The following is a 56,021-nucleotide window of genomic DNA, read 5'->3' as shown; positions in this document are numbered from 1 at the left end:
TCGATCCGGCATCGATGCGCTCGGCCATGGACGAACGCATCTACGTGCTGGGTGACGCCGCAATCGCCGGCGACATGCCGAAATCCGCCTTCTCCGCGAACAGCCAGGCGAAGGTCGCGGCCATGACGATCCGCGGCGACCTGACCGGCTCGAAAGTGTTCCCCCCGCGCTACTCGAACACGTGCTGGAGCCTGATCGAAGACGGCGACGGCGTGAAGGTCGGAGGGCAGTATGCGCCGGGGGAGGGCAGAATTTCCTCGACGTCTACCTTCATCAGCCAGACCGGCGAGGACCCCGCTCTGCGCAGGGCGACCTACGAGGAATCCCTTGGCTGGTATGCCGGAATCACGTCGGACATCTTCGGCTGACGCGGCCGGGCGGGGCAATCGAACGTCGACGCCGGCGCCCAGTCCCGGGCCGCGGCGCAGGAAGGAGAAAAAAGTCATGAATCGGAAGATCGGAGCAGTCCTGGCGGCCCCTTGCCTCCTCTTTCTCGCTTGCGGAACGGCGATCGCGCAGAGCGGGGGCATCACGACCCATGAGGTAGAGGCGCCGTTCGACCAGGTCCGGCAGGACATCTACGACGCGATCGTCAACCGCGGCTACGTCATCGACTACAACGCCCGGATCGGCGAGATGCTGGAGCGCACCGGACAGGACGTCGGCAGCGACAGGAGCATCTTCTCAGGCGCCGAGACGTTCCAGTTCTGCTCGGCGGTCCTCTCGCGGAAGACGATGGAAGCCGACCCGCTCAACATCGCGTACTGCCCCTACACCGTCTTCGTGTTCGAGGCGGCCGAGCGCGAGGGCGTCGTGACGGTGGGCTTCCGCCATCTGGGAGACGGCGGGGAGGGCGACGGCGCCGAGGCCCTCGACGAGGTGAACCAAATCCTCGACGAGATCGTGCGGGAGGCCGCCGGCCAGCCGTAGCGGCCATGGGCGCAGAGCCCGGCCTCCTCGCGGCCGGGCGGCCCCCTCATCCGGCGACCTGCAAGGTCGGCCGGATGAGGGGGCCATGACCGACTCAGCTCCGGGCCGCCGCGATGGCTTCCGTCAGGTCGGCCTCGCCCATGACACCGGGATAGAGCGTCGTCTGGACGACGAAGGAAGGCGTGCCCCGGAAGCCGAAGGCGTCGGCCTGGCCGCCGTTGCGGGCGAGCAGCCGGTCGATCCTCCCGGCATGTGCGCGGTAGGCTTCCTCGAGCCTCGCCACCGTGAAGCCCGCCCCCTGAAGGGTCGCATCCACCTGGGCATCGGCGAGCTTGCCCTCGGTCGCCATGAGGCTCTCGAGTGCCTGTTCGTACCGTCCGGAGGCGCCTGCGGCGAGGACGAGCCGTGCGGCGCGAACCGAAACGTCTCCGAAGATCGGCCAGTCCTTCTTCACGAGGCGGACGTTGCCGTCCTTCCGCACCGCCTCCATCACGCCCGGATGCCCCTTCTTGCAGTAGGGGCACTGGTAGTCGAAGTACTCGACCACCGTAACGTCTCCGTCGGGGTTACCGAGCACCGGAGCCTCGGGGTCATAGAGCACCGCCTCGACGGTGAGCCCCGTCTGGGCGAATGCGAGCGCCGAGGGCAGGACGAGCAGGCCCGACCCCACGGCAGAGAGCCTCAGAAGTTGGCGGCGGTCGATCATCTCACACTTCTCCTTTTCCGGATTGCGACTGGTCCAGCACAACGACCCGCGATCCCGTCGGCACGCGCTTGTGCAGGTCTATGATGTCCTGGTTGAAGAGGCGGATGCAGCCGGAGGAGACGCGCTTGCCTATCGACCACGGCTCGGTCGTGCCGTGCAGACGGTAGAGCGTGTCCCTGCCGTTCTTGTAGAGATAGAGCGCGCGGGCGCCGAGGGGGTTCTCGATGCCGCCCTCCATGCCGCCGGCGAGCGGGCCATATCGTTCGGGCTCTCGGGCGATCATGTTCTGGGTCGGCGTCCAGCCCGGCCACTGCGCCTTTCGGTCGATCGTCGCACTACCCTGGAACTCGAGGCCGGCCTTCGCCACACCGATCCCGTAGCGCATGGCCTTCCCGTTCTCCATGACCAGGTAGAGGAAGCGGGCATAGGGATCGACCACGATCGTTCCGACGGGCTCGTCGGTGTCATAGTCGACCAACTGTCGCAGAAAGCGCGGGTCGATCTCGCTGACGTCGACGGCCGGAATATGCCAGTCGCCATCCTGGATGGCCGCGTACATCTGCACGTAGCCCGGATCGACCGCCGGCCTCACGGGCGCGACGGGTGCGGTCGACTGCGTGGTGGTGCAGCCGGCGAGGGCGAGGGCGAAACAGGAGACGATCCCCAGCCCGCGGAGACGTGGCCTCGGGAAGCGGTTATTCGACGTCGGCAATTGGAACTCCTTCTCGTGGAACCGCGATTCGAGCGATCTTCTCGACGAGGACCTCACGCGAGATCTCGCCCAGATGGACGTCACGCAGCGTTCCGTCGGGATTGATGAAGAGGGTGGCCGGCAGGCCGGGGGTCTCGTAGTGGAACGAGATTTGGCCGAGCGTGTCGATGAGCACAGTGTCCATTTCGAGGCGCTCGGCCGAGAGAAAGCCCGCCACCTTGTCGCGGCTCTCCCCCTGGTTGGCGAAGACGAAGCGGGCGTGCGGGGCCGAAGCGGCGACCTCTGCCATCATCGGCATCTCTCGTCTGCACGGGGGACACCAGGAGGCCCAGAGGTTGACGACGAGCGGGGGCCCCGACGCATCGAAGCGGTAGGATTCGCCTCGCAGCGTGGCGAACGACTGATCGGGCAGCCCGCGTGCGTCGACCGCGGCGGTCAGCTGCCACGCCATGCTCCAGACGAGCAGGCCCGCGGCGAACGGCGCGACGCTCGACCAGCGGAGCGGCGCCGAGGGCAGGAAGACGAAGAGCGTCAGCCCCGCGAGAAGGAGGCCGGGCCCGGCGAAGAAGCCTCCTTGCCAGAACGCCAGTGCCCGGAGCGGCTCCTGTACGAAACTCGGCCAGTGAACGAGGACGTGCCCCAAGCGCGCGCCCACGAGGCCGATCAGGAGCGCCCGCCACGACCACGTCGCCAGCTCCGGCCCCAGGCGCCACGACATCGCCGAAGCGACGCCGAGGAAGGTCCCGATCCCGAGCATCGCGGCCAGTCTCTCGGCGTCGAAGACAAGCGGGCCCAGCGTCACCGCTCCCATCAGGCGCCTCCCGCACGCCGGGCGGAGCCGGAGAGGCTCTCGGCACTGACCGTGCCCACGAGGCGCGTGCCCGATACCTCCCTCAGGTCGGGCCCGAGGAACACCATCGTCGGCGGCCCGACGACACCGAGCGCCTCCATCAGGGCCTGCTTCCGGGGAGTGATCTCGCTCAGATCGACCTTCAGCAGGCGCAGCGGCCGGAGATCCGTCCTGACCGCCTCGACCGGGAGGACCCTGCGCTCGATCGTGCGGCAGGTGACGCACCAGTCGGCGGTGAAGTAGAGAAGCGTCGACCGGCCCGCCGCCGAGCCGTCCGCGAGCGTCGCCTGCAGCTCTGCCTCGCCGCCGATCTCGCCGAACGCGACGTCGGGTCCGCGAGCATCGCCGGCGCGGGCGACATGGGCGAGCGGCTGCAGCGGGTCCGTCCCGCCGGAAGCCGCTCCGAGCGCGAGGATCAGCGCGTAGAGCCCGGCCGAAGCCGCAAGCGACCGGCCGATGACGAAGCCCATGCCGCCGGCGGCCGCCGATGCGGCGAGAGCGAAGCTCGCGAGACCGAGGAGGAGGGCGGACCACAATGCGAGGTCGAGGCCCGGTGGCAGCAGCGGCGCGGCGAGCCAGATCGCGCTGCCAAGGAAAGCGAACCCGAACAGGCGGCTGACGGTCTCCATCCACCGCCCCGCCTTCGGCAGGATGCCGGATCCGAACGTGCTCAGGATGACGAGCGGGATGCCCTTGCCGATGCCGAGGGCGAAGAGCGCCGCGGCGCCGAGCCGCCAGTCCTGCGTCTGCGCGACGTAGAGGAGCGCGCCGGCGAGCGGCGCCGTCACGCAGGGGCCGACGATGAGCGCGGAGGAGAAGCCGAGGACGGCCATGCCCCGGTATGAGCCGCCGCGGGCGGCGGTCGCTCCGGCGATGCTCGTGGTCCACGCCGCCGGCAACCGCAACTCGAACAGGCCGAACATCGACAGGGCGAGGACGACGAAGATCGCGGCGACGGCGCCGGGCATGAAGGAGGACTGGAGGACGAGCTGCAGGTTCTCTCCGGTGAGGCCCGCCACGGCCCCGATCAGGCCGAAGGCCAGCGCGAGGAAGAGAACGTAGACGGCGGACAGCGAGAAGCCGCGGGACACCGTCAGGCGCTCGCCCTGGCGGCCGAGCGCTGCCGCCACGATCGGATACATCGGGAAGACGCATGGCGTCCCCGCCAGCAGGATCCCGAAGACGAGGAAGCTGCCGATCACCCACAGCTGTCCCCCCTCGGCGAGAAGCGCGGCGACGAAGCCGGCGTCGCCGGAAGCGGGGGCCGGCGACGGTGTCAGGGACGCAGAGGAGCCGGCTTCGCCCTCGCGCCAGCCGGATGGCGCACCACCGGCCCCCGAGGCAGCGGTGATCGTCAGCGTCTCCGGGTCGACGCGGCGCGTCTCCGGGCGGTAGCAGAGCCCATCCTCTTCGCATCCCTGGTAGCTCACCTCGAGAGGAGGGGCCGGGGTCTCTGACAGGGTGATCACGGCCTCGCCGTAATGGACCTCCACGGACCCGAAGGTCGGATCCTCCTTCCGCTCGCCCGCGGTGGCCGTGAACGGAACGGGCTCGCCCGTCCTCGCGCCGGTCACCCGGAAGTGCTCGCGATAGAGGTAGTATCCCTCGGCGATGTCCCAGCGCAGCTGGAGCCGGCCATCGGCGTCGCGTGACGCGGACAGCGCGAAAGCCTCATCAGCTGGAAGGGGAGCGGCCTGCAGTGGCAGGAGGCTCGCCAGGAAAATCAGTACTGCAGGGACCAGTCGCACTCTCGCCCTCATGCTGGTGTTCGGCTGCCATCGGCTGACACAGGCCGTTTCGACCGGCCGGCTTAAGGCAGCCTTAAGGCGCGTCGCCAAGCTGGGCGGCCGTGATCACGAAGTGGGGAGGTCGCCGGGACATGCGTGTGCTCATCGTCGAGGACGACCCGATCCTGCTCGACGGCCTGAAGGTCGGCCTCGGCCTCGCGGGCCTGACGGCCGATGCGGTTTCCAGCTGCGAGGATGCGCGTGCCGCGCTCAGGGCCGAGCGCTACGCGGCGGTCGTGCTCGACCTCATGCTGCCGGACGGGTCGGGGCTCGATGTGCTGGCGGATCTGAGGGCCCGGAAGGATGCGACGCCGGTTCTCCTGTTGACGGCGCGCGACCAGGTGGCCGACCGGATCGTGGGGCTGGACGCCGGTGCCGACGACTATCTCGGCAAGCCCTTCGACCTCGACGAGCTCTCCGCCCGCATCCGCGCGGTCGTCCGGCGCGGCAATGGAAGGGCGACCGGTCTCCTCAAGTGGCGAGGTCTCTCCCTCGACCCCGCCAGCCTCTCCCTGACGCGGGATGGGAAGCCGGTCCCGCTCACCCGACGGGAATTCGCGGTGCTGCGCATGCTGATGGAACATCCCGGCAGCGTCGCCACGCGGGCGTCGCTCGAGCAGGCGCTCTACGGCTGGCAGGAGGAGATCGAGAGCAACGCCATCGAGGTCCACATCCACCATCTCCGGGCGAAACTCGGACCGGGCCTCATCGAGACGGTCCGTGGCGTCGGCTACCGGCTGGCGGGAGAGCGGCCATGAGATCGATGCGAGGTCGGCTGGTCGCGATACTCCTCGTCAGCACGGGGGCTGTCTGGCTCTGCGCGATCGCCTGGATCTACTGGAGCACCCAGGCACAGATCGAGCAGGTGCTCGATGCACGCCTGAGAGAGGCCGCGGGAATGGTGAACTCGCTCCTCACCGACAACCGCATCGAGGTGGCGGTCGCTGCTTCCGAAGCGACGGAGCTGCCCGCAGGCTTCGGCAGCGGTGTGTCGTATGCCCGCCAGCTTTCCTGCCAGATCTGGTCCCTTTCCGGAGACCTGGTGAGCCGGTCGGAGGGCGCTCCTGCCGGCGAACTCTCGCCCGCGAGCGACGGCTTCTCCGAAACGGTCGTCGACGGCGAACGGTGGCGCGTCTATGCGATCGCGAACGAGGCGCTGGGGGTCCGCGTCCTCGTGGGCGACAGCGTCGCCGTCCGCGACCGGCTCGTCGCCGACATGATCAAGGGCCTGCTGCTTCCCGCGGCCCTGCTCGTGCCGGTGATGGCTCTGCTGATCTGGCTGAGCGTCCGCCAGGGCCTTCTCCCGCTCCGGGATCTCGCGCGGTCGCTCCGACAGCGGAGGGCGGAGGATCTTCGCCCGCTCGACCACGCGGGCTCCCCCACGGAACTGATTCCGCCCCTCGAGGCCCTGAACGGGCTGTTCCGGCGGGTCGAGGCGGCCCGCCAGAGGGAGCGGGACTTCACGACCTTCGCCGCGCATGAACTGAAGACGCCTCTCGCCGGCCTCAAGACGCAGGCCCAGATCGCCCTCGCAAGCGACGACCGGACGGTGCAGTCCGCCGCTCTCGCCCAGATCGTCCACGGCGTCGACAGGACCGGGCGCCTCGTGCGGCAGCTTCTGGACCTGGCCTCGGTGGAGGCGGCCGAGCCGCCCCGGCAGGTGGAGGCGTGCGACCTCGCCGCGCTGACCCGGCAGACGGTCGAGGAACTCGCCGCCAAGGCCGCGCAGCAGGGCGTCGCCATCGCGATCGCGGCCGACGACGAGGCCGGGCGAGCGGCCGGGCGAGCCGAGGTCGAACCGTTCTTCTTCACATTGGCCCTGCGCAACGTTCTGGAGAACGCGGTCCTGCACTCGCCCCTGGGCGGCACGGTCCTGTGCTCCCTCCGGCAGACGGAGGGCTGCGCCGCGGTCGTGATCGAGGACGAGGGGCCCGGCATGGATCCGGCCGAGATCGGGCGGGCCACCGAGCGCTTCTTTCGCGGCCGCCGGAAGGCCGCTTCGGGAAGCGGGCTGGGGCTTTCGATCGCTCAGCTCGCCCTCGGCCGGACCGGCTGGAGCCTGACCATCGAGAACCGCGGGCCGGGCCTGAGGGTGACGTTGAGCGCCGAGCCATCGCACGGCTGAAGGATCGGGAGCGGCGAGTGCCGACTGTCCTCCCCTGCAGCCCCGCGGCCGGGGCCTTGGGGGAATACGCTCGTGTTTTCAGATGCTTGGACTGTCGTGAAACCGTCATTCTCAAGTCATACAAACATAGTGGGAGCAGCCTAGTGTCCGCCGCGTCCGCACCTGGCGGTGCGGTTTCGCACAGGTCACCGGGACCTCGGTTTCCGGTCTGAACAAGAAATGTCCCATCGGACAGGGAGAGTCATCGTGAAGACGTTCACCTGCGTCGGCGTTTCGGCCATTGCCATGGCCGCGGCTGCCGCGCTCAATCCTGCCGCCGCGCAGGAACGCAACCAGATCCGCATCGTCGGCTCCTCCACCGTCTTCCCGTACACCCAGGCGGTGGCCGAGCAGTTCGCCAACATGACCGGAAATCCGGCTCCGGTGGTCGAGTCGACCGGCACGGGCGGCGGCATGCAGATCTTCTGCGACGGTGTCGGCCCGCAGACCCCGGACATCACCGGCGCGTCGCGCGCCATGAAGGAGTCCGAGTTCCAGAAGTGCATGGAAAACGGTGTCGACAGCATCACCGAGGTGCAGATCGGCTCTGACGGCCTCTCCATCGCGCACGCCCAGAGCGGCCCCGACCTCGATATGACCAAGGCCCAGATCTTCCAGGCGCTAGCCGCCGAGGTCGAGGTGGACGGCGAGGTCGTCGCCAACCCCTACACGCGCTGGAGCGAGATCGACGACTCCCTGCCCGACACCCAGATCACGGTCTTCGGCCCCCCTCCGACCTCCGGCACCCGCGATGCGTTCGTTGAACTCGTGATGGTCGAGGGCTGCGAGACGTTTGAGGCCATCGAGGCCCTGGAAGGCGACCGCAAGAAGGAAGTCTGCCAGCGCATGCGCCAGGACGGCCCCTTCATCGAGGCCGGCGAGAACGACAACCTGATCGTGCAGCGCCTGCAGTCTGACGCGAACGCGCTCGGAATCTTCGGCTACTCGTTCCTCTACGAGAACCAGGACACGCTGAAGGCCGTCTCCATCGAGGGTGTCGCCCCGAGCGAGGAGACGATCAGCGACGGTTCCTACACGGTTTCCCGACCGCTCTTCTTCTACGTGAAGAACGCTCACCGCGGCGTCATTCCCGGCCTCGAGGAGTTCGTCGCGGAGTACGTGTCCGAGGACGCGATGGGTCCCGGCGGCTATCTCGAGGAGCGTGGCCTCATTCCGCTGTCCGACGACGCGCGCGAAGAGACCCGCGCGAATGTCGAGGGCGGCGCGCACATGGATCGCTTCGGCGGCTAAGCCTCCCGTGGAGTTCCCCTGCGCCGCCGCTCCTGGCGGCGCAGGTCTTCCCGCGCACTGGATGAGAGGTGGCCGTGGCAGGTTACGCATTTCTCGCGATCGCCGTGCTGTCGATCGTCGCCTACTTCATCGGCCAGTCGGCGGGACGCCGATTTCAAGCGCAGGTCGGGCGCGAGGTGCACTCGCTACCCGTCTATCATGGCGCCTTCGTCGCCGTCTGGGTGGGCATCCCCGCATTGATCCTCGTCCTGCTGTGGCTGCTCCTGCAAGGGATGGTCATCAACCAGCTGCTCCTTGCGAGCCTGCCCGACGACATGACGAACGGCGTGAGCTCCGCCCGGCTGTCGCTTCTGTTGAGCGAGATCCACAACGTCGCCGCCGGCCGCATCTTCACCGAACCCAGCCCCGCAATCGTCGAGGCTGCCGAGCGCTACGCGGTGTGGGAGCGGATTGCCCGTTGGGCGATGCTGGTCGTGGGCCTGAGTGCCGCCATCGTCGCGCTGTTCGTGGCGCGCTCGCGCCTGGCGCCACGCTTTCGAGCGCGGAATGGCTTCGAGCTGTTCGTCTCCGGCCTTATGATCGCGTGTTCGGTCGCAGCGATCCTGGTAACCATCGGCATCGTCGCCTCGCTCGTGTTCGAGGCGATGCGCTTTTTCGCCATCGTCCCGCCGACGGAGTTCTTCTTCGGGCTCAACTGGGAGCCCCAGATGCCGATCCGGGCGGACCAGGTCGCGGGTGCGGGCGCCTTCGGTGCCATCCCGATCTTCGTCGGAACGCTTCTGATCGCCTTCATCGCCATGCTGGTGGCCACACCTATCGGCCTTTTCGCCGCGATCTACCTCGTCGAGTACGCCGACAGCCGGGTGCGAAACGTCGTGAAGCCGCTGCTCGAGATCCTGGCGGGCATCCCGACCGTCGTATACGGCTTCTTCGCTGTGCTGACGGTCGCCCCGGCCGTGCGCGAAGCCGGTTCCGCGATGGGCATCGCCGTCTCCCCGAATAGCGCGCTGGCGGCCGGCGGCGTGATGGGCATCATGATCCTGCCCTTCATCTCGTCGCTGTCCGACGATGCGCTCAAGGCCGTGCCCCGCGCCATGCGCGACGGTGCCCTCGCATTGGGTGCGACGAGGGCGGAGACCATGATGCAGGTGCTTCTGCCGGCGGCGCTGCCCGGAATAGTCGGCGGCATTCTGTTGGCGGCCAGCCGCGCCATCGGCGAGACCATGATCGTCGTCATGGCTGCAGGCCTCATGGCGACCCTCACGCTGAACCCCCTCGACTCCGTCACCACGGTGACGGTCCAGATCGTCACGCTGCTGATCGGCGACACGGAGTTCGACAGTCCGAAGACGCTCGCGGCCTTCGCACTCGGCCTCGTTCTCTTCGTCGTGACGCTCTCGCTCAACATCGTGGCGCTGAAGATCGTGCAGAGATATCGGGAGAGCTACGAATGAGCTCGATCGCGGACCGTACGCATGACTGGAGTGGGGAAGCGGCAGCGGCCAGGCGTCGTCGACGCTACGCCGCCGACCGACGTCTGCGCATCTACGGGATGAGCGCGATCGGGATTGCGATCCTCCTCCTCGGCATCCTGGTCACGACCCTCGTGTTCACGGGATATCGCGGCTTCATCCAGACCACCATCAGCCTGCCCGTGACGTTCGATGCCGAACTCGTTGACGCGCGCTCGCCAACGGAAGGGAACTACCGGGAGATCCTGTCGCGGTCGATCGAGCAGCTGTTCCCTGGACTGGAGGGGCCAGCGCTTCGGAGGGCGGGGCAGATCCTCACCAACAATGCGCAGTTCCTGCTCAGGAGCGCAGTCTACGACGATCCCACTCTCGTGGGACGCACTGTAGATGTCGCGATACCCGCGTCAGATCCTTACGACCAGCTCAACAAGGGCATCATCGATCGCGACTTGCCGGAGAACCGCCGCCGCCTGAACGACGAGCAGATCTCGCTCTTCGAGCAGTTGGAGGAGGACGGCCGCGTCGAGACGAGGTTCAACTGGGGGCTCTTCTTCAATGCCGACAGCCGCTTCCCGGAGCTCGCCGGCCTCGCCGGCGCGATCGTCGGCTCATTCTTCGCCCTTCTCGTCTGCTTCCTGATCTCGGTGCCGATGGGAGTCGGGGCGGCGGTCTATCTCGAGGAGTTCGCGCCGAAGAACCGCTGGACGGAGCTCGTCGAGGTGAACATCAACAACCTCGCCGCGGTGCCGTCGATCGTCTTCGGCCTGCTTGGGCTTGCCGTGTTCCTCGGGTGGTTCGGTATGCCGCGCTCCGCGCCACTCGTCGGCGGATTGGTGCTCTCGCTGATGACGCTTCCGACGATCATCATCGTCACGCGGGCATCACTGAAGGCGGTGCCGCCGTCGATCCGGGAGGCCGCGCTCGGTGTCGGCGCCTCGCGTCACGAGGTCATCATGCATCACGTCCTGCCGCTGGCTCTGCCGGGCATCCTGACCGGGACGATCATCGGTCTGGCGCAGGCCCTCGGCGAGACGGCTCCGCTCCTCCTGATCGGCATGAACGCCTTCATCACCAGCCCCCCCGGCGGGCTGCTCAGCTCTTCGACGGCCCTGCCGACCCAGATATTCATCTGGGCCGACAGCCCCGAGCGCGGCTTCGTCGCACTGACGTCGGCGGGAATTCTCGTGCTTCTGGGCTTCCTGATCGTCATGAACGGCATTGCCATCTTCCTGCGGCAGCGCCTTGAGAAAAGCTGGTGAACTCCATGGAAAACGACATGAAGACCAGAGAGATGGCGACGGGCCAGGATGAAGGAAACGGAACGCCGGCAAGCTCGGGCCGGTCGTTCGCCGAAAATCAGCGCCTCGACCGCGAGCCGAACCCATTGAAGGCCACGGCGCGCGACGTGTGCGTCTTCTACGGGGAAAAGCAGGCTCTGTTCGACGTGAACCTCGACGTCGAGGATCGCTCCGTCACCGCGCTCATCGGCCCCTCGGGTTGCGGCAAGTCGACCTTCCTGCGCTGCCTCAACCGCATGAACGACACGATTGCCGGCACCCGCGTCACTGGCCGGATCGAGCTCGATGGGCGCGACATCTACGAGCCCGGTCTCGACGTCGTCGAGCTACGCGCCCGCGTCGGCATGGTGTTCCAGAAGCCCAATCCGTTCCCGAAGTCGATCTTCGACAACGTCGCCTACGGCGCGCGCATCCATGGCCTTGCCGGGGACAAATCGGATCTGGAGGAGATCGTGAGCACGAGCCTCCAGAAGGCGAGCCTCTGGAACGAGGTGAAGGATCGGCTGCACGAGCCGGGGACGGGGCTCTCCGGCGGCCAGCAGCAGCGCCTCTGCATCGCCCGAGCGATCGCCGTCAGCCCCGAACTGATCCTGATGGACGAGCCGGCCTCCGCGCTCGATCCGATCGCGACCGCGAAGATCGAGGAGCTGATCGACGAGCTGAAGGAGAACTACTGCATCGTCATCGTGACCCACTCGATGCAGCAGGCGGCGCGCGTCTCGCAGCGCACGGCCTTCTTCCACCTCGGCAACCTCGTGGAGGTCGGGCCGACGGAGCAGATCTTCACGAACCCGCAGGACCAGCGGACCCTCGACTACATCACCGGCCGCTTCGGCTGACGTCGCCGCCCGGCGGCGAGGGAGGAACGACATGACGAGCGAACACACAGTCTCCGCCTTCGATCACGAGCTGAACGAGCTCGCCGTGCGGATCGCCCAGATGGGCGGGCTGGCGGAGAAGATCCTGACGGACGCGGTGCACGCCTTCGACCGCCGGGACGAGGACCTCGCCCACGCCGTGATCGACGGCGACGTGCGCATCGACGAGCTCGAGGCCGAGGTGGAGGAGCAGGCGGTCCTGCTGATCGCCCGGCGCCAGCCGATGGCGTCCGACCTGCGGGAGGTCATGGCGGCGATCCGGATCGCAGCCGACCTCGAGCGGATCGGCGACCTCGCGAAGAACGTCGCGAAGCGCTCGCTCGCGATCCACACCGAGGCGTGGCCGCACAAGGGCGTTCCCGGCCTCGACCACATGGCGCGCATGGCGCTCGAGCAGCTGAAGGACGTGCTCGACGCCTACACGCGTCGGGATATCGACCGCGCTGTCGACGTGTGGCACCGCGACACCGAGCTCGACGCGATCTACACCTCCATCTTCCGCGAGATGCTGACCTACATGATGGAGGATCCGCGCAACATCACCTTCTCGACGCACCTGCTCTTTGCCGCCAAGAACATCGAGCGCATCGGCGACCACTCCACGAATATCGCCGAGACGATCCACTATCTCATCTCCGGGCGTCCCCTGCGCGGGCCGCGGCCGAAGAGCGACCAGTCGAGCCTGACGTCCGTCGAACTCGGCGACAAGCCGTCGAACATCGGACGGGACTGACGCGTCATGACCCTGGCGACCGCTCCCAAGATCATGATCGTGGAGGACGAGGAGCCGCTGAGCCTTCTCATCCGCTACAACCTAGAGGCGGAAGGCTACGAGGTCGACGCGGTGGAGCGTGGCGACGAGGCGGAGACGAGGCTCTTCGAGGGCGCACCGGACCTCGTTCTCCTCGACTGGATGCTGCCCGGCATCTCCGGCATCGAGCTCTGCCGCCGCATCCGCTCGAAGCCGGAGCTCAACGGGATGCCGATCATCATGCTGACCGCCCGGGGCGAGGAGAGCGAGCGCATTCGCGGCCTCTCGACGGGCGCCGACGACTACGTCGTGAAGCCGTTCTCGATCCCGGAGCTGATGGCGCGCATCAAGGCGCTCCTGCGCCGCTCGAAGCCGCAGCTCGTCGCGACGGTGCTGAATGCCGGAGACATCGAGCTCAACCGCGACACGCATCGGGTGCGCCGCAACGGCCGCGAGGTGCATCTGGGGCCGACGGAGTTCCGGCTGCTCGAGTTCCTGATGCAGAGCCCGGGCCGCGTGTTCACGCGAGAGCAGCTTCTCGACGGCGTGTGGGGACGTGACGTCTACGTGGACGAGAGGACCGTCGACGTCCATATCGGCCGGCTGCGCAAGTCGATCAACCGTGGCCGGCGATCCGATCCGATCCGAACCGTCCGCGGCGCGGGCTACGCCTTCAACGAGCAGTTCGGAACGTCCTGAGGGCCGCGAAGGGTGTGTCTCCGTCGCGCAGGCGACTGACAGGAGGAGTGGTGGGCCCGGCAGGACTCGAACCTGCAACCAGACCGTTATGAGCGGCCGGCTCTAACCATTGAGCTACGGGCCCTCCGCAGGGACGGCAGGGCGCCTCCGCCTTGCTGCCGGGAGGATCGTTCGACCTGCCGCGCCACGCCCGCTCGCGACCCTTCCGTCACGAGAAGCGGAAGAGAACCGCCAGCATCGCGGGGTTCGGCAGACAGGGCGGTCTATATCGGCACCATGGGCAGCCTGTCCAGTCGATGCTCGCTTCCCGAGAGCCGCGGGGACGGAGTCCGAGGGCATGAGCAGGCGCCGGCCGCCGAACCTCGTTCCGACACATGCTTCAACGCCGAACTCCGCCGGGAGGCGGCAGAGGATCTTGTCGGAGCGGTCAGTCGGCCACCGTGTCGGCAAGGTAGAAGTGGACGACCCGGTGGCCGGCGAAATCGCCGACGCTCGCATCGAGGCCATAGATGTCCCGGATGTTCGCCTGCGTGACGATCTCCGCGAGGCGGGCCCTGACCTTCTACTGGCGGGATCGCGAGGTGGCCGCGGCTCCCCAGGGGCAGGGTCGCCGGGATGCCGGGTCGTGCCTCCCGTCAGCCGAGGGGCTGGAGCTCCGCCAGCGCCTCGAGCGGATGGCGGAGGCGACGGCCGCCGAAGCGGTGTGCCTGGGACCGGCACGAATACCCCGTCGCCAGTGGCTCGCCTTCGCCCCCATCGACCGCCGCCGCCCACGACATCTCATAGAGCCTTCGGGACATCTCGCGGTGTTCGGCCTCATGGCCGAAGAGACCTGCCATGCCGCAGCATCCGGTGCGCACCGGCGAGAGATCCTGCCCGAAGGCTGCGAAGATCCCCTGCCACCGCCGCGCGCCGGCCGGGTCGGCCGTCTTCTCCGAGCAGTGGGCGAGGAGGTGGTAGCGCCGCCTCGCGGATGACGGAGACGCGACGGCGCCGGACGCGACGGCGTCGGCGAGGAAGCGGTCGACCGAGACGATCTCGTAACCGGGCTTCGTCCCCCCGTGGGCGCGGACGTACTCGCTCCCGTGCAGGAGCGTCACGACGGGCTCCACGCCGACGAGCGGCATGCCTCGGGACGCCAGGGCCTCGCACTCCTTCACGCGGCGGTCGCGGACGTGCCGGAAGTCGTCCAGATACCCACGAACCTGCAACCCCTTGCCGTTCGGGCGCAGCGGCGCGACGTGGACCTCGTGGCCGAGCGCCACGAGCACGTCGAGGGCGGCGAGGAGAACGGCGGTGTCGAACGTGCCGAGGAAGCTGTCGGGCACCAGCACGACCTGCGGCTTCTCCGTCCGCGCATGCGGCGCTTCACCCGGGCGCAGCATGCGCAAGCCGCGATGGCGCAGCCCCGCCTCGAGCGTCGTCTCCGCGAAGCTCGGCAGGTCGACCATCCCGAAGGTGCGCCGCGCGACGGCGGCGCTCGCCCGGTTGCCGAGCGCGAGGTTCGCCAGGCGCGGCAGGCGACGCAGGGCGAGCGTCACCGGCTCCATCCGCCGCACGAGGCGGTCGCGCGTCGGGCGCGGGTGGTTCCGGTAGTGCCGCTCCAGGAAGGCCGACTTCATCATCGGGATGTCGACCTTGATGGGGCACTGGCTCGTGCAGGCCTTGCAGGAGAGGCAGGTCTCCAGCGAGGCATGAAGCGCCTCTTCGACGCGGGCCAGCGCGGCCGGATCCTCGCCGGTCGACGACAGGCGCGCCCACTCGCGCATCAGGGCGGCGCGCCCCTTCGGCGACTGCACCCGGTCGCGCGTCGCCTTGTAGGAGGGGCACATCGCGTCGAGGGCGTCCCAGTTGTGGCAGGCCGCGTTGCCGTTGCAGGCGACCGCCTTCGCGAACTCGGCGAGATAGGCGTCGGAGATCTCCTCGTCGGCCGCCCCGCGGAACGGCACCTCGTCGATGCGGCTGATCGGAGCGTCGTTTCCCTCCGGCACGGCGAGCTTGCCGGGGTTCATGACGTTCAGCGGGTCGAACGCCTTCTTGATGCGCCGGAGGACGGCGTAGAGCTCGTCGCCGAAGAAGAAGGGGGAGTACTCCGCCCGGAAGCCGCGCCCGTGCTCGCCCCAGAGCAGGCCGCCATTCTCCTTCGCGAGCGCCGCCACGGCGTCGGAGACGCGGCGCACGAGCGCGCGGTCGTGCGCCGTCGTCATGTCGATCGTCGGGCGCACGTGGAGGCAGCCGACATCGGCATGGCCGAACATGCCGTAGTCCAGGCCGTGCCCGTCGAGGATCGCGCGGAAGCCCTCGACGAAGGCCGGGAGCCGCTCGGGCGGCACGGCGCAGTCCTCGACGAAGGGGCTTGCGCGCCGCTGTCCCTCGAGCGCGCCGAGAAGACCGACCGCCTGCTTCCGCATGTCCCAGATGCCGGCGATCGCCGCCGGCGCGGTGGCGACCTTGCTTGCGATCTCCTTCTTCGGCCCACGGTCGAGAATGGCGGTCAGCCCGGCGACCTTCTCCTCGACCTCGGCCTCGTCGTCTCCGGTGAACTCGACGAAGAGCAGGGCCTTCGCGTCGATGTCGCCGAGCGTGTCCTTGAGCTGCGACCAGATCGGCGCGTCGGCGGCGATGCGCAGGATCTTGTCGTCCACGATCTCGACCGCCAGCGGATCCGCCTCGACCATGCGCGGCACGTCCGCGAGCGCAACGCGGAAATCGTCATAGGCGACGATGACGACGGCGCGCAGCCTCGGCTTGCGGCGCACCTTCAGCGTCAGCGACGTCGTCCAGGCGAGCGTGCCCTCGGAGCCGGCGAGGAGCTTCGCGAGCCGGAGGCCGCCGTCGGGTGTGACCGCGTCGCGCAGATTGTAGCCGGTGAGGCCGCGGTTCATGCGCGGGAAGACCCGCTCGATCAGCTCGCGGCGCGGAGCGATCTCGTCGATGACGGCGCGGTGGATCTCGCCGATCCGGTCGCCGCGGGCGCACACCTCCCGCGCCTCCCCGGGCGACAGGTCGGTGACGCGGAACGTCTCGCCGCCGGCGAGCACGATGTCCATGCCGACGATGTAGTCGGAGGTCTTGCCGTAGTGCCGCGAGCCCTGGCCCGAGGCATCCGTCGCCACCATGCCGCCGACCGTCGCGCGCGAGGCGGTCGAGACGGCGGGCGGGAAGAAACAGCCATGCGGCGCGAGGAAGGCGTTCAGCTGGTCGAGAACCACCCCCGGCTCGACGGTCACGGTCCCTGCGTCGGCATCGAAGCTGCCTATCCGGTTCATGTGCCGGGAGGTGTCGAGGATGACGCTCTCGGTGAGCGACTGGCCGTTCGTGCCGGTGCCGCCGCCGCGGGCGGAGACGGCCACGCGATGGCGCGCGGCGAGCTCCGCCACGAGGCGGATGTCCTCGGCGGTGCGGGGAAAGAGCACCGCCCCGGGCCGGAGCTGGTAGAGGCTGTTGTCCGTCGAGTGGACGATGCGCGTGCCGATATCGGCCGCGACCTCGCCGGTCCATGCCGTCGAGCCGAGGTCGTCGAGAAGGGCTTCGATGCGCCCGGGCCCGTCGGCCACCGGTTCCCTGCTCTCCGGTTCCTGTCTCATGGCCCGCCTACCGAACGAGCGACGGCAGGGCGAGCGTCACCCACGGCACGTAGGCGACGAGGGCCAGCACGACCATCATCACGAGCAGCATCGGCACGAGGGCTTTCGACACCTGTTCGATCGAGAGGTTCGAGATCGCGGCACCGACGAAGAGCGAGTAGCCGAAGGGCGGTGTCGCCATGCCCATGGCGAGGTTGATGACGACGAGCGCCCCGAGATGCGTGGGGTCGAGGCCGATCTGGGCGCCGATCGAGGTGAGGATGCCGCCGAGGATGATCATCGCGGCGATGTTGTCCATGACGGCGCCGATGAAGAGGAGAAACAGGTTCAGGAGAAGCAGGATGACGAACGGGTTCTGCGACACCGACAGGATCGCCTCTGCGATCGTGCCCGGCAACTGCTCGATCGCGACGAGCCAGCCGAAGGCCGACGCGACGGCGATGATGAAGCAGACGATCGTCGAGGTCCGCATCGACTGCAGGACGATCTTGCCGAGGTCGCGCAGCTTGAGCTCCCGGTGGATGAGGAAGCCCACGACGAAGGCGTATGCGACGCCGAAGGCGGCCGCCTCGGTGGGGGTGAAGACGCCGCCATAGATGCCGCCGAGGATGACGACCGGTGCGGCGAGCGACCACTTCCCGTCGTTCAAGGCGGCCCGAAGCTCCGGCCAGGTCGCTCGCCGCGTCTCCGTCATGATGCCTTCGCGGCGTGCGGTGAAGTAGCAGACGGTCATCAGGCCCACGGCGACGAGGATGCCGGGAATGATGCCGGCGAGGAAGAGCTGGCTGATCGATTCCTCCGCGACGACGCCCCAGATGATCATCGGGATCGACGGCGGGATCATCTGCCCGATCGGCCCGGAGGCCGTCGCGAGGGCCGCGGAAAAGTCGCGCCGCCAGCCGCGCTGCTCCATCTCGGGGACCATGATGCCGCCGATCGCGGCCGTGGTGGCGGGGGCGGAGCCGGAGATCGCGGCGAAGAAGGTCGCCGACATCACGGTCACCATGCCGAGCCCCCCGGTGACGTGCTGAACGAGTGCCTGGCACACCTTCACCAGGCGCCGCGACAGGCCGCCATGCATCATCAGGTCGCCGGCGAGCACGAAGCCCGGGATCGCGAGGAGCGAGAAGACCTGCGTGCCCGCGATGATCCGCTGCGCGAGCACGACGAAGGGGAAGTCGGCGACGTAGAGACCGGCGATCGAGGCGAGCCCGAGCGCGAAGACGATCGGCACGCCGGTGAGGAGGCCGCCGAGAAAGACGAGGAGGATCACCCAGGCAGCTTCGCTCATGACGGGACGTCCTCCTTGAGGTCGAGCGGGACGAGCAGGCGGGTCAGCGCGTGCAGCGCGCCCAGGACGCCGCAGACCGGGGCGGCCAGATGCAACCATTCGATGGGGACGCGCATCGCGGCCGAGACCTGGCCCATCGTCGCGTCGACATAGGTCGCGCCCGTCCAGGCGAAGACGACGCAGAAGACGAGGACGAGGGCCGCGACGACACGGGCCCAGGCGAGGCGCAGCGGCAGCGGCAGGAGCGCGACGATGAAGCCCAGCCGGACGTGCGCGGCGTCGCGTATGGCGGTGGTGGCCGCGAGGAGTATCGTCCAGGTGAAGAGCATGATCGCGAGCTCCTCTGTCCACGAATACGCCGAGCCGAGGACGTATCGGGAGAACACCTGGAGGATGAGGCTCAGGATCATGACCCCGGCCGTGGCGATGACCACCCAGCCGGTGACCCTGGCGACGGCGCTCGAGAGCCGGTCTAGCAGCATGAGCATGGCGTTTGCGCCCCGAGGCAGAGGAGAGATGCCCTCCGGGCGTCTGGCCCGGAGGGAAGCGAGGTCGGAGACCGTTGGGGTGGTACCGGCCCGGACGACAGGTCCGGGCGGGCTGTCACTCGACCTGCGCGAGCGCCTTGTCGAAGAGGTCCTCTCCGATCGACGCTTTGAAGGAGTCGTAGACGGGGCGGACCTTCTCGCGGAAGGCGGCCGCGTCGCCGATGTCGTTGACCTGCATGCCGGAAGCCTCCAGCTGGGCGATCAGCTCAGCGGAGTTCGCCGCGTTCATCTCGCGCTGGGTGGCGATGGCGCGGTCGGCGGCCTCCTGCACGGCCTGCTGCTCGTCCTCGCTCAGCCGGTCCCAGAACCGCTTGGAGACGAGGAGGCCGAGCGCCGAGTAGGTGTGTTTCGTCAGCGAGAGGTACTTCACGACGTCCGCGTACTTGTTCGACGCGATGACGGCGAGGGGGATCTCCAGTCCGTCGATCGTGCCCTGCTGCGCCGCCGTGAAGGTCTCGCCCCAGGCCATCGGCACGGCGTTGCCGCCGAGCGACTGGAACATCTCGATGAAGACCGGGTTCTGCATGACCCGGAACTTGATGCCCGAGACGTCGCCCGGCTCGGCCACGGGCTTTGAGTTGTTGATCATGTGCCGGAAGCCGCCTTCGGCGAAGCCGAGCCCGACGATGCCTTTCGCCTCCAGGCGCTGCATGAGCTCCTGGCCGACCTCTCCGTCCAGAACCTCATGCGCCTGCGCCTCGTCGGCGTAGAGGAACGGCATGTCGTTGACCTGGAAGCCCGGCTCGATGTTGGCGATGGGAGCGTTGGTGATGACGGCAGCGTCCATCGTGCCGAAGTTCAGCGCCTCGAGCATCTGCTTCTCGTCGCCGAGCTCGTTGTTCGGGAAGTACTTCACGTCGAACTTGCCGGGCAGCGCCTCCTCGAGCTCGGCGGCGAACTGGCGGGCGGCGATCGCGTAGGGGTCCTTCTCGCCGTCCGACGTCGTCCAGCCGATGCGCAGGGTCTGGGCCGCCTCGGCGGTGCCGAAGCTGAGGGTGATGGCCATGGCGGCCGCCGCGGCGACCAGGCTTCGTCTCGTCATGTCGAACATGCTGGGTAACCTCCCGTCCTTGTTGTTGCTCAGTCGTCGAAGCCGTAGAGCCGGGCCGGGTTGTCGGCCAGGATACGGTTCCTGATCGCCTCGTCCGGGGCCCAATCGGACAGCATGTCGAGAAGATCGCCGTCATTGGGCATGGGGACGTTGACGTAGGGGTGCGGCCAGTCGGTGGCCCAGAGCACCCGCTCCGGGTTCGCCGCGATGATGGCCTTGGCGTAGGGCGCGACGTCGGAGTAGGGCGGCACGAACTCCGTCGTGATCCGGTAGGCGCCTGATAGCTTCGCCCAGGACCGCCCGTCCTTCAGGAGCGACAGCATTTCCTGGAACCCCGGATGGTCCGTGCCGATCGAGGTCGGCATGTGGCCCATGTGGTCGAACACGGTGTCGACCGGCAGCTCGCCCATCGTGTCGCGCAAGTCGGCGAACTCCGACACGTCGATCAGCATCTGGAGGTGCCAGCCGAACGGCGCGATGCGCTCGGCCAGGCGACGGACGTCCGACACCTCGATGCCGCTCTTGAAGAGGAGATTGATGCGAACGCCGCGCACGCCCGCCTCGTGCATCTCCTCAAGCTCCCTCTCCGACACGTTCTCGTCGACGACGACGACGCCCCGGAAGTTGCGCCCGCCCGCCCTGACGGCGTCGATCGTGGCGCGGTTGTCGGTGCCGTAGACGCTCGGCTGCACGATGACGGCGCGCTCGATCCCGAGCGTCGCGAGCATCGAGCGGTACTGCTCGAGCGGCGCGTCCGGCGGCGTATAGGTGCGGTGCGGCGTGTAGGGGTACTTCTCGGCCGGCCCGAAGACGTGGGCGTGGCAATCGGAGGATCTCTCGGGAGCACGGAACTTCGGCGCGCGCGGGTTCGGATCCGCGGCCGCGCAGGCCGGTATCGTGTTGTCCCCTATCAAGGTCATCCTGCTTTCTTCCCATCCTTGCAGTCCGCGCAAGCCGAGCCGGTCGGCCGAGCGCAGGAGGTGATTCCAGACCGCCCGCCGCGCCTTGTCCGGATCGCCGATGCGGACGGCTTCGAGGATCTGCGCGTATTCGGAGATGAGTTGCGGTGCGGCGCCTCGGTCGGCCGGCACGTGACGCTGCTCGGCCTCGAGGCTGTCGGCGATTCGCAGGCCGACGAACTGGATGAAGTCGCGGAAGAGCGGGTTGTTGGAGCCCTCGGCGAGCAGGCGGTGGAAATCCTGCTGCTCGGAGATCGCCCGGTCTCCGGCGCCGAGGCGCCGGGCCAGGCGCCCGAAAGCCCCCTCCAGTTCGGCCAGCTGGGTCCTGGTGCGACGGCGTGCGGCCATGGCGGCGCCGGCGACCTCCATCTCCATGCGCAGCTCCAGGATCTGCCGGAGATCCTCGATCGAGCGGAAGCGGTCGACCTCGATGCGGAAGGCACTGCTGGCGGGGTTCGCGGTGACGAAGGCACCGACGCCCTGGCGCGATTCCACAAGGCCCTCCTGCCGGAGCTTCGCGATCGCCTCCCGGATCGCACTGCGCCCGACGGAGAACTCGCCGCAGAGCGCGGCCTCCGTCGGCAGGCGATCTCCCGGCTTCAGCGCGCCGGAAGCGATGCGCTCCGTGATCTGCTTCGCGATCTCGTCGGACAGGCGCTTCGGACGCTCCAGTGACCTGAACGTCGCAGCGCCGGCATCCGAAGGCCCGGCACCCACCAGCGAATCCTCCCCGATCAGCTCACCCGTTTTCTTGCCGGAGCTGTTAGCAGGCATTCAGATGTCTGACAACTAGGTGCGACCGTTCAGTGGCCGGCCAGTTCGATCCAGACTGGAGCGTGATCGCTCGCGTCCTCCCGGCCGCGCACCTCCCGGTCGACGCCGGCCGCTCTGAGCCGGGGCGCGATCGAGCGGCTGACGAGCAGGTGGTCGAGACGCAGGCCGGCATTCCGCTGCCAGCGCTGCCGCATGTAGTGCCAGAACGTGTAGACCCGCGTCTCGGGCTGAAGCGTCCGCAGGGCATCTGTCCATCCCTGCTCGAGGAGACGGCGATAGGCTTCGCGGGGCGCCGGTTGAACGAGCGCGTCATTGTCCCAGGAGGGGGTTTCGTAGATGTCGAGCGGCGTCGGGGCGACGTTGTAGTCGCCGGCGAGCACGACCGGGACGCCGGTGGCCTCGAGCTCGGCGGCGTGGGCGATCAGGCGCTCGAACCAGGCGAGCTTGTAATCGAATTTCGGTCCCGGCTGCGGGTTGCCGTTCGGCAGGTAGATGGAGGCGATCAGAACGCCGTTGACGGCGGCCTCGATGTACCGGCTCTGGCGGTCGGAGGGGTCGCCCGGAAGCGCGCGGCGGGTGGGGACCGGCTCCGCGCCGCGGGCGAGGATCGCGACGCCGTTCCACGTCTTCTGGCCACGCCAGACCGCCCCGTATCCCGCCTCGCGAATCGCTTCGGCGGGGAAGGCGGCATCCGTGCATTTCAGCTCCTGCAGGCAGACGACGTCCGGCTCGCTCTCCTCGAGCCAGTGGAGGAGGTTCGCGAGGCGACGGTTGACGTTGTTGATGTTGAAGGTCGCGATCCTCATGGCAGGCGGAACCGGCGGCGGAGCGGTTGGTTCCGGATGCCCGCGACGCCACAAAACGCGAAAGGGCGAGCGGATCTCGCTCGCCCCTCCGCGGGCCCGCATCCTCGGATGCGGAACACGCTTCGTCTTACCGGCCGCTTCAGACCTGGATGCGCACGACCACGGGCGCGGGTTGCGCCTCGTCGATGACGAGCAGGCCGGCCTTCGCATGGTGGCGCCTGATCAGCGGGCGCAGCAGGACGATCGCCAGGACCGCCGCGCCGAGATCCATGGCGGCCATCGCGTAGAGCACGGTCGCCCAGGTGCCGGTCGCCTCCATCAGCAGGTTGCCGAGCGGCACGAGGAGCGCGGCGACGCCCTTCGCGCAGTAGAGCAGGCCGTAGATCTTGCCGACGTGCTTCGTGCCGAACGTGTCGCCGGTCGTCGCGCTGAACAGCGAGTAGACCTCGCCCCAGGCCAGGAAGACGACGCCGCTCAGGAGCACGAAGGCCCACGGGTTGTGGCCGAAATGGGCAAGCGCCAGGATGCCGAGGCCTTCGAGCGTGAAGGCGATGAACATCGTGCGCTCACGTCCGATATTGTCGGAGATCCAGCCGAAGAAGGGCCTGGAGAAGCCGTTCATCAGCCGGTCGAGCATCAGGGCGAAGGGCAGGGCGGCCATGGTGAAGAAGTAGAAGTTGAGGTCGTGCTCCTTCACGCCGAGATCCTGCGCCATGACGCCGAGCTGCGCCGTCGCCATCAGGCCGCCGGTCACCGTCATGGTGAAGAGCAGGAGCATCACCCAGAAGACGGGGGTCCGGAGCGCCTCGCCGACGGTGTAGTCGCGGCGGCTCTGCACGACGTTCGCCGAGAACTTCGGGACGACGCCTGCGGGCGGCGCCATCAGGAACAGGGCGGCCAGCATGATCACCGCGCCCTCGATGAGGCCGAAGGTGAAGAAGGCGGACTGGTAGCCCGACGTCTCGATCATCGCGGCGATCGGCATGATCGTTAGGATCGTGCCGGAGCCGTAGCCGCCGGCCGTCAGGCCGACCGCGAGGCCGCGCCGGTCCGGGAACCACTTCAGCGCGTTGTTGATGCAGGTCGCGTAGACGCAGCCCACGCCGATGCCGCCGAGGACGGCGCCGAAGTAGAACCCCGTCAGCGTGGTCGCGTAGGAGTTGACGATCCAGGCGAGGCCGGTGAAGGCGCCGCCGATGAAGACCATCGCACGCGGGCCGTAGCGGTCGATGAAGTAGCCCTCGATCGGCGTCAGCCAGGTCTGCGTGATGACGAAGATCGTGAAGGCGGTCTGGATCGCCGCGCGCGTCCAGCCGTAGGTCTCCTGGATCTCGGGCACGAAGAGCGTCCAGGAGTACTGGATGTTCGCGGCGGCGACCATGCAGGCCACGCCCACCACCAGCTGGACCCACCTGTTCGCCGGCGGGTCGTGAGGGCGGCCGGCGGCCGCCATGTCATTCGTAGGCATGTCGTGAATTTCCCGTTTCCCAATACGGCGGCGCCTCGGCTAGCTGGAGGCAGCACGCACGTCTCCCGGCCGCGCTTCTCCGTGCAGCCATGCACCTTCGGTTTTCAGAATGTCTGGAATGCTGGGCCCTGCTCGCGTGACCCTGCCGCGAACAGGTGATCAGGCCTCGGGCAGGTTGCAGCGCAACGACGCGTACAAGCCCCGCAGGAGGATAATTCGCGAGTTCCCGCCTGCCGGACGGCCCCTCGCGGCTGACTTCGCCGGTTTTCCCAAGCGAGCTTCTGCAGCAGCAGCTACTACTATCGCGGACGCGAAGAAGGCGGAAGACGGAATTTGCAGAGCGAGCCAGTATTCGTCATTGCGAGGCACAATCCGCTGATGCGTTGCAACAGTGGTCGGCAGATCAGTCCGACTCGCCTAGCCCCGCCGTCTTCGCAGGTGCGAGATCAGGCTCCGTCCGGGGCAGCGCCCAGCCCTCGCGCAGCAACCGCTCGCCCAGCGTCTCGCCGCCGAGACTGCACTCCACGAGAGCTGCGTCCTCCTTGCCTCCGACCTGACGGCAGGCGAGCCGCTTCTCCGCGACGAGGTTCCAGAGGCCGACCCGCGCCCGGGCGCCGCACGCGATGCGCCGACCGTCCGATTCGGTGCAGACGTCGCGCAGGCCGCGAGGGGTGACGCCCGCGACCAGGTAGGTGACGTCGCCGATGACGAAGGTGCCGCTGTCTGGGATGCGCACGCCGCGGGGCACGTCGAGGACGAGGGGGAAGGGATCCGTCCGGACCTCGGCCTCCAGCCGCTCCATCTCCTGCGCCTCGCGGTCGACCCGCACGGGCTCCGTCGTCCACGGGAACGGAGTGTGCCGCGACCGTTCCGGAGAGGCCTCCCGCCCCGCTTCTCCGGCAGCAACGCCCGAGACGACACCCCCTGCCGGTTCCTCGGCGTCCACAGGCATCACGGCGGCCGCACCCAGCATTAGGCCGAGCCCCACAACCCCGACAAGCACAGCGACGCCCGCCCCGCGCCGCGCAGGGCTATCCGCCGAGGTCGTTTGCCGGGCTGACCTGGCCATGTTCAACCTTCACCCGCCACTTGCGCCGTCCACGTCGCCTGAGGCCATCCCATTGTGGTGACAGGTCGCCGCGATGTCACCGGCATGACCGCCTCCTGAGAATGAACGCATGACCCGCCGAAAGGATCGAATCCGCGTCCGGCGCGAGGGCCCGAGGAGGATCCGCTGGCGGGCCTATCGCACCTCGCGGATCGTCCAGCCGCCGTTCCACGCACCTCGGGCCTCCACCGCCGCCCGAGAGGCCGTGCCTGCGTAGAGGGAAATTCCCATGGGATCCGGCTTCGCGAACCCGGCCTCGACCTGCGCACGGGCGAGATCGCCCGAGGCACCGAAGCACTGGTATCGCGTCTCGTCCCGCCAGTAGAACACGGGCTGGCAAATGGCGGGACCATTCCCGAGAGAGTTTGCGAGCTCCGCCCGGGCCTGCAGCCCGCAGGAGAACAAGAGCCCCTCCCGATCCTGGCAGATGGCGCCCCAGACGAGGCCGTCAACGAAGGCGAGCCTGACGGCTTGCGGGCCGTCGCCCGCGTCCACGCTGACGGCATCCCGAGCCACGTAGGGCGGCTGGAGCCGAAGGGCCGGAACGAAACGGCTGCGTATCGGTGACGGCTCGAACAGAAGCTCCAGAGAAGAGGCATCGTTCGGCGAGGTCGAACTCGCCGGAGCGGTCCCGTCGCCGCGCGGCAGGAGAGCTGCCGCCAGGACGGCTGCGAGGATCAGGAGAAGCGCGGCCACGCCCGCCAGGAGGAGGCGGTGCTTGCGGAGGCGGGAGGCCGGTGCGTCGGTGGCGTCGTCCGCGCCGCTGAGAATGCGCGCGAGGCGCAACTCCTCCTCTGAGACGTCTTGGGAATCGCCGGAGCCGTGGCCGGAGGGGCCTCGCTGAGTGTGCCTCGACGTGGTGGGGGGACGCTGCATCTACCGGTGCGTCAGTGGAGATCGATCGCGCGATCCCGGGAGCCTAGCACGAGGCGCTCTCTCCCCGCACGCGCGGGGCTGTGGAACGGAGGGCGTGCCGAGAGAAAGAAGGAGCCCCGCCGTTTCCGGCGGAGCTCGTGTCGTGAACCGAAGGGGAAGGGCCGGGAAGGCCGCTCCATGCGAGCCGGCCTCAGGCCTGCTCGTCGGCCTCCTCGCCGCCTTCCTCTTCCTCGAACTCTTCGCCCTCGCCGGCCTCGAGAACGTAGTCGTTCTCGACCTGCGTCAGGTCCTCGCCACGCGCCTGGCGTTCCGCCTCGTCCGCGGTCCGCGCGACGTTGATCGTCACCGTGGCCGTCACCTCCGGGTGAAGCTGGATCGTGAGCGGGAAGAGGCCGAGCTCCTTGATCGGGGAGTTCAGGTTGACCTGGCTACGGCCGACTGAGAAGCCCGCCTCGGTGAGAGCCATGGCGATGTCGCGGGTGGCGACGGAGCCGTAGAGCTGCCCGCGCTCGCCCGCCGAGCGGATCATGACGACCGTCTGGCCCTCGAGCTTCTCCGCCACGGCCTCGGCCTCCTGGCGGGCCTGAAGGTTGCGGGCCTCGAGCTGGCTGCGCTGCGACTCGAAGCGCTTGCGGTTCGCCTCGTTGGAGCGAAGCGCCTTGCCGCGCGGCAACAGGAAGTTGCGCGCGAAGCCGTCCTTGACGCGCACCTCGTCGCCCATCTGGCCGAGGCGAGGAATGCGCTCCAGAAGAATCACCTGCATCTTGATGTCCTCACTTCAGCACGTAGGGCAGAAGGCCGAGGAAGCGGGCGCGCTTGATGGCGCGCGCGAGCTCGCGCTGCTTCTTCGCCGACACGGCCGTGATGCGGCTCGGCACGATCTTGCCGCGCTCGGAGACGTAACGCTGCAGGAGCTTCACGTCCTTGTAGTCGATCTTCGGAGCATCCGCGCCGGAGAACGGGCAGGTCTTGCGGCGACGGTAGAAGGGCCGACGGACCGGCAGCTGGGAAATGTTGGGAAGAGACATTATTCGGAATCCCTGTCTTCACGGCGCGGACGGCTCTCACGGTCGCCGCGGAAGCCGCCACCGTCACGGTCTCCACGACCACCTCGATCACCACGGTCGCCGCGATCACCACGATCGCCGCGTCCGCCGCCCGGGCCACCGCGCCGGTCGTCGCGGTCGCGCTTCTGCAGCATCGCCGACTGGCCTTCCTCGTGCTCGTCGACGCGGATGGTCATGAAGCGGAGGATGTCGTCCGAGAGGCCCATCTGGCGCTCCATCTCGGCGACCGCCTCGTGCGGGGCCGTGATGTTGATGAGCGAATAGTGCGCCTTGCGGTTCTTCTTGATGCGGTAGGCGAGCGGGCGAACGCCCCAGTACTCGACCTTTCCGATGGAGCCGCCATTCTCTTCGATGACGGACTTGAACTGGTCGGTCAGGGCTTCGACCTGCTGGCCGGAGATGTCCTGACGTGCCAGAAACACGTGCTCGTACAAGGGCATGAATGCCTTTCCTTTCTGCTCATGCGGTCTGCCGCGGCGCAAAGCCTCGTCGGACGCCCCGGAAAGGCATGCGAGAAGGTTCGAGAGCGGAAACACGGGAAGCCGGACCCTTGAGGGTCCATGCCGCCGAGTGGGCGGCCTTCCGTTCAGCTTCCGGCCACGGCGGACCGAACTCCGGCTGATATACGGAAATCGGTGATCAAGGCAAGAGGCCGAAGGCCCCCGCTTGACAAGGGCGGGCGTGGCATGCGTCACACGGCTCCGCCAATTCCAGGTCGCGTCGTCAGTCACTCGGGAGTGCACTCATGTCCAGAGCCTTCGTCTTCCCCGGACAGGGCAGCCAGTCCGTCGGCATGGGCAAGGCCATCGCGGAAGCCTACGCGGGCGCGCGCGCCGTGTTCGAAGAGGTCGACGACGCGTTGGGCGAGGCGCTTTCGGAGGTGATCTGGAACGGGCCGGACGACCGCCTGACCCTGACGCAGAACGCGCAGCCCGCGCTCATGGCGGTCAGCCTGGCGACGCTCCGCGCGCTCGAGGAAGAGGGCGTCCGGCTCGAGGAGGCGGCCGCGTTCGTCGCGGGACACTCGCTCGGAGAATACTCGGCCCTGGCCGCCGCAGGCTCGCTGAGCGTCGCCGACACGGCGCGTCTTCTCCGAACCCGCGGCCTGGCGATGCAGCAAGCCGTTCCCGTCGGGGAGGGGGCGATGGCCGCCCTCCTGGGGGTCGACATGCCGACCACACTCGCGATCGCCGAAGACGCGGCGCAGGGTGACGTCCTGAACGCCGCGAACGACAACGCTCCCGGGCAGGTGGTCGTGAGCGGCACGAAGGCTGCGGTCGAGCGCGCCATGGAGCTCGCGAAGGAGCGGGGCGCCATGAAGGCCGTGTCCCTGCCCGTCAGCGCGCCGTTCCACTCGAGCCTCATGCAGCCGGCGGCGGACGTCATGGCGGAGGCGCTGTCGAAGGTGGATATCCGCGCACCCGTCGTGCCGCTGGTTGCGAATGTCTCAGCCACCGCCGTAACCGACCCCGAGGAGATTCGCCGGCTGCTCGTCGAACAGGTCACGGGCACCGTGCGTTGGCGCGAGAGCGTGATCTACATGGCGGGCCAGGGCGTGACCGAGCTCGTCGAGATCGGCTCCGGCAAGGTCCTGTCCGGTCTCGCGAAGCGCATCGACCGCTCCGTGAAGGGCGTTTCTCTCAACGCGCCGGACGACCTCAAGTCGTTCGCGGCCTCCTTGAAGTGACGGAGACAAGGGCATGTTTGATCTGAGCGGCAGGAAAGCTCTCGTCACGGGCGCATCCGGGGGAATCGGGGGCGCCATCGCCCGTGCCATGCATGGCGCCGGCGCAACCGTCGGTCTTTCGGGCACGAGGGCGGAGGCTCTGGAGACGCTGGCAGGGGAACTGGGGGAGCGGGCCCACGTTCTGACCTGCAATCTCGGCGATCCCGCGGCCGTCGACGCTCTGGTGCCTAGAGCCGAGGAAGCGTTGGGCGGCCTCGACATTCTCGTCAACAACGCGGGCATCACGCGCGACAACATCTTCATCCGGATGAAGGACGAGGAGTGGCAGACGGTCCTCGACGTGAACCTGAGCGCTGCGTTCCGCCTCTCGCGCGCGGCCGTCAAGAACATGATGCGACGGCGCTATGGCCGCATCATCGGCATCACCTCGATCGTCGGCGTGACCGGCAATCCGGGCCAGGCGAACTATGCCGCGGCCAAGGCGGGCATGATCGGCATGTCGAAGTCGATCGCGCAGGAGGTCGCGACGCGCGGCATCACCGTGAACTGCATCGCGCCGGGTTTCATCGAGACGGCGATGACGGACGAGCTGAACGAGAAGCAGCGCGAGTCGATACTCGGGCACGTTCCGGCGGGGCGTCTGGGCACGTCCGAGGAGATTGCGGCCGCCGCCCTCTACCTCGCCAGCGAGGAGGCCGGCTACGTGACCGGCCAGACCCTGCATGTGAACGGCGGAATGGCAATGATTTGAGATACTTGGGGAACCCGGTGCAGAGGTAGCCGAAGGGCTCGCAGCTTCTGGCCAAGGCCTGAAAAGTGTGTTACTAGCCGCCGAACTCCAGGCAAGACTGGTACTTTCTTTGGTGCGGCGGACACGGCAAGCTTGGTCGGGGACGATTCTCCCGCCGCGGTTCCAAGAGCTTCACGGCAACACGACTGGATGACAAGGCTTCGTTCGAGGAAGACAGAATGAGTGATATCGCCGAACGCGTGAAAAAGATCGTTGTGGAGCACCTCGGCGTGGAGCCGGAAAAGGTGACCGAGAACGCGAGCTTCATCGACGATCTGGGCGCGGACAGCCTGGACACGGTCGAGCTCGTGATGGCCTTCGAGGAGGAGTTCGGCGTCGAGATTCCCGATGACGCCGCGGAGACCATCCTCACCGTCGGCGATGCGGTCCGCTTCCTCGAGAAGAACACCGAGTAAGCTCCGGATTCCATCCCCACTGGTCACAAGAAGAGTTGCGCTGACTTCGGTATGCGAAGAGTAGTCATAACGGGAATGGGTCTGGTGACGCCGCTCGGATGCGGCGTGGAAGCGACCTGGCGCAACCTTCTCGACGGGAAGAACGGTGCGCGGAAGATCGAGGACTTCGACGTCTCCGATATTCCGTGCAAGATCGCGGCGCGGGTTCCCCGCGGGGACGGCAGCGACGGCACCTACAATCCCGACCAGTGGATGGAGCCGAAGGAGCAGCGCAAGGTCGACGAGTTCATCGTCTATGCGATGGCCGCGGCCGAGCAGGCTCTCGACGATGCCGACTGGCATCCGACGAGCTATGAAGACCAGGCGGCTTCCGGCGTCCTGGTCGGGAGCGGCATCGGCGGGCTCTACGGCATCGAGCAGGCGGCCATCATCCTGAAGGAGAAGGGCGCGCGTCGCGTCAGCCCCTTCTTCATTCCCGGGCGGCTGATCAACCTCGCCTCCGGCTACATCTCGATTCGGCACGGGCTGAAGGGCCCGAACCACGCTGTCGTCACCGCGTGCTCCACGGGCGCGCACGCGATCGGCGACGCATCGCGCCTGATCGCGCTCGGCGACGCCGACGTGATGGTTGCCGGCGGTGCGGAGGCCAGTGTCTGCCGGATCGCCATGGCGGGCTTCTCCGCCTGCCGGGCGCTCTCCACCGGGTTCAACGACGAGCCGGAGCGGGCGTCGCGTCCCTACGATCGCGACCGGGACGGCTTCGTCATGGGCGAAGGTGCGGGAATCGTCGTGCTCGAGGAGTACGAGCACGCGAAGGCCCGCGGGGCGAAGATCTACGCCGAAATCATCGGCTACGGCCTCTCCGGCGACGCCTACCATATCACTGCCCCCTCCGAGGATGGCGACGGCGCCTATCGCTGCATGAAGGCGGCGATGACCCGAGCCGGCATCGATCCTTCCGACATCGACTACGTGAACGCCCACGGCACCTCGACGCCACTCGGCGACGAGATCGAGCTGGGCGCCCTGACGCGGCTGTTCGGGAATGCTGTCGGCAAGCTCAGCATGTCCTCGACGAAGTCGGCGATCGGGCATCTTCTCGGCGCGGCGGGAGCCGTCGAGGCCGTGTTCTGCGCCCTGGCGATCCGCGACAACGTGGCGCCGCCGACGCTGAACCTCGACAATCCCTCCGTCACGACAGAGATCGATCTCGTGCCTCACAAGGCCCGCGAGCGTGAGATCAACGTCGCGCTCAGCAATTCCTTCGGGTTCGGCGGAACGAACGCGTCCCTCGTGATGCGGCGGGTCGACTGAGGCGCGCCCTCTCGTGGCCCGGCCGTCCGGCCCGGGTCGCCATATCGCCGCAATCGCGCGTGACGGTCCGCGCATCGATGTGCTTCCGAGAGGTATCCGGTGACGGATAGGCAACCCGAATCCTCGTCTCGTCCCGCTCCGCGCAGTCCGCGCGAGGCCATTCAGCCCGAGCCGGCGCCCCCTCCACCCGGTGCGTCGCGCCGGGCACGTCATCCGGTCGTCGTCGCGCTGAGCGGCGTGTTCACCTTTCTCCTGCTGCTCATCATCGCCGGCGGCGCAGTCCTCTATATCGGCGTGCTTCAGTTCGAGGGGGACGGTCCGCTCGAGCAGGCGCGCACGGTGATGGTGCCGCGCGGCCAGGGCACGCGGGACATCGCGCAGCTCCTCGAGCGCGAGGGCGTGATCGACCAGTCATGGGTGTTTCTCGGCGGCGTCGCGCTCTCGCAGGCGCGGGGGGACCTGAAGGCGGGGGAGTATCTGTTCCCCGAGCGCGCGAGCATGCGCGAGGTGATGGATATCCTGGTCGAGGGGAAGGCGATCCTGCACACGGTGACGATCCCCGAAGGCTATACGAGCGCACAGATCGTCCGGAGGCTCCAGGAAGACGAAACGCTCGTGGGGCAGATCGAGGAGATTCCCGCCGAGGGCACGCTGCTGCCCGAGACGTACAAGTTCAACCGCGGCACGACCCGCAAGCAGATGCTGGACCGCATGGCGCGCGCGCATGACCGCGTCGTGGCCGAGATGTGGGACCGGCGCGACGAGGACCTGCCGATCGAGACGCCGGAGCAGATGATCATTCTGGCCTCGATCGTCGAGAAGGAGACGGGCAGGGCGGACGAACGACCGCGCGTCGCCGCCGTCTTCCACAACCGGCTGCGCCAGCGCATGCGACTGCAGTCGGATCCGACGATCCTCTACGGCCTGTTCGGCGGCAACGCCTTCGACGAGCCGCGGACCATCACCCGCAGCCAGCTCGATGCGCCCAACCCTTACAGCACCTACCAGATCAACGGCCTCCCCCCCACGCCCATCGGCAATCCCGGCCGTGCGGCTCTCGAGGCCGTGATCAACCCGGCCGAGACGAACGAACTGTACTTCGTCGCCGACGGGACGGGCGGCCACGCCTTCGCCAAGACGCTCGACGAGCACAACCAGAACGTCGCGAAGTGGCGGGCGATCGAGCGCGAGCGGGCGGAGGGAGCTTCGAACGGCGGGTGAAGCCAGGCTTGCCGCACCTGTGACGGCACGATAGTGTCCGCCCGCGTCGCCCTGTGCGGCGCTCAATCCCTCTTTCTCAGGACACGGAAAACGCATGGGCCTTGCGAGCATGACCGGCTTTTCCGGAGCCGAGGGCGCCGCCGGAACCCATCGTTGGCGCTGGGAGCTGCGGTCGGTCAACAGCCGCGGCCTCGACGTGCGTCTGCGCCTCGGGCAGGGCTGGGACCGGCTGGAGCCGGCGGTGCGACAGCGCCTTCAGCAGCGTGTGGCGCGCGGCTCTGTCAGCGCGAGCCTCACATTCGAGAAGCAGGCCGGAGGCGGTGGCCTGACGGTGAACGAGGCGGCGCTCGAAACCGTGCTTCAAGCGGCCGTGAGCCTTTCGGCCCGCGCCAACCTGCCGGCGCCGACGCCCGAGGGGCTGCTCTCGCTGCGCGGCGTCCTCGAGAGCGAGGACCAGCGGGTGGACGAGGTCGACGAGGAACTCGAGGCGGCGGTGCTGCGATCCTTCGACGAGGCGCTCGAGGGACTGATCGCGGCGCGGCTGAGCGAGGGGGCACGGCTGCGGGAGATCGTGGAGGGCCAGCTCTCGCGGATCGCCGAGCTCGCCGGCGCGGCCGAGAAGGCGCCGGCGCGGCAGGCCGACGCCATCCGCGCACGTCTGGCAGGGCAGGTCGAGGCGCTGCTCGAAGCGACACCGTCTCTCGATCCCCAGCGCCTTCATCAGGAGGCGGTTCTGCTGGCCACGAAGGCCGACATGCGCGAGGAGCTCGATCGGCTGGCCGCCCACGTGGCGGCGGGGCGTGAACTGCTCGCCGAGGGCGGTGCGGTCGGGCGCCGGCTCGACTTCCTGGCGCAGGAGTTCGGGCGGGAGGCCAACACGCTCTGCTCGAAATCGAACGACGTCGGCCTGACCGCGATCGGCCTGGAGCTGAAGGCGGTGGTGGATCAGCTTCGCGAGCAGGTGCACAACATTGCCTGAGCCCACGCCTGGAGATTCGCCGCGCCGGGGGCTGATCCTCGTCCTGTCCTCGCCGTCGGGCGCCGGCAAGACGAGCATCGCCCGGGCCCTGCTCGCCCAGGAGGCGGAGAGCGGCCATCGCATCGACCTGTCGATCTCCGTCACCACGCGCTCGCGCAGGCCGAGCGAGGTCGACGGCATCCACTACCATTTCCGTTCGGTCCGGCAGTTCGAGACGATGCGCGACCGCGGCGAGCTCCTGGAGTGGGCGGAGGTGCACGGGAACTGGTACGGCACGCCTCTCGAACCGGTGGAGGCCGCGCTGCGGGCCGGGGAAGACGTGCTCTTCGACATCGACTGGCAGGGGACCCGGCAGGTCGCGCAGGCGATGCCGGAGGATGTCGTCACCGTCTTCATCCTGCCGCCCTCGCTGGCGGAGCTGAGGTCTCGTCTCGAGCGCCGGGCGGAGGACAGCCCGGAGGTGATCGCGCGGCGGCTGGAGAACGCGCGCGAGGAGATCGGTCACTGGCGGGAATACGGCTATCTCGTCATCAACCGCGACCTCGAGGTGAGCGTCGAGGCGGTGCGCTCGATCCTGCACGCCGAACGCCATCGCCAGGAGCGGCAGAAGCCGGCGCAGATCCTCGCGGACGAGCTTATTTCGGGCCTCTGAGCGCCTGATAGGCGCGGGTCAGCCGCAGGAATCCCGAGACGTCCACCTCCTCGGCCCTTGCGGTCGGCGGAATGCCCGCCGTCTCGAGGATCCGTTCCGCGTCCGGCGTGGCCGATTTCAGGCTCGATCTCAGCATCTTGCGACGCTGCCCGAAGGCCGCCGCCGTGACGGCGGCGAGGGCAGTGGGCTCCACCCCCGCCGGCATCTCCCCCGGCCGTATCTGCACGACCGACGAGGTGATCTTCGGCGGCGGCGTGAACGCCCGGCGGTCGACGTCGAACAGGATGCCCGGTCGCGAGCGCCACTGAGCGAGCACCGAAAGTCGGCCGTAGTCCTTGCTGCCGGGCGAGGCGACGAGACGCAGCGCCACCTCCTTCTGGAACATCAGCGTCAGCGAATCCCACCAGGACGGCCAGCGCTCGCTCGACAGCCAGTTCACGAGCAGGAGCGTGCCGACATTGTAGGGCAGGTTCGCGACGATCCTGGCCGGTCCGGGGCCCAGCCTCTCCTCGACCTGCAGCCTCGTCGCATCGCCCTCGATCACCTCCAGGCGGCCGGGGAACGCCTGCGCCAGCTCGGCGAGCGCGGCGACGCATCTCGGGTCCTTTTCGACCGCGATCACCCGGCTAGCGCCCTCGATGAGGAGCGCGCGCGTGAGGCCGCCGGGGCCCGGACCGACCTCGACCACGGTCGCCCCTTCGAGAGGCCCCGCCGCCCGGGCGATCCGGCGCGTCAGGTTCTGGTCGAGCAGGAAGTTCTGGCCGAGCGACTTCCTGGCCTGCAGGTCATGCTGGCGGATGACGTCGCGCAGGGGCGGCAGTGTCGGAAGGTCGCCGGCCATGGCGTCAGCGGGTCAGCCGGTCCGCGAGCCGCAGCGCCTCGATCAGGCTCGTGGGGCTGGCGGTGCCCTTGCCCGCGAGGGAGAGCGCGGTGCCGTGATCGGGCGACGTGCGCACGAAGGGCAGGCCCAGCGTGACGTTCACGCCTCGATCGAAGGCTAGGGTCTTGACCGGTATGAGCCCCTGGTCGTGGTACATGGTGAGCACCGCATCGTACTCCGCCCGCGCCGCCGGGTGGAACAGCGTGTCGCCCGGATGGGGTCCGGTCGCCCTGATCCCCATGCCACGCAACTCCTCGATCGCAGGCAGTATGATCTCGATCTCCTCGCGCCCGATGGCGCCGCCTTCCCCCGCATGGGGGTTGAGACCGGCGACGGCCAGGCGGGGATCGGCGATGCCGAAACGGGCCTCGAGGTCACGCGCCACGATCACGGCGGTCTCGACGATCAGCGCCTTCGTGAGGAGCTCGGGCACCGCCCGCAGCGGCACGTGGATCGTCACCGGAACCGCCCGCAGCTCGTCGCAGGCGAGCATCATGACCGGCCGCACGGGCGCGGCCACGCCCTCGAACCGGCTCGACAGATCGCCCAGGAACTCCGTGTGTCCGGGGAAACCGAAGCCCGCCGCGTAGAGATTGTCCTTCTGGATCGGTGGCGTGACGACACCCGGCGCCTCTCCCAGGCGCACGAGCTCGACAGCGTCGGTGATCGAGGCGATCACCCCGCCCGCGTCCGCGGGGGAGGGCTTTCCAGCGATGCCCGAGACGATGCTCTCGCGCGCGGGAAGGACCGGCAAGGCCTCCTGAAAAACGGCGCCCGCGGTTGAGGGCCGGGATATCTCCCGGAGCGGAACCGCGAGCCCTGCCTCGGCGAGACGCCGCTCCAAGAACGCTACGTCGCCCACGCAGAAGAAGGAGGGCAGGCGCGCCTCGGCGCGGGCCTGCCATGCCATCCCGATGAGCTCGGGACCTATTCCGGCGGGCTCGCCCTGCGTGACGGCGAGGGCCTGCGGTCCGCCGTTCATCCTCAGGAAATCACCGGTACTCGATGACGGCGAACTGCTTGAGGTCGATCATCAGCCGCCGGGACAGGCGCTGCCCTTCCTCGTTCAACAGCTCGGAGCGGATCTCCTGCTGAGCGGCTTCGGTGCTCTGCTCCTCCTCGCGCGTGCACACGCCGAGCACGCGCACGCCGTTGTCGATCTCTTCCGGACGCGTCGCCCCGCCGACCGACACTTCGGCCAGCTTCTGGCGCATCTCGGGGGGAAGCTCGGCCGAGCCCCGGCGCACCTTGTCCTGGACGACCGTGTCCCGGTAGTTCTTCGCGAGCTCCATGGCGCTGTCGCAGCCCTGGAATTGCTGGGCGAAGCGGCTCGCCTCCGTCATGCGCTGGCGGACATAGGCAGCCGAGCTGCCCTGCGGCACCACGAAGACCACGGGCTGGAGCGTGTAGCGGTAGACCGTGGTGGTGTTCTCCGCCTCGCCACGCCGCGTCAGCTCGGCACGAATGTCGGCGTCGCGGATGTTCACCTGCCGCCGCATCTGGCCCTGGACCACGTCGCGCCAGGCGAGGTTCACGCGCAGGCGATCCTTCATCGTGTCCGGATTGATGCCGTTCTGCTGCAGCGCCTGGTTCAGCTGGGAGGGGGTCAACTGGACCCGCGACGCGATGCCGGCATACGCCTGTTCCACCTCGCTCTCGTTCGCCGAGATGCCCACGCGGCGGGCGGCCTGCTGCTTCAGGCGCTCCTCGACAAGCTCGTCCAGGGCCTGCTGCTTTCCAGCGGGCCCGCCGGTGAGCCTGTTCAGCCGCATCCTCTGCTGAACCTCGTATTCCGTCACGGGGTCATCGTTGACGAGAGCCGCGATGGAGGTCGCCCACGCGCTCCCGCTTCCCCCGTTCATCGCGGCGGGCAACATCGGCGCGAGCGTTACGGCGAGGAGGGCACTGGCCGCGAGAATGGTCCGTGTGAAGATCTTCATGTCGTGGCCGCAGTCCTTAAACGCTGAAGGTCAATGCATTGGGCGCCGAAGGCGACGATATGATGGCAGAGTAAACGACAGGAGGCACTTGGGCTCGACCGTCTCAGCTCCCGTCGAGCGAGGCACTCAGTCGCGTCTCCGTCAGGGTGCGCAGACTGAGCGAGAAGGTGATGCGCTCGTCCGGCTCGATATTCCCGTCGCGCACGAAAGTCTGCTCGTACTGGATGGCGAAGGCGATGCACTCGTCCTCGTAGCCGATGCCGATGGACTGGGCGATCCATTGCGAGTCGTTGGGGCCTTCGAGCTCGTATCTCGCCCCGCCGAACACCTTCCACTCGTCGTTGAGCTGCAGCGAGCCGAGACCCTGCACCTCGCGGCGGTCGTAGAGGACGTTCCTGGTGGGATCGGCAGAGATCGAGGTGTAGATGCCTATACCGGAAACCGGACCCACCGTTCCGCGCACCTGGAAATCCTGGCGCATCACCTGGAAGTCATCCTCGTCCAGCCGGACCCGGCTGCCGATCTCGAGCGAATCGATGGGCGAGACGTAGGCCGCCGCGACATAGTCGGAGCGATCGGTTTCGAGCCCGCTGCCGAGCGGGAAGGGGTTCTCGCCCGCGAGATGGTAGGACTGGCCGAACAAGGCGCTGGCGGAAAAGCCTGCGTTCGCCTGCATCTTGTAGCGCACACCGGCATTCAGACGGGTGCCGCCCTCGAGCCGGTCATAGCCAGAGAACTTGTCGCGGGAGAACAGGTTCGTGTCGTCGAAGACGAGGCTGATGGCGTCTTCGTTGGGAATGAGGCTGTTGTCCTCGGCATCGGGCCTCGCCACGAGCTGAGCGACGGGCTCGAAGACCTGGTAGCCCCAGCCGGCCGTGACGAGGATGGGCCAGCGTCCCTCGAGGCCGAGCGTGGCCATGCCGCGCACGAGCTGGTCCTCGCCGGTGTTGATGAACTGGCCGACGACCGGAAAGCCGGCGGTGCCGAGATAGGGATCCTCGACGTCGATCGCGTAGGCGTCGCCGCGAAGCGAGGCGAACGGCGTGATGATCTGGCCCGCCGGCGTGACCAGGCTGCGCTCCCACGATGCCTGCGCGACGAGCCGGGTCATGTCTCCCGGCACACCGAGCAGGGTGCAGTCCTCGAGGTTCTCCGCCGTGAGAGCGTTCGGATCGGTGGAGAAGTTGCCGGTTTCCAGTCCGTATAGCGGGCATCCCGACCCGTCCGCAGCGACGAAGTCGGCGTCCGCGCGCGACAGGCTGAGGAAGTTCGCGTCGAACGACACCCGCCCGCCCAGGACAGGGCGATCGAGGATGTAGTTGTAGTCGACGACGGGGTGAACGACGGGCAGCTCGTTGTTCGGATGATCGAAGTAGTTGGAGTGGCCGTAGGTATCGGAGGCCGCGTAGAACTCGGCCGGGGTAACGCTCGTGCTTTCGTCGTATTCCCGCAAGACCTGGTAGTTGATAATGCGGGCGTCGAAATAGTTGCGCGCGCTCATCCCGGTCAGGAATAGAGTGTCGCGCAACTGCGTGTCGCTGTCGAAATAGTAGTCGTCGAGGAACTTCGAGTCGCTGATCAGGTGGCCCTGGAAGCCCCACTGCCAGAACTCGTTGATGTTGAACGCACCCTGCGCCTGGAGCGCGCCTCGCCAGTCACGATTGCTCTGCACGCTTTCGAAGTCGTCGGGGTTCATCTGGTTGATGCCGGCCGCACGGATCGAATAGCTGCCGTTCACGAGCCGGTGCCGCCATTCCACGTCGGCCAGGAGGCCCTGGTTGGAGAAGGCGGCGCCGGTGACGGTGAGGTCGTAGTTCGGCGCGAGGTTGAAGAAGTACGGAATGCCGACGCTGAAGCCGACATCGCTGGCGTAGCGGATATCAGGCCGCAGGAACCCCGACTTCCGCGTCACCGTGGGGTCGGGGTGGGAGAAGAACGGCAGGTAGGCCACCGGCACCCCGAGAAACTCGAAGCTCGCGTCCTCGTAGCGGACGACCTTCTCGTCCTGGTCATGGATGATCCGGGCGGCTTTCAGCTGCCACACCGGTGCCTTGTCAGGCTGTTCGCGGCAGGGCTCGCACGCCGTGTAGACGCCCCGGTTGAAGATCGTGATGTTGTCGTCGATACGCTCCGCGTTCGCGGCGGCGAAGCGCGCCCGCTCCGGCGTGACGAGCGTGAGCTCCTGCAGGAAGCCCTGGCGAAAGTCGTCGGTGAGCTCGATGTGGTCGGCGTAGAGGACGTTGCCGTCCGGCTCCGTCACCTTGACGCCGCCGCGCGCGACCACCCGCTGGGTGCGCTGGTCGTAGATGACCTCCGGAGCCTCGATGGCGTATTCGCGGTAGTAGATCTCGACGGCGCCGACGGCCGAGACCCGGTCGTTGTCGAGGTCGTAGACGAGCTCCTCGGCCTCGAGCAGCATCCGGGCCTCGGGATCGCTCTGCGTCACGAGGTCGAACGGCGTGGCCGGCGCGGGCGCGGGGTCTTCTTCCCACTGCGCGAGAGCCGGCGCGCAGGCGAGGCAAGCCAGCACGCTGCCCGCCATCAGCAGGCGGATGCGCCAAGCGGCCGTCCTACTCGTACGCTCTACCAGCCCCATGAACTCAGCCGTCTTCCTGATAGAGAAGCAGTGTCGTCCCCCACAACAGCGCGATGGCTGCCGGTCCCCAGGCTGCCGCAGCAGGCGAGATCGCTCCGGCTATCGCCAGATCGGACGCAAGTTTCGTTAGCACATAAAGCACGAAGCCGGCGACCACTCCACCCAGAATCATCTGCCCGACATTGCCGTAGCGGAAGAGGCGCAGGGACACCGTGGCGGCGATCAGGACCATCGCGCACAGGAGTAAAGGCCTTGCTAAAAGCGACTGGTACTGCAGGCGGTACGGGATGCTCGACACTCCGGTGCGCTCGGCGATTCGCGCGTGGGCCGGCAGGTTCCAGAACGACACGGTGTCGGCCGACGCGATCTGCTCCCGCACCTGCTCCGGAGTGAGGTAGGTGCTGATGAGGTAGGAGGGGTGCTGCTGCGGAGCCCGTCCCGGCTCGATGACGAGAGCATCGGTCAGCCGCCAGTGCCCCTGCTCGATCCTCGCGGTGTCGGCCTCGACGCGCTCCACGAAGTGGCCGCTGCGATCATAGACGAAGGCCGTGACGTAGCGCAGGTTCTCGCCCCGCACGTCGCTCACCCTGGCGTGCAGGATCGACTGCCCGTCGACACCTTCCTGCCGAAGCCAGACCTGCTGATCCGAGGTCGCCCCGAGGCTCGCCAGGTCGCGATCCGTGAACGACTGGGCGAAGAGGGTGGCGTGGCGGGCCCTGAGATCTGCGGCGAGGGGGTTGAAGACGGTGGTGCCGAGGACGCCGATCACGAAGGCGAGCAGCACAGACGGGCCGATGAACTGCCACACCGAAACCCCCACCGACCGGACGACGACGAGCTCGAGGCTGCGGGACAGCCCGAGGAACGTCGCCAGAGCCGCGAAGAGTGTGGCGAACGGGAGGACCTGCTCGGAGAGCGTCGGGATGCGGAAGAGCGTCAACGTCACCACGGTCACGATGCCGACGTCGTGAGAGGCGGCCCGACGCAGGTTCTCGATCGTCTCGACGAAGAAGATCAGCGCGATGCAGATCCCGACGGAGGCGAGGAAGCTCCAGAAGAACTTCCGCCCGAGATAGGCGGCGAGCGTGATCCGCATCATGAACCCGAAACCGTGCCGACCCGTCGTTCCATCCAGCGTCGCAGGGGAGGCGGCAACACCGCCTGCAGCGTCTCGGCCGGCGTGGGCAAGCCGTGGATGATCCGGTCGAGCGAGCCCTGCTGCCAGAAGGCCGCCCAACCTGCGAGCAGTATCGTCGCGAGCGGGATGGCGTACATGAGGACAACCCCGGCCGGAGTGCTGCTGGCGAGGTTCGTGGCCGCGAAGCCGGCAGTCCGGACAGCCGTCGCCGCGACGATGGCGATCACGACCGAGTTTCCGCGCCCCTGCCGGTTCGTGCGGGGGTACCCGAGGGCGGCGAGCGAGATGAAGACGAAGACCATCGGATAGAGGATGCTCGTGAAGCGCTCGTGCAGCTCCGAGCGGAAGCGGCCGGGCTGGCTCCTGTAGTAGCGGTTCTCCGGGTCGGGATTGATGAGCTCGGAGATCCGCATCTCGCGCGGATGATAGTCGATCGTCCCGGTGCCCGAGCGCTGGCTGAGGCTCGACAGATCGTAGACGTAGTTGTCGAAGCGCACGATCGAGATCTCTCGTCCGCCGCCCTCCTGCTGCTGGATCGAGCCGTTGCTCATGGCCAGATAGGCCTGCTCGCGAACCCGGACGATCCGGCCCTCCTCGGCCAGATAGGTCATGAGCTTCGTCGGAGTGCGCCCGTCGAAGACGAGAAGCCCCGCGAGCGTTCCATCGGGTCGGCGTTCGCGGATGTGGAAGGTGAGGTTGTCTTCCACTGTCGTGAAGCGGCCGGGCGCGACGATGTCGGTGAGGACGTCGGCGCGTATCTGCGTGATGAGGTTGCGCACCTCCCGTGCGCTTTCCGGCACGAGATAGAGGCTGATGAAGCCGGTGAGCACCGACACGAGAAGCGCGAGCACGACGAAGGGACGCCCGACGAGCCTCGGAGAGGCACCAGCGGCATGGGTGACGATGAGCTCGGAGTCGGCGTTGAACTTGTTCAGCGTGAACAGGCAAGCGATCAGAAGAGCGACCGGGGCGATCACCATGATCAGGGCGGGCAGGGCGAGCATGGTGATCTTCATGAAAAGCCAGAGGGTCTGGCCCTGGCTCGTCAGGAGGTCCACCTCGCGCAGCGCCTGCGTGACCCAGACGACGCCCGTCAGGACGACCAGAGAGGTCACGAAGCCCGTGAGGATCATCCTGAAGATGTAGCGTTCGATCAGTCTCATCGGCGTTTCGTTCCGCGGGCGAGGCGTACGTGGCACTGTGTGGCCCTATTCTGCGTTGATGGCAACAAGCCGCCGGCAGCCCCCACGGCTGCGCGGGTCGCGCGTGGCGGGCCGATGGTGTATGTCGGGTCGGTTTCGCTCGGGCCGCCCTCGGAGCGCGTCGGGCCGCGCATGAGCCACTCATACGAAAGCGAACGGTATCCGTGATGGCCGATCTTCCTGTCTTCTCCTTCGACAAGCCGAGCCTGCCTTCCGCCGGCACGCTGGTGATTTTCGCAGCCGAGGGCCCCGAGTTGTCGCCGGGCGGACGCGAACTCGACGAGAAGCTCGGGGGAGCCATCGGGCGCGCGGCGGGAATCATGAAGTTCACCGGCAAGAGGAAGACGGCGATGTCTCTCCTTGCCCCTCCTTATGCCTCGCTCGATCGCGTCATCGTGATCGGGCTCGGCGACGCCGGTTCGCTGGAGGAAGGGGATTGGACGAATCTCGGAGGGTTCGCCTGGGGCAGGCTCGAGGGGCGGACCGAGACCCTGTCCGTTCTGGCGGAGACCTCCTCCGGCCCGGTGCGTCCGGAGGGCGTGGCGGAGTTCGCGGCCGGCATCCGCCTCGCCGCCTACAAGTTCAGGAAGTACAAGAAGCCGAAGGAGGACGAGACGCCGACCGAGGCGGGCTCCGTCGTGATCCTCGTCGAGGAGCCGAAGACGGCCGCCAGTCTGTTCGAGCCCCTGAAGGGCGTCGCCGATGGCGTTCTTCTGGCGCGCGATCTCGTGAACGAGCCGGCGAACGTGCTCGGCACGGCCGAGTTCGCCGCCGCCGCGGAGGCCCTGCGGCCGCTGGGCGTCGAGGTCGAGGTGCTGGGCGAGAAGGAGCTTCAGTCGCTGGAGATGCGCTCGCTTCTCGCGGTGGGCCTCGGGAGCTCGCAGGAGAGCCGGGTGGCGATCATGCGCTGGAGCGGCGGGGCCGACAAGGACGCCCGACCCGTGGCCTTCGTCGGCAAGGGCGTCGTCTTCGACACCGGCGGCATCTCGATCAAGCCGGCCGGAAGCATGGAGGACATGAAGGGCGACATGGGCGGCGCCGCCTGCGTCGTCGGGCTGATGCACGCGCTCGCCGCCCGCAAGGCGAAGGTGAACGCCATCGGCGTGATCGGTCTCGTGGAGAACATGCCGGACGGACTGGCGCAGCGGCCCGGCGACATCGTCGTCTCGAAGTCTGGCCGCACCATCGAGGTCATCAACACCGACGCCGAGGGCCGGATGGTTCTCGCGGATCTCCTCACCCTCGTGCAGGAGCGCTACAAGCCGGAGTTCATCGTCGACCTCGCGACGCTCACCGGCGCGATCATCGTCGCGCTCGGACACGAGTATGCCGGCCTCTTCTCGAACGACGACGAGCTGTCGAACCGGCTCACTGCCGCCGGCAAGGCGACGGGCGACAAGGTTTGGCGCATGCCGCTCGCCAAGGCCTACGACAAGCTGATCGATTCGAAGTTCGCGGACGTGAAGAACACGGGCGGCCGTGCCGCCGGCTCGATCACCGCCGCCCATTTCCTCGCGCGATTCGTCGAGGAGGGGCAGGCCTGGGCGCATCTCGACATTGCCGGCACCGCGTTCGGGGCGCCGTCGAACGACGTCAACAAGAGCTGGGGCTCGGGCTTCGGCGTCCGCCTGCTCGACCGGCTGGTCCGCGACCATTATGAGAAGTAGGTGAGCGTTCGGGCGATGGCCGCCGTCTCCTGAACCGGAAGCGCCCATGGAGGTGTTCTTCTACCATCTCGAGAAGCAGCCGCTGGAGGCTGCTCTCCCGCTTCTCGTGGAGAAGAGCCTCGAGCGCGGCTGGCGTGTCGTCGTCCAGTGCGGCAGCGAGGAGCGTCTCGAGCAGCTCGACGGCCATCTCTGGGCATACGACGACTCCTCTTTCCTGCCGCACGGCAGCGACCGGGAGGCGGACGCGGCCCTGCAGCCCGCGCTCATCACGACGAGCGAGGGAAACGTGAACGGCGCGGCCATCCGCTTCCTCGTCGACGGTGCGCGGCTCGATCGGCTCGAGGGTTACGAGCGGCTCGTCTTCATGTTCGACGGTCGCGACGAGGCCGCCGTCGAGCAGGCGCGGGCCGAGTGGAGGCGGGCGAAGGACGGTGGGCTGGAGGTGACCTACTGGCGCCAGGCGCCGAACGGCAGGTGGGAACGCAAAGCCTGATCGTCGGGGCTACCCTGCGGCCATTGCCTCCTCGAGCTCGGCGCTCGCGGCCAGCCATTCCTCCTCCCGCTCGCCGAGGAGCTTCGAAGCCCTGCCGTGTTCCTGCGCGAGGCGGGCGGCCCGATCGGGATCGCGCGCGTATAGATCGGGATCGGCCATCGCCTCGTCGAGCGTCTTCAGCTTCCTTTCGATCTCCGCGATCTCCTTCTCGAGCTTCGTCACCCGTTTCCGGAGCGGCGCCGTCTCCTCCCGGCGCGCGGCGGCCGCGCGACGCTGCTCCGCCTTGTTGGAGGCGCCCGTGGTGCCGGGCTGTTCCTCCGACGTTCTCTCCGTCCTCTGGGAGGCGAGGATCAGCCGGCGGTAGTCGTCGATGTCGCCGTCGAAGGGGTTGACCCGCCCCTCCGCGACGAGCCAGAGCCTGTCGGTCACGGCCTCGAGGATGTGGCGTTCGTGGCTTATGACGATGACGGCGCCCTCGTACTCGTTGAGCGCCTCGATCAGCGCCTCACGCGAGTCGACGTCGAGATGGTTCGTCGGCTCGTCGAGGATCAGGAGGTGCGGCCGCCCGAAGGCCGCGAGGCCGATCAGCAGGCGCGCCTTCTCGCCGCCGGAGAGCTTGGAAGCCGGGACGTCCGCCTTCTCGGCCCCGAACCCGAGCTGGTTGGTCCGCGCGCGCACCTTCGCCTCGTCCTCGCCGGGCATCAGCCGGCGCACCTGTTCGACGGGGGTGAGCGAGGGGTCGAGCTCGTCGAGCTGGTGCTGGGCGAAGAAGCCGACGCGCATCCGCTCCGGCCGGCGGATCTGGCCCTCCATCGCCTCGAGCCTGCCGGAGAGGAGCTTGGCGAGCGTCGACTTGCCGTTGCCGTTCGCGCCGAGGAGGCCGATGCGGTCGTCCGCGTCGATCCGCAGGCTCACGCGCGACAGGATCGGCCTGCCGCCATAGCCGACCGCCACGCCATCCATCGCGACGAGCGGCGAGGCGAGGGGCTTCTCGGGGGCCGGCAGGTGGAACGGCTTGACCGTGCCTTCCACCACGGCCGGGATCGGCTCCATCTTCTGGAGCATCTTGACGCGGGCCTGCGCCTGACGGGCCTTCGTCGCCTTTGCGCGGAAGCGGTCGACGAACGACTGCAGGTGGGCGCGCTGCGCCTCCTGCTTCTTGCGGTGCTTCTCCTGCAGGAGGAGCTTCTCGCGGCGCTGCCGCTCGAACTGGTCGTAATTGCCGGCGTAGGTGGTGAGCCTGCCCTGGTCCAGATGGACGATCAGGTCGACCGAGCGGTTCAGCAGGTCGCGGTCGTGACTGATGACGAGGAAGGTGCGGGGGTAGCGGGCTAGATAGCTCTCCAGCCACATCACCCCTTCGAGATCCAGATAGTTGGTCGGCTCGTCGAGGAGCAGAAGGTCGGGCTCGGAGAACAGGATGGCGGCGAGCGCGACGCGCATGCGCCAGCCGCCGGAGAACTCCGACAGCGACCGCGCCTGGGCGGCGCTGTCGAATCCGAGGCCCGACAGGATGCGCGCGGCGCGAGCCTCCGCCCCGTAGGCGTCGATGTCGGCCAGACGCGCGTGAATCTCGCCGATGCGGGCGCCGTCCTTCGTCTCCTCGGCCTCGGCCATGAGGCGCGTGCGCTCGGTGTCGGCCGACAGAACGAAGCTCAGGAGCGACTGAGGTCCTTCCGGGGCCTCCTGCGCGACCGAGCCGAGCCGCATGCCGGCCGGCAGCGAGATGTCGCCGCTCTCGGGCGGGATCTCACCGCGGATGAGGCGGAAGAGGGTCGTCTTGCCGGTGCCGTTCGGGCCGACGAGGCCGGCGCGGGAGCCCTCCGGCAGAATGAGCGACGCGCCGTCGAAGAGCGTCCGTCCGGCAAGGCGATAGACGAGGTCGGAGATCTGCAGCATGGCGCGTCGGTCTTCAGGTGTCTCTGGCGTGGGGGCGTCGTCGTCGCGGTCGGCGCGCAGCCTGCATAGCAGGTCGGCCCGCCGGTTGGACACCTGCCTTCCGCACCACATCTATTGGTGAGCACGCCGAGCCTGCCGGACGTCCCGGCATTTCATGGAAGAGGACCCTGCCGATGTCGAGTCGTCGCCTGTTGCCCACATTGCTATCCGCCGCCGCGGTGGCGGGCCTCGTCGGCCTCGCAGCGCCAGCGGCCGCCCAGCCGGCCTTCTTCGGCGGCAGCTATGCCGAGTCGACCACGACCACGAGCGGTTCCGTCGTCGGGAGCGGGAGCGGGCGGGTGAGGGTCTGGGTCGAATCCGATCCGGCCCTCGGCTGCGTCGACGACGTATCCGTCCAGACCGGCCCCGGCTATCGCTCGAATCCGGGCCTCAATGCTCTCCATGCCGCGCCCGTTCTCGTCACGGTGGCGCCGGCGGAGTGCGGATCCTTCCATCGCCCCGGCCAGGTCATCTTCTTCGTACAGCACCCCGGCACGAGCGACATTCTCGACGTGACGATTCAGGACCGGTCGGGCCGCGCCATGCATCGCGAGCGCATCCCGATCATGCCGAAGGAGGCGGTCGAGTTCGACGACTGAGCGGGCTCAGGCGAGGCCGTCGCCCGTCTCCCTCTGGTAGTAGATCAGATCGAGCGACGGCGCCTCGCCCGCAAGCTGGGTCAGAAGGCAGTGCACCTGGCCCAGATGGTGAGCCTGATGGTTGAAGAAGTGCATCATAGCCGGCGCGAGCGGCTGAGTTATGTCGCGCGGGTTCGTCACCGGTCGGTAGGTGAAGGTTCCCGTCAGCGTTGCCGGGTCGAGCCCCTCCGTCCATGCGACGATCCGCTCGTCCACGACCTCCCGCGCGGCGCGCAATGTCGGCAGGTCGCGGTACGGGCGCTCTTCGAGGCGGGCGTGGGTCGGGCCGTCTCCGGTGAAGCGGTGCATCCATATCCGGTCGGTCACGACCAGGTGATTGAGCGTGCCGTGCACCGACCCGAAGAACGCCCCGCGCTCCTCGCGGTAGGCCGCGTCCGGCAGGGCTTGGGCGGCATCATAGAGCTTCGCATTCGCCCACCTGTTGTAGCGGGCCATCATCTGGAACATCTGGTGCATCGGTCGTCCCGTGCTATCGTGGCTGGCCATATAGGTCAGTGATACTGACATAAAATCCGGGAGAGGGAAGGGCGACCATGCGCATTCTGCACGACCTCGCGGGAGCGGGAGACTGCCGCTTCAGCCCGCATTGCTGGCGGGCCAAGATGGCGCTGATGCACAAGGGGCTTGAGTTCGAGACGAGCCCCGTACCGTTCACCGGCATCCTCAAGATCCTCGACGGCAGCCACAAGACGGTGCCCGTGCTCGAGGACGACAATATGGTCGTATCCGACAGCTTCCAGATCGCGCTGCACCTCGAGGAGGCCTACCCCGACCGGCCGACGCTGTTCGGCGGGCCCGGCGGCGTCGCGGCCGCGCGTTTCGTGGAGCAGTGGGCGAACACGATGGTGAACGCGGCCATCGTGAAGCTGATCGCCGCCGACATTCACGGCCGCCTGACGCCGGAAGACCAGGCCTATTTCCGGGAGAGCCGCGAGAGGCGCTTCGGCGCGAGCCTCGAGGCACTGGCGCAGGGGCGCGAGGCGAAGGTCGAGAACATCCGCACGGCGCTGACGCCGGCCCGGCGCACCCTCGAGATGCAGCCCTTCCTCGGCGGCGAGGGCCCTCTCTTCACCGACTACATACTGTTCGGGACGCTGCAGTGGGTGCGGGTGACGAGCGATCTGGAGATCGTGGAGACGGGTGACACGATCGCCCGGTGGTTCGAGGCCTGCCTCGATCTCTATGACGGCCTTGGCCGCAGCATGGAGCCAGCCGGACAGGCGGCTTGAGGGCCGAGGCCTGCCGAGATATAAGCCCGGGCGTCGAAGGCCGATTGCCCGGCACTATCCCGCGCGGCCTGGCCCACCCCCACACGAGCACGAAGAGACGAGCGCCATGGCGATCGAACGTACCCTTTCCATCATCAAGCCGGACGCGACGGCCCGCAACATCACCGGCAAGATCATCGACAAGCTCGAGAGCGCCGGCCTGAAGGTCGTCGCGCAGAAGCGCGTGAAGTGGTCGACCGAGCAGGCCCAGAAGTTCTACGAGGTCCACAAGGAGCGTCCGTTCTACAACGACCTCGTGACCTTCATGACCTCCGGCCCGATCGTCGTGCAGGTCCTCGAGGGAGAGAACGCCGTCGCGAAGAACCGCGAAGTGATGGGCGCCACGAACCCGAAGGACGCCGCCGCCGGCACGATCCGCGCCGAGTTCGCCGAGGACATCGAGCGCAACTCCGTGCACGGCTCCGACAGCGCCGAGAACGCCGCCGCCGAGATCAAGCTCAACTTCTCGGACGACGAGATCGTCGGCTGAGCCGACCGCGAGATCGATGGCTTCGGAGGCCGGCCCGCGTGGCCGGCCTTTTCCTTTGGTGCCGCACTCAAGTACGCTCGCCCGATCCGGAGGAGCCTCGACATGAACCGCCCGCTGAAGAGCCGCCTCGCCGCGTCGGCCTGTCCGCATGACTGCCCCTCGACATGCGCGCTCGAGGTCGAGCTTCTGGATGGCGGCACGATCGGTCGCGTGCGCGGCGCGAAGGACAACAGCTACACCGCGGGCGTCATCTGCGAGAAGGTCGCGCGCTACGCCGAGCGGATCCACAACCCGAACCGGCTCCTCCATCCGCTGAAGCGGGTGGGCCCGAAGGGCAGCGGCCGGTTCGAGCGGATCTCGTGGGACGAGGCTCTCGACAGCGTGGCCAAGGCGTTCCTGAAGGCCGAGAAGGAGCACGGCGCCCAGGCCGTCTGGCCCTATTTCTATGCCGGGACTATGGGCCTCGTGCAGCGGGACGGCATCCACCGCCTGCGCCACGCGAAGGGCTACTCGCGCCAGTTCGACACGATCTGCACGAACCCCGCCTGGACCGGCTACATCGCGGGGACGGGGAAGCTCGCCGGGCCTGATCCGCGCGAGATGGCCCTCGCTGACGTGGTGGTGATCTGGGGCACGAACGCCGTCTCGACCCAGGTCAACGTGATGACGCACGCGACGAAGGCGCGGAAGACGAGGGGCGCCAAGATCGTCGCGGTCGACATCTACATGACGCAGACGATGAAGCAGGCCGACCTCGCGCTCCTCGTGCGCCCGGGCACGGACGGCGCGCTCGCCTGCGCGGTGATGCACGTCCTGTTCCGCGACGGCTTCGCCGACCGCGACTACCTCGCCGCCTATACCGACTGCCCGGCCGAGCTCGAGGCGCATCTGCGAACCAGGACGCCGGAATGGGCGGCCGCGATCACCGGCCTGAGCGTGGAGGAAATCGAAACGTTCGCTCGGCTCGTCGGAGAGAATCGCAAGACGTTCTTCCGCCTCGGCTACGGCTTCACGCGCTCGCGCAACGGGGCCGTGAACATGCATGCCGCCGCCTCGATCGCCTGCGTGACCGGTGCATGGCAGTACGAGGGCGGCGGGGCCTTCCACAACAACGGCGCGATCTACCGTCTCGACAAGTCGATGATCGAGGGCACCGATCTCCTCGACCCGTCGACGCGGCGGCTCGACCAGTCGCAGATCGGCCGGATCCTGACGGGCGACGCGGCGGCGCTGCAGGGCGGGCCGCCCGTGAAGGCGATGCTGGTCCAGAACACGAATCCGGTCTGCGTGGCGCCCGAGCAGGGTCTCGTGAAGCGGGGCTTCGCGCGGGAGGACCTGTTCGTCTGCGTGCACGAGCAGATCATGACCGAGACGGCCGCGATGGCCGACATCGTGCTGCCCGCCACCATGTTCATGGAGCACGACGACATCTACAAGGGCGGCGGCCACCAGCACCTGATGCTCGGGCCGAAGCTCGTCGACGCGCCGGGCGAGGCCCGGGAGAACCACGTCGTCTTCGCGGAGCTCGCCAAGCGGCTCGGGGCGGAGCATCCGGGATTCGACATGACGGCGAGAGAGCATATCGACTGGATGCTGCGGGCCTCCGGCTACGGCACGGTCGAGGAGCTCGAGGCGAAGCGCTGGATCGACCTGCAGCCCGAGTTCCGCACCGCCCACTATCTCGAGGGCTTCGGCTATTCCGACGGCAGGTTCCGCTTCCGGCCGGACTGGACGAGAGTGGCGGCGCCCAATGCCGGGCCGATGGGGCCGTGGGAGGCGATGCCGTCGCTGCCCGACCACTGGGAGATCACGGATGTCGCCGACGAGAGCCACCCGCTGCGTCTCGCGACCTCGCCGGCGCGGGGATTCCTGAACACGACCTTCAACGACACGCCGACCTCGCGCGGCCGCGAGGGCCGGCCGACCGTGCTCCTGTCGCCGAAGGACGCGGAGCGTTTCGGCATCGCCGACGGCGACCGCGTCCGGATCGGTAACGGGCGAGGCACCGTGGTGCTGCGCGCGAAGGTGTTCGACGGCGTGCGCGAGGGTGTGGCCGTCTCGGAGGGCCTGTGGCCGAACCATGCCTTCGAGGAGGGCAACGGGATCAACACGCTGACGGGCGCCGACCAGGTGGCCCCCTATGGCGGCGCCGCCTTCCACGACAATCGCGTGTGGATCAGGGCGGAGCCGGTCACCGCGGATGAGGAGGCGAGGGCGCCGGCCTTCGCCTGAACTCTACGGATTAGGGACGATCATCCGGTCGTCGCGTGCCACGTCGGCCAGATGCGCTATCTCTCCGTCGATCCGCACCTCGCCGCGGGCGAGGCGGGCGAGCGCGGCGGGATAGATCTCGTGCTCGCGCCGGATGATGCGGATCGAGAGCGTGTCCACGCTGTCGTCCGGCAGCACGGGTACCGCCGCCTGCATCAGGATCGGTCCCGTGTCCATCTCGGGCCGGACGAGGTGGACGGTGCAGCCGGCGATCTTCACGCCCGCCGCGAGCGCCTGGGCCTGGGCGTCGAGACCCGGGAAGGCGGGCAGGAGCGAGGGGTGGACGTTCAGGAGCCTGTCACGCCAGCGCTCGACGAACCCTGTCGAAAGGAGGCGCATGAAGCCCGCGAGGCAGACGATCTCAACGCCGCGCTCGTGCAGGAGGCGGTCCGCCTCCACCTCGAACTCCGGCATGCGCGCGGCAATCGCGACCGCCTCGATCCCCATCTCGCGTGCGACCTGAAGCCCGGGCGCATCGGCCTTGTGGGAAATGACGATTGCGATCTCCGCCGGATAGCCCGGCTGTGCCGCGGCCCTGACCAGGGCCGCCATGTTGGACCCCCGACCCGAGATCAGAATGCCGACGCGCTTGCGCATCAGAGGGTCAACTGGCCCGTGTAGCGGACTTCGGCCTTGCCCTCGTGCGTGACGATCCCGCCCACGCGGACCGGTGTCTCGCCGAGCTCCGAGAGCCTTGCCATCGTCGCCTCCGCCTCCGCCGCGGACACGACGAGCACCATGCCGATGCCGCAGTTGAAGGTCTTGAGCATCTCCGGCTCCTCCACCCCGCCGGCGTCGGCGAGCCAGCCGAACACCTTCGGTGCCTGCCACGTGCCGAGCTCGACTTCGGCCGCGACCCCGTCCGGCAGCACGCGCGGCAGGTTCTCGGTGATCCCGCCTCCGGTGATGTGGGCCGCCGCACGGATGCCGCCCGTGGAGCGGAAGAGGTCGAGCAGCGGCTTCACGTAGATTCGTGTCGGTTCGAGCAGCGCTTCCGCGAGGGTCCGCTCAGGCGCGAAGGGGGCGGGGCCCTTCCAGCCGAGGCCGGCCGATGCGACGACGTGGCGCACGAGGGAGAAGCCGTTCGAGTGGACGCCGGATGAGGGCAGGCCGATCAGCACGTCGCCCGCCACCACGTCCGCCCGCGGCAGGAGCCGATCGCGCTCGACGAGACCGACGGCGAAACCGGCGAGATCGTAATCGCCCTTGAGGTAGAGACCCGGCATCTCCGCCGTCTCGCCGCCGACGAGGGCGCAGCCGGCGCGTCTGCACCCCTCGACGATGCCCTTCACGACGTCCACGGCCACGTCCGTCTCGAGCCGCGAGGTCGCGTAGTAGTCGAGGAAGAGAACCGGCTCGGCGCCTTGCACCACCAGGTCGTTGACGCACATGGCGACGAGATCGATGCCGATCGTGTCGTGAATGCCGGATTCGATGGCGATCTTCACCTTCGTGCCGACGCCGTCATTGGCGGCGACCAGCAGCGGATCCGCGTAGCCGCAGGCCTTGAGGTCGAAGACACCGCCGAAGCCGCCGATCTCGCTGTCGGCGCCCGGACGGGCCGTCATCCGCACGAGCGGCTTGATCGCGTCGACGAAGGCGTTGCCCCGGTCGACGTCGACGCCGGCGGCGGCGTAGCTCATTCCATGGCTCGGTTGGGTCACTATCGGGCTTCCTTTCACGTCCCAAGTGAATGAACCAGAAGGTCCCCAGAGACAAGTCTTGCGGCGGCAGGCCGTTGCAGCGTTCGATGGTCCGGAACCGCTCTTGAAAGCGGACGTTCTGGCTGCGCGGGCCAGGCAGCAGAGGAGGTGGCGACATGGAACCCGGGGCAATGGGCATGCCAGGGGTGGGTTGGGTCGGGATGATCATTATCGGCATCATCGCCGGCTGGATCGCCGAGAAGCTCACCCGGTCGGATCACGGACTGCTGACGAACCTGCTCGTCGGCATCGTCGGCGCGCTCCTAGGTGGCTGGCTCGCCGACCGGATGGACATCGAGTTCGGCGGGTTCTGGGGCGTCCTCGTCGTCGCCGCGGTCGGGGCGACCATACTGCTCGCCATTCTCAAGGCCGTGCGGCGGTAGTGCCGACCGCCTCCGGCATGGCAGATCCGACGCGCGTGATTTGGGTTTGAAACGTCGACACGCTAAATAGGGCGCAGACAGCGACACGAGACAAAGGTCTGCGCCCGCAAATGGTGACCATCGTCGACACCGTCTCAGACCGCGCCGAGCGGCCCCGCCATCCCGAGAAGGCGAAGCGACCGGAGAGCCCGATCCAGCGCAAGCCCGACTGGATCCGCGTGAAGGCACCGGGCTCCCCCGCATGGCGGGAGACGAACCAGATCGTGAAGGAGCACGGCCTCGTCACGGTCTGCGAGGAAGCCGGCTGCCCGAATATCGGCGAGTGCTGGTCGAAGAAGCACGCGACCTTCATGATCATGGGCGACACGTGCACCCGGGCCTGCGCCTTCTGCAACGTGCGCACGGGACTGCCGGACGCCCTGGACGCCGAGGAGCCGCGGAAGGTGGCCGACGCGGTCGCCAAGCTCGGCCTCGAGCACGTCGTCATCACCTCGGTCGACCGCGACGACCTGGCGGACGGCGGCGCCAGGCATTTCGCCGACACGATCGAGGCGATCCGGCGCGCGGCGCCCGCAACGACGATCGAGATCCTGACGCCCGACTTCCTGAGGAAGCCCGGCGCGCTGGAGGTGGTGGTCGAGGCGCGACCGGACGTCTTCAACCACAACCTCGAGACGGTGCCCTCGAAGTACCTGACCGTCAGGCCCGGTGCCCGCTACTTCCACTCGATCCGTCTTCTCCAGCGCGTGAAGGAGCTCGACCCGTCGATGTTCACGAAGTCGGGCATCATGGTGGGCCTCGGCGAGGAGCGGAACGAGGTGCTGCAGCTCATGGACGACCTGCGCTCCGCCGATGTCGACTTCCTGACGATCGGTCAGTACCTCCAGCCGACGCGGCGTCACCACGCGGTGATGAAGTTCGTGACGCCCGAGGAGTTCAAGGGCTACGAGGCGATCGCCTACACGAAGGGGTTCCTCCTGGTCTCCTCCACGCCGCTCACGCGCTCGTCCTACCACGCGGGAGAGGACTTCGCGCGGCTGAGGAGCGCGAGGCTCCAGAAGCTCGGGCTGGTGTCGGCCTGATGCGGGAGTTCAAGACGAGGCGGCGCGTCCGTCACAGCGCCGCGGACATGTTCGCGCTCGTCGCGGATGTCGAGCGCTACCCGGAGTTCGTGCCGCTCTGCGAGTCGCTGAAGGTGCGCGACCGCAAGCAGGAGGGGGACACCGAAACCGTCATCGCGTCGATGACGGTCGCATACAAGGTGTTCCGCGAGACGTTTACGAGCCGCGTGACGCTCGACCGGCCGAACCTGCGCATCCTCGTGGAGTATATCGACGGGCCATTCAAGCGCATGGCGAATCGCTGGACGTTCCACGCGATCGACGAGAGCACCTGCGAGGTCGAGTTCTATCTCGGCTACGAGCTGAGGAGCCGCACGTTGCAGATGGTGGTCGGGGGAGTGTTCGACGCCGCCTTCTCGCGGTTCGCGCAGGCCTTCGAAAGGCGCGCGGATGCCGTCTATGGCCGCGGGGGACGGTCCGCCGTGGCGGGGGCCGGGCAGGCGGGCTTCCGCCGGGAAGGCAACTGAGGACTCGAACCAGGAATTGCGGGCGGCCGGCCGACGACGGCGAGAGGGGACGCGATGATCATCCAGGCCTGTCTCAACGGCGCGCGTCAGCGCGAATTCCATCCGCGCCTGCCGGTGACGGCCGAAGAGATCGCGGCCGCCGCGGCGGCGTGCGTCCGGGCGGGGGCAGGCGAGATCCATGTCCATTGCCGCCGACCCGACGGGCGGGAGAGCCTGGCGGCGGTGGACGCCGTGGTGCCGCTCCTGCGACGCGCCTGTCCCGGAACGCTGATCGGCGTCTCGACCGGCGCCTGGATCGAGGGTGACGAAGCCCGGACGCTCGCGGCCATCGGGGCATGGCAGGCGCTGCCCGACCATGCCTCCGTCAATCTCTCAGAGCCCGGAGCTCCGGCGGTGATGGAGTGTCTGCGGTCGCGCGGCGTGGCCGTCGAGGCGGGCCTGGCCTCCGCGGCCGACGCTGAACGCTTCGCCGCGCTTGCGGGCCGCGAGCGCGTGCTGCGGGTTCTCGTCGAGATCGAGGCGGAGCAGGAGGCTGCCGCCGCGAGGGAGGCGTGCGACGCCATCCTGGCGGTGCTGAGGCGCGAGGGCGTGTCGCGTCCGATCCTTCTCCATGGCTTCGATGCGACGGTGTGGCCCCTGGCGCGGCTCGCGCTCGAGCGGGGCTGGTCGACACGGGTGGGGCTCGAAGACGGCGACCGGCTGCCGGACGGCACGGTGGCGCCGGACAATGCCGCGCTGGTGGCTGCCGCCGTCGCCCTGCGGGCGGAGTGAAGCGGCTCCAGCAACCGGCCCGCGGGCTAGTCGGGATTCTCCACGAAGTCGCGGACCATCGCGAAGGCGGTGCGAACGCTCTCCATACGGATCCCCCGCCGGCCGAGGTCGCCGAAGCTCTCCCTGCGGTGGCGCGTCCTGCGGTTCAGCCCCGCGACGCCGAAATGCACGGTGCCGACCGGCTTTTCCTCGCTGCCGCCCGCAGGACCCGCGACGCCGGTGACCGAGACGGCGATGTCGATCGCGCCGCAGGCGAGCGCGCCCTCCGCCATGGCCCGGGCGACGGGCTCGCTGACGGCCCCGTGCCGCTCGAGGAGATCCGGCGACACGCCGAGCAGACGCTGCTTGGCTTCGTTGGAGTAGGTGACGTAGCCGACCTCGAAGGCGCCGGAGGAGCCGGGCGCCTCGGTGAGATAGGCGGAGATGAGCCCGCCGGTGCAGGATTCGGCTGTGCCGAGACGAAGTTCGTGACGCTGGAGAAGATCGAGGAGCATCATCGACTCCTCGAACAGTAAGCGGTCATCGGCCATTTGAGCGTGTCTCCGTGGGCATCGCGACGCTGACGACGGCCATGGCGGCTATGCCCTCCGACCGGCCGAGGAAACCGAGCCGCTCGTTGGTCGTGGCCTTCACGCCGACGCGGTCGCTGGTAACGCCGAGGAGGGCCGCCACGGTTCCCCGCATCTTCTCGCGGTGCGGCCCGATCTTCGGCGCCTCGCAGACCAGCGTGATGTCGGCGTTGATCACGCGGCCCCCGCGCGCAGTCACACGCTCGACCGCATGGCGCACGAAGAGGGACGAGGCCGCGCCCCGCCATTGCGGGTCGCTCGGGGGGAAATGATCGCCGATGTCGCCCTCGCCGATCGTGCCAAGAAGCGCGTCCGTCAGCGCGTGGAGAGCAACGTCGGCGTCGGAGTGGCCGCTGAGGCTCCGATCGTGCGG

The 56,021-nt window shown here is 68.2% G+C and carries 55 protein-coding genes and 1 tRNA gene (2 of these 56 cut by a window edge); 27 read left to right on the top strand and 29 right to left on the bottom strand.

Going from position 1 to position 56,021, the window contains the following annotated elements:
• Nucleotides 1-368, top strand: partial view of an NAD(P)/FAD-dependent oxidoreductase gene (locus tag N177_RS01230; RefSeq protein WP_023430398.1) — the 3' end only. 907 nt of this gene lie to the left of the window's left edge; the window shows 368 of its 1,275 coding nt (coding positions 908-1,275); its start codon lies off the left edge, out of view; the stop codon is at nt 366-368.
• A 76-nt stretch (nt 369-444) separates the two neighbouring features.
• A complete protein-coding gene (locus tag N177_RS01225; RefSeq protein ID WP_023430397.1) occupies nt 445-930 on the top strand; it encodes a DUF302 domain-containing protein in 486 nt (161 codons plus the stop codon).
• Between the two features lie 94 nt (nt 931-1,024).
• On the opposite strand, the gene N177_RS01220 is transcribed toward N177_RS01225, so the two are convergent.
• Genes N177_RS01220 through dsbD form a run of 4 tightly spaced genes read right to left on the bottom strand, consistent with a single transcriptional unit; the run spans nt 1,025 to nt 4,946 of the window.
• The gene (locus N177_RS01220; protein ID WP_023430396.1) at nt 1,025-1,636 is read right to left on the bottom strand and encodes a DsbA family protein; all 612 of its coding nucleotides are present in this window, start codon (nt 1,634-1,636) and stop codon (nt 1,025-1,027) included.
• A gap of 1 nt (nt 1,637) precedes the next feature.
• Nucleotides 1,638-2,348 (bottom strand): L,D-transpeptidase, encoded by a 711-nt coding sequence (locus N177_RS01215; RefSeq protein WP_023430395.1) that lies wholly within the window; start codon nt 2,346-2,348, stop codon nt 1,638-1,640.
• A complete protein-coding gene (locus tag N177_RS01210; RefSeq protein WP_023430394.1) occupies nt 2,332-3,159 on the bottom strand; it encodes a TlpA disulfide reductase family protein in 828 nt (275 codons plus the stop codon). The genes N177_RS01215 and N177_RS01210 overlap by 17 nt, the downstream gene beginning before the upstream one ends.
• Entirely contained in the window at nt 3,159-4,946 is a 1,788-nt protein-coding gene (gene dsbD / locus N177_RS01205; protein ID WP_023430393.1) for a protein-disulfide reductase DsbD, read from the bottom strand. Before dsbD ends, N177_RS01210 begins: the two co-directional genes overlap by 1 nt.
• Nucleotides 4,947-5,077: 131 nt before the next feature.
• Here dsbD and N177_RS01200 point away from each other — a divergent pair, with 131 nt between their 5' ends.
• From N177_RS01200 to phoB, 8 genes are all read left to right on the top strand, one after another.
• The gene (locus N177_RS01200) at nt 5,078-5,743 is read left to right on the top strand and encodes a response regulator (protein WP_023430392.1); all 666 of its coding nucleotides are present in this window, start codon (nt 5,078-5,080) and stop codon (nt 5,741-5,743) included.
• A complete protein-coding gene (locus N177_RS01195; protein ID WP_023430391.1) occupies nt 5,740-7,110 on the top strand; it encodes an ATP-binding protein in 1,371 nt (456 codons plus the stop codon). Before N177_RS01200 ends, N177_RS01195 begins: the two co-directional genes overlap by 4 nt.
• Nucleotides 7,111-7,356: 246 nt before the next feature.
• Nucleotides 7,357-8,400, top strand: a complete 1,044-nt coding sequence (locus N177_RS01190) for a substrate-binding domain-containing protein (protein ID WP_023430390.1) — start codon at nt 7,357-7,359, stop codon at nt 8,398-8,400.
• Nucleotides 8,401-8,474: 74 nt separating this feature from the next.
• Nucleotides 8,475-9,854 carry a phosphate ABC transporter permease subunit PstC gene (gene pstC, locus N177_RS01185; protein ID WP_023430389.1) on the top strand — a complete coding sequence of 460 codons (1,380 nt, stop codon included), beginning with the start codon at nt 8,475-8,477 and terminating at the stop codon, nt 9,852-9,854.
• Nucleotides 9,851-11,131: a phosphate ABC transporter permease PstA gene (pstA, locus tag N177_RS01180; protein WP_023430388.1), complete on the top strand. Its 1,281-nt coding sequence runs from the start codon at nt 9,851-9,853 to the stop codon at nt 11,129-11,131. Before pstC ends, pstA begins: the two co-directional genes overlap by 4 nt.
• Nucleotides 11,132-11,148: 17 nt before the next feature.
• Entirely contained in the window at nt 11,149-12,009 is an 861-nt protein-coding gene (gene pstB, locus N177_RS01175) for a phosphate ABC transporter ATP-binding protein PstB (RefSeq protein WP_425280788.1), read from the top strand.
• Nucleotides 12,010-12,040: 31 nt separating this feature from the next.
• Complete coding sequence (gene phoU, locus N177_RS01170) at nt 12,041-12,781, top strand: phosphate signaling complex protein PhoU (RefSeq protein WP_023430386.1); 741 nt, start codon at nt 12,041-12,043, stop codon at nt 12,779-12,781.
• 6 nt (nt 12,782-12,787) lie between these two features.
• Nucleotides 12,788-13,498 (top strand): phosphate regulon transcriptional regulator PhoB, encoded by a 711-nt coding sequence (gene phoB, locus N177_RS01165; protein ID WP_023430385.1) that lies wholly within the window; start codon nt 12,788-12,790, stop codon nt 13,496-13,498.
• Between the two features lie 48 nt (nt 13,499-13,546).
• Here the strand turns inward: phoB and N177_RS01160 are convergent.
• The 13 genes from N177_RS01160 to rpsF form a co-directional block, all read right to left on the bottom strand.
• Nucleotides 13,547-13,622 (bottom strand) — tRNA-Ile (locus N177_RS01160).
• Nucleotides 13,623-14,133: 511 nt separating this feature from the next.
• A complete protein-coding gene (locus N177_RS01155; RefSeq protein WP_040484920.1) occupies nt 14,134-17,085 on the bottom strand; it encodes an FAD-binding and (Fe-S)-binding domain-containing protein in 2,952 nt (983 codons plus the stop codon).
• A 7-nt stretch (nt 17,086-17,092) separates the two neighbouring features.
• Complete coding sequence (locus N177_RS01150) at nt 17,093-18,376, bottom strand: TRAP transporter large permease (RefSeq protein WP_023430383.1); 1,284 nt, start codon at nt 18,374-18,376, stop codon at nt 17,093-17,095.
• Entirely contained in the window at nt 18,373-18,864 is a 492-nt protein-coding gene (locus tag N177_RS01145; RefSeq protein WP_023430382.1) for a TRAP transporter small permease, read from the bottom strand. Before N177_RS01145 ends, N177_RS01150 begins: the two co-directional genes overlap by 4 nt.
• Before the next feature lie 115 nt (nt 18,865-18,979).
• On the bottom strand, nt 18,980-19,975 hold the full coding sequence (locus tag N177_RS01140; RefSeq protein ID WP_023430381.1) for a TRAP transporter substrate-binding protein: 996 nt from the start codon (nt 19,973-19,975) through the stop codon (nt 18,980-18,982).
• Nucleotides 19,976-20,004: 29 nt separating this feature from the next.
• Complete coding sequence (locus N177_RS01135; RefSeq protein WP_081718307.1) at nt 20,005-21,708, bottom strand: amidohydrolase family protein; 1,704 nt, start codon at nt 21,706-21,708, stop codon at nt 20,005-20,007.
• A gap of 29 nt (nt 21,709-21,737) precedes the next feature.
• Nucleotides 21,738-22,514 carry an exodeoxyribonuclease III gene (gene xth / locus N177_RS01130; RefSeq protein ID WP_023430379.1) on the bottom strand — a complete coding sequence of 259 codons (777 nt, stop codon included), beginning with the start codon at nt 22,512-22,514 and terminating at the stop codon, nt 21,738-21,740.
• Between the two features lie 139 nt (nt 22,515-22,653).
• Entirely contained in the window at nt 22,654-23,982 is a 1,329-nt protein-coding gene (oxlT, locus tag N177_RS01125; RefSeq protein WP_152527806.1) for an oxalate/formate MFS antiporter, read from the bottom strand.
• Nucleotides 23,983-24,385: 403 nt separating this feature from the next.
• Complete coding sequence (locus tag N177_RS01120; protein WP_023430377.1) at nt 24,386-24,811, bottom strand: hypothetical protein; 426 nt, start codon at nt 24,809-24,811, stop codon at nt 24,386-24,388.
• 414 nt (nt 24,812-25,225) lie between these two features.
• The gene (locus N177_RS01115) at nt 25,226-25,876 is read right to left on the bottom strand and encodes a hypothetical protein (RefSeq protein WP_023430376.1); all 651 of its coding nucleotides are present in this window, start codon (nt 25,874-25,876) and stop codon (nt 25,226-25,228) included.
• A gap of 280 nt (nt 25,877-26,156) precedes the next feature.
• On the bottom strand, nt 26,157-26,729 hold the full coding sequence (rplI, locus tag N177_RS01110) for a 50S ribosomal protein L9 (protein WP_023430375.1): 573 nt from the start codon (nt 26,727-26,729) through the stop codon (nt 26,157-26,159).
• A gap of 10 nt (nt 26,730-26,739) precedes the next feature.
• Nucleotides 26,740-26,994: a 30S ribosomal protein S18 gene (rpsR, locus tag N177_RS01105; RefSeq protein ID WP_023430374.1), complete on the bottom strand. Its 255-nt coding sequence runs from the start codon at nt 26,992-26,994 to the stop codon at nt 26,740-26,742.
• Nucleotides 26,994-27,473 carry a 30S ribosomal protein S6 gene (rpsF, locus tag N177_RS01100; protein ID WP_023430373.1) on the bottom strand — a complete coding sequence of 160 codons (480 nt, stop codon included), beginning with the start codon at nt 27,471-27,473 and terminating at the stop codon, nt 26,994-26,996. Before rpsF ends, rpsR begins: the two co-directional genes overlap by 1 nt.
• A 305-nt stretch (nt 27,474-27,778) precedes the next feature.
• Here rpsF and fabD point away from each other — a divergent pair, with 305 nt between their 5' ends.
• The 7 genes from fabD (at nt 27,779) to gmk (ending at nt 34,092) form a co-directional block, all read left to right on the top strand.
• Entirely contained in the window at nt 27,779-28,720 is a 942-nt protein-coding gene (fabD, locus tag N177_RS01095) for an ACP S-malonyltransferase (RefSeq protein WP_023430372.1), read from the top strand.
• A gap of 13 nt (nt 28,721-28,733) precedes the next feature.
• Nucleotides 28,734-29,471 (top strand): 3-oxoacyl-[acyl-carrier-protein] reductase, encoded by a 738-nt coding sequence (fabG, locus tag N177_RS01090; RefSeq protein ID WP_023430371.1) that lies wholly within the window; start codon nt 28,734-28,736, stop codon nt 29,469-29,471.
• A 218-nt stretch (nt 29,472-29,689) separates the two neighbouring features.
• Nucleotides 29,690-29,926, top strand: coding sequence for an acyl carrier protein (locus N177_RS01085; protein ID WP_023430370.1), 237 nt, complete (start codon nt 29,690-29,692; stop codon nt 29,924-29,926).
• 51 nt (nt 29,927-29,977) lie between these two features.
• On the top strand, nt 29,978-31,240 hold the full coding sequence (gene fabF / locus N177_RS01080) for a beta-ketoacyl-ACP synthase II (RefSeq protein ID WP_040484919.1): 1,263 nt from the start codon (nt 29,978-29,980) through the stop codon (nt 31,238-31,240).
• A 99-nt stretch (nt 31,241-31,339) separates the two neighbouring features.
• A complete protein-coding gene (gene mltG, locus N177_RS01075) occupies nt 31,340-32,461 on the top strand; it encodes an endolytic transglycosylase MltG (RefSeq protein WP_081718306.1) in 1,122 nt (373 codons plus the stop codon).
• 94 nt (nt 32,462-32,555) lie between these two features.
• Entirely contained in the window at nt 32,556-33,440 is an 885-nt protein-coding gene (locus N177_RS01070; protein ID WP_023430367.1) for a YicC/YloC family endoribonuclease, read from the top strand.
• Nucleotides 33,433-34,092 carry a guanylate kinase gene (gene gmk, locus N177_RS01065; RefSeq protein ID WP_023430366.1) on the top strand — a complete coding sequence of 220 codons (660 nt, stop codon included), beginning with the start codon at nt 33,433-33,435 and terminating at the stop codon, nt 34,090-34,092. The genes N177_RS01070 and gmk overlap by 8 nt, the downstream gene beginning before the upstream one ends.
• Here gmk and rsmA read toward each other — a convergent pair.
• The 6 genes from rsmA to lptF all read right to left on the bottom strand — a co-directional run bounded on the left by rsmA (nt 34,076) and on the right by lptF (nt 41,809).
• Nucleotides 34,076-34,933 (bottom strand): 16S rRNA (adenine(1518)-N(6)/adenine(1519)-N(6))-dimethyltransferase RsmA, encoded by an 858-nt coding sequence (gene rsmA, locus N177_RS01060; protein ID WP_023430365.1) that lies wholly within the window; start codon nt 34,931-34,933, stop codon nt 34,076-34,078. The two genes, gmk and rsmA, sit on opposite strands and share 17 nt — an antisense overlap.
• Nucleotides 34,934-34,937: 4 nt before the next feature.
• Nucleotides 34,938-35,954: a 4-hydroxythreonine-4-phosphate dehydrogenase PdxA gene (pdxA, locus tag N177_RS01055; protein WP_023430364.1), complete on the bottom strand. Its 1,017-nt coding sequence runs from the start codon at nt 35,952-35,954 to the stop codon at nt 34,938-34,940.
• Nucleotides 35,955-35,964: 10 nt separating this feature from the next.
• Entirely contained in the window at nt 35,965-36,912 is a 948-nt protein-coding gene (locus N177_RS01050) for a SurA N-terminal domain-containing protein (protein ID WP_023430363.1), read from the bottom strand.
• Nucleotides 36,913-37,015: 103 nt separating this feature from the next.
• The gene (locus tag N177_RS01045) at nt 37,016-39,508 is read right to left on the bottom strand and encodes an LPS-assembly protein LptD (protein ID WP_081718305.1); all 2,493 of its coding nucleotides are present in this window, start codon (nt 39,506-39,508) and stop codon (nt 37,016-37,018) included.
• A 4-nt stretch (nt 39,509-39,512) separates the two neighbouring features.
• Nucleotides 39,513-40,607, bottom strand: coding sequence for an LPS export ABC transporter permease LptG (gene lptG, locus N177_RS01040; protein ID WP_023430361.1), 1,095 nt, complete (start codon nt 40,605-40,607; stop codon nt 39,513-39,515).
• Complete coding sequence (lptF, locus tag N177_RS01035; protein ID WP_023430360.1) at nt 40,604-41,809, bottom strand: LPS export ABC transporter permease LptF; 1,206 nt, start codon at nt 41,807-41,809, stop codon at nt 40,604-40,606. Before lptF ends, lptG begins: the two co-directional genes overlap by 4 nt.
• 206 nt (nt 41,810-42,015) lie before the next feature.
• On the opposite strand from lptF, the gene N177_RS01030 reads away from it, so the two are divergent.
• Nucleotides 42,016-43,515 carry a leucyl aminopeptidase gene (locus tag N177_RS01030; RefSeq protein ID WP_040484918.1) on the top strand — a complete coding sequence of 500 codons (1,500 nt, stop codon included), beginning with the start codon at nt 42,016-42,018 and terminating at the stop codon, nt 43,513-43,515.
• A 46-nt stretch (nt 43,516-43,561) separates the two neighbouring features.
• Nucleotides 43,562-44,008: a DNA polymerase III subunit chi gene (locus tag N177_RS01025; protein WP_023430357.1), complete on the top strand. Its 447-nt coding sequence runs from the start codon at nt 43,562-43,564 to the stop codon at nt 44,006-44,008.
• A gap of 9 nt (nt 44,009-44,017) precedes the next feature.
• Here N177_RS01025 and N177_RS01020 read toward each other — a convergent pair whose 3' ends face one another.
• Complete coding sequence (locus N177_RS01020) at nt 44,018-45,907, bottom strand: ABC-F family ATP-binding cassette domain-containing protein (RefSeq protein ID WP_040484917.1); 1,890 nt, start codon at nt 45,905-45,907, stop codon at nt 44,018-44,020.
• Between the two features lie 173 nt (nt 45,908-46,080).
• Here N177_RS01020 and N177_RS01015 point away from each other — a divergent pair, with 173 nt between their 5' ends.
• Nucleotides 46,081-46,545 (top strand): hypothetical protein, encoded by a 465-nt coding sequence (locus N177_RS01015; protein ID WP_152527805.1) that lies wholly within the window; start codon nt 46,081-46,083, stop codon nt 46,543-46,545.
• Between the two features lie 6 nt (nt 46,546-46,551).
• On the opposite strand, the gene N177_RS01010 is transcribed toward N177_RS01015, so the two are convergent.
• Entirely contained in the window at nt 46,552-47,061 is a 510-nt protein-coding gene (locus tag N177_RS01010) for a DinB family protein (RefSeq protein WP_023430354.1), read from the bottom strand.
• Between the two features lie 77 nt (nt 47,062-47,138).
• Between N177_RS01010 and N177_RS01005 the strand changes: the two genes are divergently transcribed.
• From N177_RS01005 to N177_RS00995, 3 genes are all read left to right on the top strand, one after another.
• Complete coding sequence (locus N177_RS01005; protein WP_023430353.1) at nt 47,139-47,834, top strand: glutathione S-transferase family protein; 696 nt, start codon at nt 47,139-47,141, stop codon at nt 47,832-47,834.
• 106 nt (nt 47,835-47,940) lie between these two features.
• Nucleotides 47,941-48,363 carry a nucleoside-diphosphate kinase gene (gene ndk, locus N177_RS01000; protein ID WP_023430352.1) on the top strand — a complete coding sequence of 141 codons (423 nt, stop codon included), beginning with the start codon at nt 47,941-47,943 and terminating at the stop codon, nt 48,361-48,363.
• Nucleotides 48,364-48,465: 102 nt separating this feature from the next.
• Nucleotides 48,466-50,595, top strand: coding sequence for a molybdopterin-containing oxidoreductase family protein (locus tag N177_RS00995; RefSeq protein ID WP_023430351.1), 2,130 nt, complete (start codon nt 48,466-48,468; stop codon nt 50,593-50,595).
• Nucleotides 50,596-50,598: 3 nt separating this feature from the next.
• Here the strand turns inward: N177_RS00995 and purN are convergent, their stop codons facing one another.
• Entirely contained in the window at nt 50,599-51,231 is a 633-nt protein-coding gene (gene purN / locus N177_RS00990; RefSeq protein ID WP_023430350.1) for a phosphoribosylglycinamide formyltransferase, read from the bottom strand.
• Entirely contained in the window at nt 51,231-52,277 is a 1,047-nt protein-coding gene (gene purM, locus N177_RS00985; RefSeq protein WP_023430349.1) for a phosphoribosylformylglycinamidine cyclo-ligase, read from the bottom strand. Before purM ends, purN begins: the two co-directional genes overlap by 1 nt.
• A gap of 176 nt (nt 52,278-52,453) precedes the next feature.
• Here purM and N177_RS00980 point away from each other — a divergent pair, with 176 nt between their 5' ends.
• The 4 genes from N177_RS00980 to N177_RS00965 all read left to right on the top strand — a co-directional run bounded on the left by N177_RS00980 (nt 52,454) and on the right by N177_RS00965 (nt 55,079).
• Nucleotides 52,454-52,720 (top strand): GlsB/YeaQ/YmgE family stress response membrane protein, encoded by a 267-nt coding sequence (locus N177_RS00980; RefSeq protein WP_040484915.1) that lies wholly within the window; start codon nt 52,454-52,456, stop codon nt 52,718-52,720.
• Between the two features lie 110 nt (nt 52,721-52,830).
• Complete coding sequence (lipA, locus tag N177_RS00975) at nt 52,831-53,802, top strand: lipoyl synthase (protein ID WP_023430347.1); 972 nt, start codon at nt 52,831-52,833, stop codon at nt 53,800-53,802.
• The gene (locus N177_RS00970; protein ID WP_023430346.1) at nt 53,802-54,308 is read left to right on the top strand and encodes a type II toxin-antitoxin system RatA family toxin; all 507 of its coding nucleotides are present in this window, start codon (nt 53,802-53,804) and stop codon (nt 54,306-54,308) included. Before lipA ends, N177_RS00970 begins: the two co-directional genes overlap by 1 nt.
• Nucleotides 54,309-54,362: 54 nt before the next feature.
• Nucleotides 54,363-55,079: a 3-keto-5-aminohexanoate cleavage protein gene (locus N177_RS00965; protein ID WP_023430345.1), complete on the top strand. Its 717-nt coding sequence runs from the start codon at nt 54,363-54,365 to the stop codon at nt 55,077-55,079.
• A 26-nt stretch (nt 55,080-55,105) separates the two neighbouring features.
• Here N177_RS00965 and N177_RS00960 read toward each other — a convergent pair whose 3' ends face one another.
• A complete protein-coding gene (locus N177_RS00960; protein WP_051402193.1) occupies nt 55,106-55,609 on the bottom strand; it encodes a CinA family protein in 504 nt (167 codons plus the stop codon).
• Nucleotides 55,599-56,021, bottom strand: partial view of a bifunctional 2-C-methyl-D-erythritol 4-phosphate cytidylyltransferase/2-C-methyl-D-erythritol 2,4-cyclodiphosphate synthase gene (locus tag N177_RS00955; RefSeq protein WP_023430343.1) — the 3' end only. 765 nt of this gene lie beyond the right edge of the window; the window shows 423 of its 1,188 coding nt (coding positions 766-1,188); its start codon lies off the right edge, out of view; it ends in the stop codon at nt 55,599-55,601. Before N177_RS00955 ends, N177_RS00960 begins: the two co-directional genes overlap by 11 nt.

Origin of the sequence: Lutibaculum baratangense AMV1 (genome assembly GCF_000496075.1) — a bacterium.
GTDB lineage: Bacteria > Pseudomonadota > Alphaproteobacteria > Rhizobiales > Tepidamorphaceae > Lutibaculum > Lutibaculum baratangense.
Note: the sequence above shows the minus strand (reverse complement) of the source record. Positions and strands in the feature narration are given on the sequence as shown.

Bases quoted from the DNA above. Each gene is read 5' to 3' on its own strand.
- rpsF (WP_023430373.1), bottom strand. From the start codon at position 27,473: ATGCCCTTGTACGAGCACGTGTTTCTGGCACGTCAGGACATCTCCGGC.
- lptF (WP_023430360.1), bottom strand. From the start codon at position 41,809: ATGAGACTGATCGAACGCTACATCTTCAGGATGATCCTCACGGGCTTC.
- N177_RS01025 (WP_023430357.1), top strand. From the start codon at position 43,562: ATGGAGGTGTTCTTCTACCATCTCGAGAAGCAGCCGCTGGAGGCTGCT.
- N177_RS00995 (WP_023430351.1), top strand. From the start codon at position 48,466: ATGAACCGCCCGCTGAAGAGCCGCCTCGCCGCGTCGGCCTGTCCGCAT.
- N177_RS01210 (WP_023430394.1), bottom strand. From the start codon at position 3,159: ATGGGAGCGGTGACGCTGGGCCCGCTTGTCTTCGACGCCGAGAGACTG.
- N177_RS00980 (WP_040484915.1), top strand. From the start codon at position 52,454: ATGGAACCCGGGGCAATGGGCATGCCAGGGGTGGGTTGGGTCGGGATG.
- N177_RS01195 (WP_023430391.1), top strand. From the start codon at position 5,740: ATGAGATCGATGCGAGGTCGGCTGGTCGCGATACTCCTCGTCAGCACG.
- N177_RS01050 (WP_023430363.1), bottom strand. From the start codon at position 36,912: ATGAAGATCTTCACACGGACCATTCTCGCGGCCAGTGCCCTCCTCGCC.
- N177_RS01135 (WP_081718307.1), bottom strand. From the start codon at position 21,708: ATGCCTGCTAACAGCTCCGGCAAGAAAACGGGTGAGCTGATCGGGGAG.
- phoB (WP_023430385.1), top strand. From the start codon at position 12,788: ATGACCCTGGCGACCGCTCCCAAGATCATGATCGTGGAGGACGAGGAG.
- rsmA (WP_023430365.1), bottom strand. From the start codon at position 34,933: ATGGCCGGCGACCTTCCGACACTGCCGCCCCTGCGCGACGTCATCCGC.
- N177_RS01005 (WP_023430353.1), top strand. From the start codon at position 47,139: ATGCGCATTCTGCACGACCTCGCGGGAGCGGGAGACTGCCGCTTCAGC.
- ndk (WP_023430352.1), top strand. From the start codon at position 47,941: ATGGCGATCGAACGTACCCTTTCCATCATCAAGCCGGACGCGACGGCC.
- N177_RS01150 (WP_023430383.1), bottom strand. From the start codon at position 18,376: ATGAGCGAAGCTGCCTGGGTGATCCTCCTCGTCTTTCTCGGCGGCCTC.
- fabF (WP_040484919.1), top strand. From the start codon at position 29,978: ATGCGAAGAGTAGTCATAACGGGAATGGGTCTGGTGACGCCGCTCGGA.
- phoU (WP_023430386.1), top strand. From the start codon at position 12,041: ATGACGAGCGAACACACAGTCTCCGCCTTCGATCACGAGCTGAACGAG.
- oxlT (WP_152527806.1), bottom strand. From the start codon at position 23,982: ATGCCTACGAATGACATGGCGGCCGCCGGCCGCCCTCACGACCCGCCG.
- N177_RS01200 (WP_023430392.1), top strand. From the start codon at position 5,078: ATGCGTGTGCTCATCGTCGAGGACGACCCGATCCTGCTCGACGGCCTG.
- N177_RS01020 (WP_040484917.1), bottom strand. From the start codon at position 45,907: ATGCTGCAGATCTCCGACCTCGTCTATCGCCTTGCCGGACGGACGCTC.
- N177_RS01145 (WP_023430382.1), bottom strand. From the start codon at position 18,864: ATGCTCATGCTGCTAGACCGGCTCTCGAGCGCCGTCGCCAGGGTCACC.
- pdxA (WP_023430364.1), bottom strand. From the start codon at position 35,954: ATGAACGGCGGACCGCAGGCCCTCGCCGTCACGCAGGGCGAGCCCGCC.
- rplI (WP_023430375.1), bottom strand. From the start codon at position 26,729: ATGCAGGTGATTCTTCTGGAGCGCATTCCTCGCCTCGGCCAGATGGGC.
- purN (WP_023430350.1), bottom strand. From the start codon at position 51,231: ATGCGCAAGCGCGTCGGCATTCTGATCTCGGGTCGGGGGTCCAACATG.
- N177_RS01220 (WP_023430396.1), bottom strand. From the start codon at position 1,636: ATGATCGACCGCCGCCAACTTCTGAGGCTCTCTGCCGTGGGGTCGGGC.
- N177_RS00970 (WP_023430346.1), top strand. From the start codon at position 53,802: ATGCGGGAGTTCAAGACGAGGCGGCGCGTCCGTCACAGCGCCGCGGAC.
- N177_RS00960 (WP_051402193.1), bottom strand. From the start codon at position 55,609: ATGGCCGATGACCGCTTACTGTTCGAGGAGTCGATGATGCTCCTCGAT.
- N177_RS01030 (WP_040484918.1), top strand. From the start codon at position 42,016: ATGGCCGATCTTCCTGTCTTCTCCTTCGACAAGCCGAGCCTGCCTTCC.
- xth (WP_023430379.1), bottom strand. From the start codon at position 22,514: ATGAGGATCGCGACCTTCAACATCAACAACGTCAACCGTCGCCTCGCG.
- purM (WP_023430349.1), bottom strand. From the start codon at position 52,277: ATGAGCTACGCCGCCGCCGGCGTCGACGTCGACCGGGGCAACGCCTTC.
- N177_RS01225 (WP_023430397.1), top strand. From the start codon at position 445: ATGAATCGGAAGATCGGAGCAGTCCTGGCGGCCCCTTGCCTCCTCTTT.
- N177_RS01045 (WP_081718305.1), bottom strand. From the start codon at position 39,508: ATGGGGCTGGTAGAGCGTACGAGTAGGACGGCCGCTTGGCGCATCCGC.
- N177_RS01070 (WP_023430367.1), top strand. From the start codon at position 32,556: ATGGGCCTTGCGAGCATGACCGGCTTTTCCGGAGCCGAGGGCGCCGCC.
- N177_RS01015 (WP_152527805.1), top strand. From the start codon at position 46,081: ATGTCGAGTCGTCGCCTGTTGCCCACATTGCTATCCGCCGCCGCGGTG.
- N177_RS01085 (WP_023430370.1), top strand. From the start codon at position 29,690: ATGAGTGATATCGCCGAACGCGTGAAAAAGATCGTTGTGGAGCACCTC.
- rpsR (WP_023430374.1), bottom strand. From the start codon at position 26,994: ATGTCTCTTCCCAACATTTCCCAGCTGCCGGTCCGTCGGCCCTTCTAC.
- N177_RS01140 (WP_023430381.1), bottom strand. From the start codon at position 19,975: ATGTTCGACATGACGAGACGAAGCCTGGTCGCCGCGGCGGCCGCCATG.
- lipA (WP_023430347.1), top strand. From the start codon at position 52,831: ATGGTGACCATCGTCGACACCGTCTCAGACCGCGCCGAGCGGCCCCGC.
- N177_RS00965 (WP_023430345.1), top strand. From the start codon at position 54,363: ATGATCATCCAGGCCTGTCTCAACGGCGCGCGTCAGCGCGAATTCCAT.
- fabD (WP_023430372.1), top strand. From the start codon at position 27,779: ATGTCCAGAGCCTTCGTCTTCCCCGGACAGGGCAGCCAGTCCGTCGGC.
- N177_RS01155 (WP_040484920.1), bottom strand. From the start codon at position 17,085: ATGAGACAGGAACCGGAGAGCAGGGAACCGGTGGCCGACGGGCCCGGG.
- pstA (WP_023430388.1), top strand. From the start codon at position 9,851: ATGAGCTCGATCGCGGACCGTACGCATGACTGGAGTGGGGAAGCGGCA.
- fabG (WP_023430371.1), top strand. From the start codon at position 28,734: ATGTTTGATCTGAGCGGCAGGAAAGCTCTCGTCACGGGCGCATCCGGG.
- N177_RS01010 (WP_023430354.1), bottom strand. From the start codon at position 47,061: ATGCACCAGATGTTCCAGATGATGGCCCGCTACAACAGGTGGGCGAAT.
- lptG (WP_023430361.1), bottom strand. From the start codon at position 40,607: ATGATGCGGATCACGCTCGCCGCCTATCTCGGGCGGAAGTTCTTCTGG.
- pstB (WP_425280788.1), top strand. From the start codon at position 11,149: ATGAAGACCAGAGAGATGGCGACGGGCCAGGATGAAGGAAACGGAACG.